Source organism: Azospirillum sp. P4_B5, assembly GCF_056402275.1.
Window position 1 is genome coordinate 1 of record NZ_JBFUHT010000066.1, and the last position, 43,425, is coordinate 43,425.

The 43,425-nt window shown below is 68.8% G+C and carries 22 protein-coding genes, 1 tRNA gene and 2 pseudogenes; 11 read left to right on the plus strand and 14 right to left on the minus strand.

Translation table 11 applies throughout. The features are described from left to right. The 4 genes and pseudogenes from AC1DVI_RS29755 to AC1DVI_RS29770 form a co-directional block, all read left to right on the plus strand. A pseudogene (locus AC1DVI_RS29755) lies at positions 1-131 on the plus strand (IS5/IS1182 family transposase); the annotation flags it as partial. Positions 132-643: 512 nt separating this feature from the next. Beyond that, a complete protein-coding gene (gene proV / locus AC1DVI_RS29760; protein WP_476961034.1) occupies positions 644-1,840 on the plus strand; it encodes a glycine betaine/L-proline ABC transporter ATP-binding protein ProV in 1,197 nt (398 codons plus the stop codon). A gap of 2 nt (positions 1,841-1,842) precedes the next feature. Further along, on the plus strand, positions 1,843-2,781 hold the full coding sequence (locus AC1DVI_RS29765) for an ABC transporter permease (RefSeq protein WP_476961035.1): 939 nt from the start codon (positions 1,843-1,845) through the stop codon (positions 2,779-2,781). 41 nt (positions 2,782-2,822) lie between these two features. After that, complete coding sequence (locus tag AC1DVI_RS29770; RefSeq protein WP_476961036.1) at positions 2,823-3,719, plus strand: glycine betaine ABC transporter substrate-binding protein; 897 nt, start codon at positions 2,823-2,825, stop codon at positions 3,717-3,719. Between the two features lie 36 nt (positions 3,720-3,755). Here AC1DVI_RS29770 and AC1DVI_RS29775 read toward each other — a convergent pair whose 3' ends face one another. From AC1DVI_RS29775 to AC1DVI_RS29785, 3 genes are all read right to left on the minus strand, one after another. After that, complete coding sequence (locus AC1DVI_RS29775; RefSeq protein ID WP_476961037.1) at positions 3,756-7,088, minus strand: PAS domain S-box protein; 3,333 nt, start codon at positions 7,086-7,088, stop codon at positions 3,756-3,758. 13 nt (positions 7,089-7,101) lie between these two features. After that, positions 7,102-8,169 (minus strand): HD domain-containing phosphohydrolase, encoded by a 1,068-nt coding sequence (locus AC1DVI_RS29780; RefSeq protein ID WP_476961038.1) that lies wholly within the window; start codon positions 8,167-8,169, stop codon positions 7,102-7,104. Positions 8,170-8,325: 156 nt separating this feature from the next. Further along, entirely contained in the window at positions 8,326-8,508 is a 183-nt protein-coding gene (locus AC1DVI_RS29785; RefSeq protein ID WP_476961039.1) for an RSP_7527 family protein, read from the minus strand. 432 nt (positions 8,509-8,940) lie between these two features. Here AC1DVI_RS29785 and AC1DVI_RS29790 point away from each other — a divergent pair, with 432 nt between their 5' ends. The 3 genes from AC1DVI_RS29790 to AC1DVI_RS29800 all read left to right on the plus strand — a co-directional run bounded on the left by AC1DVI_RS29790 (position 8,941) and on the right by AC1DVI_RS29800 (position 10,790). Next, positions 8,941-9,618: a lysozyme inhibitor LprI family protein gene (locus AC1DVI_RS29790; protein WP_476961040.1), complete on the plus strand. Its 678-nt coding sequence runs from the start codon at positions 8,941-8,943 to the stop codon at positions 9,616-9,618. Positions 9,619-9,800: 182 nt separating this feature from the next. Next, a complete protein-coding gene (locus AC1DVI_RS29795; protein WP_149163968.1) occupies positions 9,801-10,220 on the plus strand; it encodes an organic hydroperoxide resistance protein in 420 nt (139 codons plus the stop codon). A 114-nt stretch (positions 10,221-10,334) separates the two neighbouring features. Then, entirely contained in the window at positions 10,335-10,790 is a 456-nt protein-coding gene (locus AC1DVI_RS29800; RefSeq protein WP_476961041.1) for a MarR family winged helix-turn-helix transcriptional regulator, read from the plus strand. 20 nt (positions 10,791-10,810) lie between these two features. Here the strand turns inward: AC1DVI_RS29800 and AC1DVI_RS29805 are convergent, their stop codons facing one another. Continuing rightward, on the minus strand, positions 10,811-12,043 hold the full coding sequence (locus tag AC1DVI_RS29805; protein WP_476961042.1) for a plasmid replication protein: 1,233 nt from the start codon (positions 12,041-12,043) through the stop codon (positions 10,811-10,813). 797 nt (positions 12,044-12,840) lie between these two features. Here AC1DVI_RS29805 and AC1DVI_RS29810 point away from each other — a divergent pair. Continuing rightward, the gene (locus tag AC1DVI_RS29810) at positions 12,841-13,707 is read left to right on the plus strand and encodes a helix-turn-helix domain-containing protein (RefSeq protein WP_476961043.1); all 867 of its coding nucleotides are present in this window, start codon (positions 12,841-12,843) and stop codon (positions 13,705-13,707) included. 60 nt (positions 13,708-13,767) lie between these two features. Further along, positions 13,768-14,400, plus strand: a complete 633-nt coding sequence (locus AC1DVI_RS29815; protein ID WP_476961044.1) for a hypothetical protein — start codon at positions 13,768-13,770, stop codon at positions 14,398-14,400. Between the two features lie 22 nt (positions 14,401-14,422). On the opposite strand, the gene AC1DVI_RS29820 is transcribed toward AC1DVI_RS29815, so the two are convergent. The 10 genes and pseudogenes from AC1DVI_RS29820 to AC1DVI_RS29865 form a co-directional block, all read right to left on the minus strand. Then, positions 14,423-15,463 (minus strand): TRAP transporter substrate-binding protein, encoded by a 1,041-nt coding sequence (locus AC1DVI_RS29820; protein WP_476961045.1) that lies wholly within the window; start codon positions 15,461-15,463, stop codon positions 14,423-14,425. Positions 15,464-15,478: 15 nt separating this feature from the next. Continuing rightward, complete coding sequence (locus AC1DVI_RS29825) at positions 15,479-17,620, minus strand: adenylate/guanylate cyclase domain-containing protein (RefSeq protein ID WP_476961046.1); 2,142 nt, start codon at positions 17,618-17,620, stop codon at positions 15,479-15,481. A gap of 44 nt (positions 17,621-17,664) precedes the next feature. Then, positions 17,665-18,192: a GNAT family N-acetyltransferase gene (locus tag AC1DVI_RS29830; RefSeq protein WP_476961047.1), complete on the minus strand. Its 528-nt coding sequence runs from the start codon at positions 18,190-18,192 to the stop codon at positions 17,665-17,667. Then, positions 18,189-20,693 carry an MFS transporter gene (locus AC1DVI_RS29835; protein WP_476961053.1) on the minus strand — a complete coding sequence of 835 codons (2,505 nt, stop codon included), beginning with the start codon at positions 20,691-20,693 and terminating at the stop codon, positions 18,189-18,191. The genes AC1DVI_RS29830 and AC1DVI_RS29835 overlap by 4 nt, the downstream gene beginning before the upstream one ends. A gap of 2 nt (positions 20,694-20,695) precedes the next feature. Further along, positions 20,696-21,817, minus strand: coding sequence for an ABC transporter substrate binding protein (locus AC1DVI_RS29840; RefSeq protein ID WP_476961054.1), 1,122 nt, complete (start codon positions 21,815-21,817; stop codon positions 20,696-20,698). 88 nt (positions 21,818-21,905) lie between these two features. After that, positions 21,906-22,943: pseudogene (gene alr, locus AC1DVI_RS29845) on the minus strand (alanine racemase); the annotation flags it as partial. Beyond that, positions 22,940-24,004 carry a patatin-like phospholipase family protein gene (locus AC1DVI_RS29850; RefSeq protein WP_476961048.1) on the minus strand — a complete coding sequence of 355 codons (1,065 nt, stop codon included), beginning with the start codon at positions 24,002-24,004 and terminating at the stop codon, positions 22,940-22,942. The gene AC1DVI_RS29850 and the pseudogene alr, both read right to left, overlap by 4 nt. Before the next feature lie 74 nt (positions 24,005-24,078). Continuing rightward, positions 24,079-24,933, minus strand: a complete 855-nt coding sequence (locus AC1DVI_RS29855) for an RNA polymerase sigma factor (protein WP_476961049.1) — start codon at positions 24,931-24,933, stop codon at positions 24,079-24,081. 360 nt (positions 24,934-25,293) lie between these two features. Then, positions 25,294-25,369, minus strand: a tRNA-Trp gene (locus AC1DVI_RS29860). Positions 25,370-25,716: 347 nt separating this feature from the next. Then, a complete protein-coding gene (locus AC1DVI_RS29865; RefSeq protein ID WP_476961050.1) occupies positions 25,717-26,334 on the minus strand; it encodes a substrate-binding domain-containing protein in 618 nt (205 codons plus the stop codon). Between the two features lie 679 nt (positions 26,335-27,013). On the opposite strand from AC1DVI_RS29865, the gene AC1DVI_RS29870 reads away from it, so the two are divergent. Together AC1DVI_RS29870 and AC1DVI_RS29875 are read left to right on the plus strand one after the other, a co-directional pair. Continuing rightward, positions 27,014-28,573 carry a ShlB/FhaC/HecB family hemolysin secretion/activation protein gene (locus AC1DVI_RS29870; protein WP_476961051.1) on the plus strand — a complete coding sequence of 520 codons (1,560 nt, stop codon included), beginning with the start codon at positions 27,014-27,016 and terminating at the stop codon, positions 28,571-28,573. Between the two features lie 21 nt (positions 28,574-28,594). Continuing rightward, the coding region (locus AC1DVI_RS29875) for a filamentous hemagglutinin N-terminal domain-containing protein (RefSeq protein ID WP_476961052.1) at positions 28,595-43,425 on the plus strand (14,831 nt) is incomplete at its 3' end.

The window sequence follows — 43,425 nt, forward strand, 5'->3', positions numbered from 1 at the left end:
GGCGGCACTTGGTCGAGAACTTCTTCTGTAAGATCAAGGAATTCCGCCGCATCGCCACCCGCTACGACAAAACCGACACCAGTTTCGCGGCGGCCATCCAACTCGTAGCGACCGTCTTGGCAACCCGATGAATGTCAACAGACCCTAGGACAATAAGCCTTCAATCTCACGGTTGGACGACATTGATCCGGTGCCATATCCAACCAAGACATAAAAAGGCTTCAAATCTCTCCTAAAGTTTGTTAGCCTCTTGTCAGTGGCGGCCAGGAATTGCTCTCTTGAACGCGCTTCAGGAGCGCCATTCCGTGTGCGCATTTCCCTACAACCCCAGTCTGTTTCAGAGGTGACAGCGGTATGCATGCATAGATAAAACTGTTTTCTTGTTCATATAGCCTTCAATTTCATGAGTCTTCGCTGTTTCTGCGTTTTCTCATGTAGTTTTACTTTCCCTGTGGTTGGCGGGAGGCGGTCGCAACGCGGCTGTCAAAATTGCTGGCGTGCGGACGAAAGTCCTTGCCTTGCGTGCCTCTCCACCCCGGCACGCCCCTGCTTCCCCCTGCTTCCAATGAAGGCTGCACGACGGACCGGTCCCTTTCGGGGTCCGGAACCACACGCATTTTGCCAAGAGCGGAGGCATCAGCGGATGACCGCGAAAATCGCCGTAAACGGCGTTACCCGGATTTTCGGGCGCCACCCACGTCAGGCGCTCGACCTGCTGAAGGCGGGTCTTTCCAAGGAAGAGATCTTCAAGCGCACGGGCCAGACCGTCGGCGTCCTCGACGCCACATTCGAGGTCGAGGCCGGCGAAATCTTCGTCATCATGGGCCTGTCGGGCTCCGGCAAATCGACGCTGGTCCGGATGCTCAACCGACTGATCGACCCGACCGCGGGCGAGATCCGGATCGACGGGCGGGACATCACCAAGCTGTCGCGCGCCGAGCTGACCGAGCTGCGGCGGCGCGACCTGGGCATGGTGTTCCAGTCCTTCGCCCTGCTGCCGCACTTGCGGGTGTGGGAAAACGCCGCCTTCGGGCTGGAGATCGCCGGGGAAAGCGTGAAGGCGCGGCGCGACAAGGCGCAGCAGGCGCTGGACGCGGTCGGCCTCGGCGCCTACGCGGAGAGCTTCCCGCGGGAGCTGTCGGGCGGCATGCAGCAGCGCGTCGGTCTGGCCCGCGCGCTCGCCAACGAGCCGTCCGTCCTGCTGATGGACGAGGCCTTCTCGGCCCTCGACCCGCTCATCCGGACGGAGATGCAGGACGAGCTGCTGCGCCTTCAGGCCGAACGGCAGCGCACCATCGTCTTCATCAGCCACGATCTGGACGAGGCGATCCGCATCGGCGACCGGCTGGCCATCATGGAAGGCGGCCAGATCATCCAGGTCGGGCGCCCGGACGAGATCCTGAAGCAGCCCGCCAACGATTATGTCCGCTCCTTCTTCCGCAACATCGACGTCACCAAGATCCTGACGGCGGGCGACATCGCCCGGCGCGATCAGGTGACTCTGATCCGCCACACCGGCGAAGGCCCGCGCGCCGCCGTCCGCCAGCTGCGCGAGCGCGACCGCGAGTTCGGCTATGTCCAGGACGGCCGCCGCCGCTTCCACGGCGTGGTGTCGGTGGAAACGCTGGTCACCGCCATCGAGCGGCGCAACGGCTCCGCCACGCTGGACGAGGCGCTGCTGCCGGGCATCGAGCCGCTTCCCGTCGACCTGCCAATGGACGAGGTGCTGCCGCGCATCGCGTCGGCGCCGTGTCCGCTGCCGGTGGTGGACGGGCAGGGCGCCTATGTCGGGGCGATCTCCAAGACCGCCTATCTGGAAACCCTTGGACGGACGCGCTGACCATGGAGTTCAAGCTTCCCATCGGCGATTGGGCCGACGCCGCCGTGATGTTCCTGCTGGACCACGCGCAATGGCTGTTCGACGGCATCGACCTCGTGGTCGGCGCGGTCGCCGACGGCGTCCAGGCCGCCCTGACCTCGCTGCCCGGCGTGGCGCTGGCCGCCATGGTGGTGCTGATCGGGCTGTGGCGGAACGGCTGGCGCTTCGCGCTGTTCGCCGCGGCCTCGCTGCTGGTCGTCGCCGGGCTGGGCATGTGGCACCAGACGGTGGACACGCTGGCGCTGGTGCTGACCGCGACCGCCATCGCCCTGACCATCGGCGTTCCGCTGGGCATCGTCTCGGCGCGCAACGACCGCGTGGAAACGGTGGTGCGTCCGGCGCTCGACCTGATGCAGACTATGCCGGCCTTCGTCTACCTGATCCCGGCGGCCATGCTGTTCGGGCTGGGCCGGGTGCCGGGAATCATCGCGACGATCATCTTCGCCATGCCCCCGGTCGTCCGCCTGACCAGCCTGGGCATCCGGCAGGTCCCGCACGAGCTGGTCGAGGCCGGCCTCGCCTTCGGCTGCACGCCGCGCCAGCTGCTGTTCAAGGTGCAGATGCCGACCGCGCTGCCGTCGATCATGGCCGGCATCAACCAGACCATCATGCTGTCGCTGTCGATGGTCGTCATCGCCTCGATGATCGGGGCGGGCGGCGTCGGCAACGAGGTGCTGCGCGGCATCCAGCGGCTGGACATCGGCCTCGGCGTCGAGGGCGGACTGGCCGTGGTGATCCTGGCGATCCTGCTCGACCGCATCACCCAGAGTTTCGGAAACCCGGACGCGGGGGGCCGCTCCCCCCGGTCCGCCTTGCGCTCCCTGCTGAACCGCCGCCGCACGGATCGGCCGAAGGACGACGCGCACCTGTCTCCCACGCACGGAGTCACCGAAGCGGGATGAACCGCCATCCCCAAAGCCATACAAAACAAAGGATTTTTTGCATGAGACGCACGTTTCTGAAGATGATGGCCCTCGGCGTCGTCGCCGTGATCGGCAGCACCGCCCTGTCCTCCGCGAGCCTCGCTGCGGAGGACAAGAAGCCGGTCCGCATCGGCTGGACCGCCTGGTCCGACGCCGAGGCGGTGACCAAGCTCGCCCAACGCCTCATCCAGGAACGGCTGGATCAGCCGGTCGAGCTGGTGCTGGCCGACATCGGCCTGCAGTATCAGGGGCTGGCCAAGGGCGACCTCGACTTCATGATGATGTCCTGGCTGCCGACCACCCACGCCTCCTATCTGGACAAGGTGGGCAAGGACATCGTGCCGCTGGGCATGCTCTACACCCGCGCCCGCCTGGGCTGGGCCGTGCCGGACTATGTGCCGGAGGATCAGGTGAAGACCATCGCCGACCTCGCCAAGCCGGAAATCCGGGAAAAGCTGAAGGGCAAGATCCAGGGCATCGACCCCGGTTCGGGCCTGATGCAAGCGTCGGAGAAGGCGCTGAAGGACTACGGTCTGAACGACTACGAGCTGGTGTCGGCCAGCGGCGCCGCGATGACCGCCGCCCTCGGCCGCGCCGTGAAGCGTGACGAGTGGGTCGCCGTCACCGCCTGGAGCCCGCATTGGATGTTCGCGAAGTGGAAGCTGCGCTACCTGGAGGACCCGAAGGGCTCGCTGGGCGGGCTGGAGCGGGTCCACGTCATGGCCCGCAAGACTTTCTACCAGGATCACCCCAAGGTCGCGGAGTTCCTGACTCGCATGTATCTGCCGCTGGAGGATCTGGAGGCGATCATGCTGGAGGCCGACGGCACCTCCTATGAGAAGGCGATCGACAACTACATCGCCAACAACAAGCAGCGCGTGGACTATTGGGTGACCGGCGAGATGCCCGCCTCCTGACGAGGCCGGGACAGGTCCGAGGCACTGCCCTTACCCTCACAAGGGTCCGGACAATGCCTCGACGCTGTCCTTCAGCACGCCTTCCAGGTTTCCGGCCAGGGCCATGGCCTCGTCTGGTGGCGCCCTTTCCAGCGCCAGCGCGAGGTCGCCCAGCCGCTTCGCCCCCATGTTCCAGGACAGCCCCTTGAGCGTATGGGCGGCGCGGCGGTGCTCGTCACCGGCGGCCAGGGCGGCGCTGATCTGCGCCACCTGCTCCCGCGCGGTGCGGGAAAAGCCCTCCAAGGCCTCGGACCAGAACTCCGGACCGAGCGCGTCGGCCACGCTGTCCACCTGTTCACGGTCCAGCAACTCCGCCACCGGAGCGCTTTCCCGAACCGCCTCGTCAACCGGCTCCTCAGCCGCCTTGTCAGCCGCCTTGTCAGCCGAACTGTCGATGACCGCGCGGATCGCCGCGTCGAGCGCCGCCGGACGCAAGGGCTTCGGCACGAACCCGTTCATGCCCGACGCCATGCATTCCGGAAGCGAACTGCCCGAGGCGTGGGCGGTCAGCGCGATCACCGGCACTCCGTTGCGCGGCGTCGGCAAGGCGCGGATCAGGCGGGTGGCGGTCAGCCCGTCCATGCCCGGCATCTGAACATCCATCAGGACAACGTCGAAGGGCTCCCCCGACCGCTCCACGGTCCGCACCGCCTCGTCCCCGTCCGCGGCGGTGACCACGCTGTGCCCGCCGCGCACCAGCAGGCCGCGCACGATGTCCCGGTTCACCGCGTTGTCGTCCACCGCCAGAACCCGCAACGGAGGCAGAGGGATGCCCCGCGGCGCCTCCGCGGCGTGGCGCAGCGCCGCCGGATCGCCCGGCGCGCAGGCGACCGAGAAACGGAACAGGCTTCCCTTGCCGGGCGCGCTGGTGACGGAAATCGTTCCGCCGAGCAGCCCGCACAACTCCTTGCAGATCGCCAGCCCCAGCCCGGAGCCGCCGTAACGGCGGGTGATGGAGCTGTCGGCCTGGGTGAAGCGGTCGAACAGCGACGGGATGGACTCCGCGGCGATGCCGATGCCGCTGTCCTCCACCTCGAACTCCAGGAGGAAGCGCCCGTCCGGCAGATCGGCGCCGCGGCGGGCACGCACGGCCACATGGCCGGCGCCGGTGAACTTCACCGCGTTGCCGACCAGATTGAACAGAATCTGCCGCAGGCGGGCCGGATCGGTGACCACCGCCTCCGGAACGGTGGGCAGCATGTGGCAGGACAGGGACAGCCCCTTGTCCGCAGCCGAGGGCTGGAACACCGCCATCACCGCCTCCACGAGGTCGGCGGGCGCGCAGGTCTCCTCCTCGATGGCGATCCGCCCGGCCTCCAGCTTTGAGAAGTCCAGGATGTCGTCGAGCAGCCGCAGCAGGCTTTCCGCCGAACGGCGGGCGACGCCGGCCAGACGCCGCTCCTCCGGTTTCAGCCCGTCGTCGTCCAGCAGGGTCAGCGTGCCCAGGACGCCGTTCATCGGCGTGCGGATCTCGTGGCTGATGGTCGCCAGGAACTCACTCTTCATCCGGTTGGCGTGTTCGGCGCTGTCGCGGGTGCGGCGCAGGTCGGCCTCGATCTGCTTGGCCTTGGACAGGTCGTGGAAGACGCCAATGAAATGCTCGCGCCCGCCGGCCCGCCAGCTCGACAGGGCGATCTCGGTTGGCACCAGCGTGCCGTCGGCGCGCCGGACCGGCACCTCGCGGATCATGCCGCTCGGGCTGCCGCGGCCGCTGGACTGGTAATCCCGGAACAGGCGGTCGTGGTTGCTGGCCTGCCCGTCCGGCATCAGGGCGGTGACGCTCCGCCCGATCATCTCCGCCTCGTGGAAACCGAAGAAGGCCTCCGCCGCCGGGTTGAAGCCGGTGATCACGGCGTTCTGATCGGTGACGACGATGGGCTGCCCGACCGCGGCGAACATGGCGCGGTAGCGCCGCTCGCTGTCGCTCAGCGACCGTTCCGCCCGACGCCGTTCCGTCACGTCGGAGCCGGAGCCGCGGTAACCGGCGAAGTTGCCCTGGTCGTCGAAGACGGGCTTGCCGCTGAGCGACCAGATGCGGGTGTCGCCGTCCGGTCCGCGGACCGCGAATTCGAAATCGCGGAAGGGCTGCCGATCCTCCAGGGTGCGGCGGTGTTCCTCCCAGTAGGCGCCGTCGCCGGCCTCGCGCTGGGCGATGTCCTCGCAGCGCCGGCCGCGGTACAGTTCGGGATCGCGGATCGAGCCGGCATAGGCTCCGGATACGCCGGCGAAGCACAGATCGGCGTCCATCTCCCAGAACCAGTCGGACGCCGTCTCCGCGATGTCGCGCAGCTTCGTCTTGCTGGCGCGCAGATGCCGCGCCGCCTCGTCCAGCGTGGCATGGGATCGCTCCTGGGCGCGGCTCTGCAACATCACCAGCGTGGCCAGGACGAGCAGCAGCGCGGTGGTCAGGCTGGCCCCGACGGAGTAGGCGCGCTGCCGCGCCCAGGTTTCGGCCATGAACTCCGCCTCGCCGAAGCCCGCGCTGACGATCAGCGGGTAGTGCGGAAGGCTGCGGAAGCTGGTCAGCCGGGCCACCCCGTCGACGGGACTGACCGAACGCAGGAAGCCTTGCGTTTTTTCCTGCGCCTGCCGGAGGATCGGCGACATGCCGAGTGCCATTCCGATGATGCGGTCGTCCATGACGCTGCGCGCGCGCAGGATGCCGTCGCGGCCGATGATGGAGATGATGCCGTCATGGCCGACATTCAGATTGTCGAAGGTGCGCCCGAAATAGAAGGGGTCGAGCGAGGCGACGATCATCCCCCCGAACCCGCCGTCGGGGGCGTCGACCTTGCGGCTGAGCTGGATCGACCATTTGCCCGACGCCCGCCCGAAGACGGGCCGGCTGATGAACAGCCCCTGGACCGTTCCTTCCTTGTGCACTCGGAAATGCTCGCGGTCGGCCAGATTCACCTTGGCCGGGGCGTTGTCCACGCTGGTCTGGATCAGGTCGCCCTTGCCGTCCGCATAGGCGAGTTGGAGCAGCAGGTCGGAATCCAGCGTCGCGTTCCGCATCACGTCGCGCAGCAGCGGGCTCTGGCTGCCCAGCCGGTACAGATCGTAGCCGATGAAGGACAGGATGCGGTCGGTCCCGGCGATGGCCCGCGTGGTCTGTTCCGCGATGATGTGCGCCAGATTCCCGGTGTCGCGCTCGGCCCGCTGCAGCGCGTCACGCTGGTCGCGCTCCGTCAGGTAAAGGGCCGCGGTCCAGGCCGCCGCGGTCAGCAGGAGCGTGGCCATCCACACCCCGGAGACCAGCGCCCTGGACCGGAGCGCATAGGCCCGATGGCCGTGTTCGGGCAGGGGAAGGGAAACGGGTGTGTCCGGCATCGCGTCCTCCCGTCTAGCGGAACGCGGCGCCGTCCGTCCCGGTGAAATCCGGGTCGGGATGAGCGTCGTGAATGGTGAGGATCGACGTCCAGACGCGCAGGAAGGCGTCGACGCAGACCGGGTCGAAATGGCTGCCGCTGCGCTCGACGATGTAGGCCTTCGCGGTGTCGAGCGGCCAGGGCCGCTTGTAGGGGCGGGCGGTGGTCAGCGCGTCGAAGACGTCGGCGATGGCGACGATGCGGCAGGCCAGCGGAATCTCCTCCCCCCGCAGGCCCTGGGGATAACCGGTGCCGTCGTACTTCTCGTGATGGCCCAGCGCGATCTCCGCGGCCTCGCAGATGAGCGGGTGCTCGCTTCCCTGCAGCACGGCGTATCCGATCGCCGGATGCTCGCGCATCACCCGGATTTCGCTGTCGGTCAGGCGGCCGGGCTTCAACAGGATGGCGTCGGGAATGCCGATCTTGCCGATGTCGTGCATCGGCGCGGCCTCGGCCAGCCGGGCGCAATCGTCGGGATCCAGCCCGAGGCTTTCGGCGATGACGCGCGAGTAGTTCGCCATCCGCTCGATGTGCAGGCCGGTCTCCGGGTCGCGGTACTCGGCGGCCCGGGCGAGGCGGGCCACCAGCTCCTGCGCCTGCCGGCGGAGCTGGAAGGTCGCCTCCTCCACCCGGCTGCGCAGCACGGTGGCCTGATCGCGCATCATCCGCTGGCCCAGCCGCAGGCGCAGCAGGTTCTGCGCCCGGGCGAGCAGCTCCGGCACAACGATGGGCTTGGTCAGGAAATCGGTGCAGCCGCTTTCGAGGGCGGCCACCCGCAGCTTCACCGACGTGTCGGCGGTGATCATCACCACCGGAACGTCGGCGAGATGCCGCTGGGCGCGGATGCGCTCCAGCACGACCATGCCGTCGAGATCCGGCATGACATGGTCGATCAGGATCAGGTCCGGCGTGTTGACGGCCAGCCAGTCCAGAGCCTGCAGCGGGCTGCCCATGCCGATGGGCTCCGCGTCGTCGATCCGCCGGATGACCGCGCTGGTGATGAACAGCGTGGACGGATCGTCATCGACGATTACAACCTGCATTTTTGCGTCCGCCCCAGACCACCATTTCTGGTACCATTCGGAAATGATACACAGCAAAATCTTAAAGAATCTTGCTAAAATTGGCCATATGCGGGCGAGAACGCCGCGGCCGGACCGTCCGGCCGCGTGCAGGGAGCCTGCCGTGTCGGACGCGCCTCAGCGGGCGGCGGTCAGACCGCCGTTGGCCGCAGCGCCCGGACGGCTGAAGGCCGCGGCCAAACGGCGGAACAGGCTGCGCAGATAAGCGGCCCGCAGGGCTTCCGCCCGGCGGCGGATGTTGCGCAGTTCCGTGGACGACAAGGGGTTCGCGAAGCTGTCGGCGTTCATGGCTGTCCTCATGGCGGCCTCGAAGGCCGCGGTTCGAAGGGAATGTCTCTGGCGGTGCCGCTCGGGCGCCGGGTCGGCGGCTGGCCGTGGAAGGGGCCTGCGCGATGCCGGCGGAGGGGCGGTGCTGCCTGCCTGGATATAATGGCACCGCCGTCGCTAAAGCCAACGCGCCGATAACGCATGGCTTCCATTACTATGATGCAGCGCACAACATGGAAGAAAACGGCGCATCATCTTTCAGCAACACAAGTCTTCACACCGCTGTTAAAAGAGTTCATCGCAGCGCTATGACGGTGGTGACTTCCGCAGCGCTGCGAAGCGCGGATCTCCTGCCTTTCCAGCGTGACGGGAAGACACCAGGCCGGAGGCGCCCCTCGGAGGGCGGGTTGACCACACTCCGCCACCACGGCAGAGTTGAAGCCCGACCGTGGAAGGGGATTCCGCATGCTCCGCCCAGCGCTGCTCACCCTTGGCCTTCTTGCACTGCCGACCGCCGCCACTGCGGCGAGCTTTCCGTGCTCCAAGGCCACCACCCCAACGGAAAAGGCGATCTGCGCCGATCCGGCGCTCTCCGCGTTGGACGAAAAGCTGGCCGCAACTTACCGCGCGGCCCTTGAGCGCCTGTCGGGCGCCAGCCCGGAGGAGGGCGCCGCCGGAGCCGCGGTGAAGGTCGACCAGCGGGCGTGGCTGCGCGACCGCGACTCCTGCCGTGCCGACGCGGCTTGCCTGCGCCGCGCCTATGATGGACGTTTGGCCGTCCTGTCCTTCCGCAGCGATCCGGCCACCCCGTCGCCCGCTGGACGCTATGTGGGCCGCTTCGACCATGAGGGCTTCATCAACATTGCCGCCATCGCCCTGCGCAACGGGACGGTCGCCGTCAGCGTCAGCGGCGCCGAGCCCACGGCCGGACGCTGGGTGTGCGACTTTTCCGGCATCGGGCGGCTGGACGACCAAGAACGGCTGATCGTCGGCACCCCCGACGCGGAGGGCGGCGGCCTGATCCTGGTCGCCGCCAAGGACGGCGGGGTCGTCATCCCCGACCTGGAGCCCAACCGGGCCGCCAGCGGCTACTGGTGCGGCCACAACGGCAGCTTCATCTGGACCTACCGGCGCGCTCCCTGATCCGCGCCGCCTTGCGAAGCGCGTGCCTCGGCACCATTCCGTCGATGCATTGCGCGCAACTCAATAGCGCATAACCAAATACATTGCGCGCAATTCAATATTGCGCAATGGTTCTCCTCGACAACAAGCGGCAACCCGCTTCCCCGATCGAAACGATCCATCTGTTCAAAGGAGTGCACGCAATGAAGATCCTCTACACGACCAAGGCGACGGCCACCGGCGGGCGTGACGGCAAGGCGGAGACCGACGACGGCCTGTTGTCGGTGGCGCTGGCCGCCCCGAAGGAGCTGGGCGGCAAGGGCGGCGCAACCAACCCCGAGCAGCTGTTCGCCGCCGGCTATTCCGCCTGCTTCCTCGGTGCCATGAAGTTCGTGGGCAACCGCGACAAGATCACCGTTCCGGCGGACGTGACGGTGAGCGCCCAGGTCGGCATCGGCCCGCGCGACGACGGCGAGGGCTTCGGCATCGCGGTGGACCTCACCGTGTCGCTGCCCGGCCTGGACAAGGCGGCGGCCGAGGATCTGGTGGCCCGCGCCCACAAGGTCTGCCCCTACAGCCACGCGACCAAGGGCAACATCGCGGTGAACACCGCCATCGCATAACGGGCGCATAACAGGGTTTCATGCTTGCGGGCGTGTTGCGTGCCATATCCCCATGCGCTATGGGGTCGCGCGCAACAGGCCCGCGACGCGTCCCTGGCTGGGAACCCCCGAACGATGAGCACCGAGAACGACAACCCGCTGCTTCTGGCCAATCAGGCCTGCTTCGCCCTCTATTCGGCGAATCTGGCGATGACGCGGGTGTACCGCCCGCTGCTGGAAGCGCTGGAGCTGACCTACCCGCAGTATCTGGTCATGCTCCTCCTCTGGGAACAGGACGGCCAGACCATGAAGGCGCTGGGGGAGCGGCTGCTGCTCGACAGCGGCACGCTGACTCCGCTGCTGAAGCGGCTGGAAGGGCAGGGGCTGGTCACCCGCGGGCGCGACCCGGCGGACGAGCGGCTGGTGCGCATCCACCTGACCCCCCAAGGGACCGCTCTGCGGGAGCGTGCGACGGCGCTGCCGGAGCGTATCGCGGCGGCGGCCAACTGCCCGCTCCCCGACCTCGCCGGCCTGCGCGACGCGCTCCTGAACTTGCGCGACTCGCTGAACGACGCCGCCGACCGGGACTGAGGCCGGCGGCGGGGGATCGGTCAGCCGGCCTCGGCCATCGGCAGACGCGGCGGTTCCTCGGTCAGCCGCTTGGCGCGGCGGGCGCGGGTCTCCACGGTCGCCGCAGGGGTGACCGGCACGAAGTCGGTGGGCCGGCGGTCGTCGCCGGTGATCGCCCGCATGGCCGCCACGTTGGCGCTTTCCACTGCCTGCGCCTTGCGCACCTGGGCGAGGAACTTGGCGCTGGGCAGCATCACGTAGGTGATCCCCTCGATGCGGGCGCCCACCTTGTCGTAGAGCTTCTCCGCGCTGGTCAGGATGCCTTCCTCGACCAGGGCGTCCACCGCGGAAGTCACCGCGCGCAGCGTATCGCGGCGACGGCTCCACACATTCATGCCGCTGTTCTTGATGATCTCGTCCGCCGACAGGGTCATCGCCTTGGCGCCCAGATCACCCGGCACCTCCGCCCCCGAATAGTCGTACTCGGCGCTGAGACGGTTGTAGAGCCAGCGGGAAACCGGGCTTTTCAGCCGCATCAGCCATTGGTAGCTGACCGGCTTGAACTCCAGGTTCCGGATGGCCGAGGAAACCAGCGGGTTGAACTGCAGGTGGGTTTCCTCGTCGCCTCCCTCGTCGCCGATCAGGTCGGGGCGGGAGCGGATGGCCAGCACCGGGAAGGCCGTCGACTCCAGAAGGTTGGCCCCGCGGCCCTTCTTCACCCCCTCCGCCGGCTTGCCGATGATGATGCGCGAGCGCGCCAGGATGGTCAGCGCTTCGCGAATGTCGCGGATCGACAGGGTGTGGCCGACCGCCTTCAGCTCGCGCTGGATCTCGTAGAGGGTGAAGCGCATCTGGACCTTGTCGCGGTTCTCGCCGCCCAGCGACAGGCGCGAGCGGTCCATGGCGAGGCGGCGGACCACATGCTCCACCACCTGCTCGCGCTCGGCGGGAAAGACCTCGTATTCGATCTCGGTCTGGCCGTCGGCCTGAGCGGGCCCGTCGTCGCGGTTGACCATGTCGCGGTTGACCATCTTGGTCAGACGGGCGGGCTGGATGGTCAGGTGGAAGGTGCTGCCGTGATAGGTGAACTCGCGCTTGATCGACGCGACGAAATTGCCCTTCGCGGGCGCGGTTTCCGCGGACCGTCCGCCGTCGCGCGAGGCGAAGACATAGCGCGGCGCCAGATCGTACAGCGCGATCAGGTGCGACTGGGAGCGGTCCTCCAGCTCGAACAGAACCAGTTGCAGCGCGCCGGGTGTCGCGATCTTGCTCATCCAATCCCTCCTTGCCCGGCTATGACCATGCGGCGGCGGGCGCGCGCTGACAACCGCTTCGTGACGGGCGACCTCCTTCGGTATGGAGCCTTTGCCCGCGCCTATGGAGCGATAACCCGCAGGTATGGAGCAACAGCCCGCGCTTTTCCGGCACGGCGTTGAGATCCTTCGACTCTGCGGGCGACTCCACCATCCGATGCGAATCGCTCCGCACCGACAGGGGCGAGGGTGCGGGCTATCACTCCATGACCGCGAGTCTGCCCGCGAGTCTGCCCGCGAGTCTGCCCGCGAGTCGGAACTCCAAGGGCCGGACCGGCAAAGCGCGAGCAAAAGCTCAATACGGTGCTCGCCGCCGGATGACCACCCAGGACGGGTGAACACGGCAGAGCGCGAGCTATCGCTCCATGGCCGCGGGTAATTACTCCATGGTGAAGAGTGTGGAGGGGGATGTGCCTCCGCCGAAACGCGGGCTGTTGCTCCATACTCCAGCCTCAGCCGCGGCCTATGGCTCCAATAGCTGGGCCTCCAGAGGCGCGGGCTATCGCTCCAAGGGCGCGGGCTTCCACTCCAGGATTCCGATTCGGTGATGAAGCGCGAGCAATCGCTCCATGACAGCGGGCAATGGCTCCAGGAGCGCGGGCCAGGGCTTCAATGGCGCGGGTTACCGCTCCATGCCCGGCTATGGAGTGATTGCCCGCGGTTTGAAGAACCGTGCGCCGCTGGGAATCCTGATCCGCAAAGCCACCGGCCCGCCTTCCGTGCGGAGCCGGTCCCGACAGCCTTGCGGAGACCGCAGCATGACACCCCGCGACGACACACCGATGGACGCCCCACCAGATGACGGCCCGCCCGCCGACACCGGGCGATGGGGCCGGATTCCGGCTTGGTGGCTCGGCCACCCCGCCATCGACGCCGACGGTTTGGCCGTTTTGGCGGCGCTGGCGACCTACGCCAACGCCCGCGGCGAGTGCTGGCCGTCCCAGGCGACTCTCGCCACCGCGCTGAAGCGCAGCCGCAGCACGGTGAACCGCATCCTCGGCCATCTCGCCGAATCCGGGGTGATCGGGAGGGAGTCCCGCCGCTCCGCCTCGGGCGGACGTTTGTCCTGCCTGTACCGGCTGCGGCTGGTCCCCGGCGAAGGGGCGATACCCGCAGCCGATGCGGAGACTGGACGGACCGGAAAGCCCCCTGTGCAGACGCCGGTCAAGGATGTCGCTCCCGCCGACTCCCCTTGTGCGCCGGTGCGACAGAAACAGCCGGAATCTGAACAGACTCTGGACTCACACGCTTCGCGCGGGCTCGCGCAGGCCGTGCCGGACGGTTGGATGCCCGACGCCGAGGAGCGCGCCTGGGCGGAAAGCCGCTTCGCCGAGGTCGATCTGAACCGACACGCCGAAGGATTCCGGCTGCGCTGCCAAGCCCACGGCTACCGCTATCGCGATGCCGGGGCCGCCTGGAAGGCCTGGCTGGCGCAGGACGCCGCCGCCGGCAAGGCGCCGCTGCTCCGATCGCCAAGCCGCTCGGCCACCGCAAGGCCGGCAACCGCCACGCCGGTTCCCGAACAGAAGCTCGGCGCCTGGATGGCCGCCGCGGCGAAGCTCAACGCCACTCATGGCGCTGTTCATGGCGCCACCCCGCAAGCCCACCCGAACGTCTGGAGGTGAGGAAACACCATGACCGCACAACCGCGATCCGTCCCGCCCGGGGGGGTGAACCCTTCGGTCGTGACCCATTTGCCGTCCCGTCCGCCGCTTCCCTTCGATCCCGCCGCCCCTGCCCATGAGCGCGGTCTGGCGCTGGCGTCGGCGCTGCCGGTGCCGCTCCGGACCATCCTCGCCTCCGGACGGGTGGAGCGCCGGCCGCGCTTCGGCGACCGCGGTTTCGACGGGGTGACGGAGGACTGGAGCCCGCCCGACGGAGTGACCGGCCAACAGGCCCTGATGGCGCGGCGCGCGCTCGACGAGCTGACCGGCTCCATCCTGGCTCCGGCGACGCCGGACCATCTGCTGGCCCGCATCCTGGCCCTGCTCAGCCACTATCCGGCCAAGGGAACCGCGCCGGAGGTGGAGCATCTGGTCGCGCTCGACTGGGCGGAGGATCTCGGCGAGTTCCCGGCCTGGGCAGTCGACGCGGCGGCGCGGACCTGGCGTCGGACGCAGAAATGGCGCCCGTCCATCGCGGAGATGCGGGCGCTGTGCGAGGAGGCCTGCGCGCCGGAATGGGCGCTGGCGCGACGCCTGTCGGTGATCGCGGCGGCGGGAAGCGCGTCCGGAGACGGGGCGGGCGAGGGGACGGGCCACGGCCGCGCCGGACGGCTGCGCGCGCTGGCCGGGGGAGCGGTCCGGCGGATGGGATAAGCTGACCGCCCGGCTGAACCGCCTACGGCGTCCGCTCCTCGCGGATCGCCCGTTCGAAGGCGGCCAGCATCTCCACCCCCTCGGCACCGAATCGCCGCTCGATGGCCTCCCGCACCGCGGGTTGGGAGACCTTGCGAAACGCCTCCGCCTCGCGCGGGGTCAGCGTGTGGACCTCCATGCGCTGCGCCAGCGGCGGCAGGCCGCGATCCGAGGATTCGATCAGGCGGCTGAGGCCGCGGCTGGCGACGACGCCCAATCGGGCGCCGTTCATCACGGCCGCGCGGTCGCTGGGGGCGAGGTCGTCCAGGAACTTGGCGTTCATCACCCAGACATAGGGGAGGAACAGGTGGTTGCTCAGCGTCAGATGGCGCTGCACCTCGTCGAAGCGGGCGAAGCGGACGATCGGCACCGGATTCATCTGGCCGTCCACCGCGCCGGTGCCCAGCGCGTTGTAGAGGTCCGACCAGGCGACGTTGACCGGCGTGCCGCCCAGGCTGCCGATCATGGTGCGGTGCGTCTCCAGATCCATGGTGCGGATCTTCAGCCCCTTCATGTCCTCGGGCTGGCGGATCGGGCGCTTGGAGTTGGTGATGGTGAACAGCCCGCCCGGATCGCCGAAGCCCAGCACGGCAAGGCCCGCCTTGCGCCGGATCTCCTCGGCCAGCCGGTGGCCGAAGGGGCCGTCGAAGACGTCGTAGGCGTTGGCGACCGAGGAATAGGCGAAGGGCAGGTCGATGACCGCCAGCATCGGGTAGAGCGGCGCCACCCCGCCGACCGAGGAGATGGCCGACTGGATGGTCCCCTGGCGGACCAGCTTCACCGCGTCGCCGTCGCGGCCCATCTGGCCTTCGGGAAAGATTTCCACCCGCACGCGCTTCTCGGTCGCCACCTCCACATGGTTCTTGAAGACGATCGCCATCGCCCCGGCGGTGTTGTCGAAGGCGTCGTTGCGGTTGGGGTGGGCCAGCTTGATGACCGTCTCGGCGGACACCCCGGCGGCGGCGAGCGCCAGCGCCAGTACCGTGCAGGCGGCCAACAGCCGCGCCGTCCATCTGCGTTTCATCGCGTCCTCTTCTGGCTACTTGGTCTTGAAATGCTCGGCGGGGTCCCAGCCGTCGCCGGGCGGGTCGGCGATCAGCCGCTCGCAGCGCGCGATGTAGAGCCGGGCCAGCGCCGCCACCTCCGGCTCGTCGGCCAGCGGCCGCAGGAGGTCGAGCGCGGCCGACCAGCGCCGGCCGCGGAAGAGCGAGACGGCGACGTGCCACTGGCGGCACAGGTCGTGGGTCTCCGGTGGACGCGCGAAGGCCGAATGCGGGTCGAGCGCGCCGACCAGCTCGAACAGCTCGATCGGCGCCGACAGGCCCGAGGGCACCGCCAGATCGACGGGGCGGAGCAGGAAGCGGCCGCGCACCGCGTGCTCCACCGCCCCCGTCACCAGGATGCTGGTGCCGTAGACCTTGTTCAGCCCCTCGATGCGCGAGGCGAGGTTCACGTGGGAGCCCAGCGCCGTGTACTGCATGCGGTCGGAGGAGCCGACGTTGCCCACCACCACCTCCCCCAAATGCAGGCCGAAGCGGGTCGGCATCGGCGGCATGCCGGCGGCGAGGCAGGCGTCGTTGATGGCGCGGTTGACCGACAGGCAGCCGAGCGCGGCGAGGCAGGCGTGCTCCGCGTGGTCCGGGTCGGGGCGCGGGGCGTTCCAGAAGGCCATGATGGCGTCGCCGATGAACTTGTCCACCGTGCCGCCATGGCCGTGGATGCAGGCGGTCATCCGCTCGAAATAGGTGGTCAGCCGGTCCAGCACCTGCTGCGGCGGCATGGACTCGCTGGTCGCGGTGAAGCCGGCGATGTCGCTGAACAGGATGCTGAGGGCGCGCGTCTCGCCGCCCAGCTCGCCGCCGTCGCCGGTCACGATGATATCGCGCACCAGCGCCTTGGGCACATAGGCGCCGAAGCGGCGCAGCCCGCCCTTCATGGCCTCCACGGCGCCGGCCAGCTCCGCCACCTCCTGCACGCGGGTGCGGACGGCGAAGCGGCCGGTCAGGTCGAAATGGCGGATGCGCTTGGTCTCCGACACGATGTCCTGCATCGGGCGGGTCAGCCGGTGCGACAGCCACAGCAGCAGGAGGACCGAGACCGCCAGCAGCCCGGCGCCGATCACGACGATGCGGTAGGTGGCGCGGCGGAGGGAGCCGACGAACTCGTCCACCTCCACCGCCACGCCGACGGTCCAGCCGCCGCCGATCCCGTCGGTCAGGGTCGCGAACTCGACGATGTAGTCGCGGCCCATCGGCCCCAGCGGGGCGATGAAGCGGTCGCCGGCCCCTCTGTTGCGGCGCTCCACCGCCTCGGCCAGCACCGGGTCGGGGAAGGTCGCGGTGGTGTGGAGCGCCGCCATCGCGCCGTCGCCGCCGACCAGCAGGTCGGCCCGGTTGTGGCAGATCACCCGCCCATTACCGTCGATCACGAACACCGCCCCGGACGGTCCGATGCGCAGGGCGTCCAGCCGGGCCGCCAGCCTGTCCAACGAGACGTCGGCCCCGATGGTGCCGATGGGCACCCCGTCGTCGGTGGCCATCCGGTAGGAGACGGTGACCACCGGGCGCCGGGTCACCGGCAGGACGAAGGCATCGGACATCACCGCCGACCCGGCCTTCTGCGCCGCCACGTACCAGGGGGCGGCGCGCGGATCCTCCGTCGCCTCCACCCGCTCCACGCCGGTGACCTGCCCCCAGGAGCGCAGATAGAAGTAGGAGTCGGCGAACCGGCCCGAACTGGAATCCTGCATGCGCAGGGCGAGCGCGCTGCCCGGCGGCGGATCGGCGGGGCCGAAACGCCCGCCGTCGGGGGCCAGCCGGGCCATCTGGAAGAAGGCGCCGTCCCCGGCGAAACCGACATAGAGCGAGGCGAGTTGCGGCAGGGTGGCCAGGGCGTCGGAGAAGTAGCGCAGCGATTCGATGCGGCGCAGCCCGTTCCGGTCGATCCGCCCGAAGCCGGCCATCGCCTCGGCGACGCGGGCCACCGGGCTGACCAGCCCGTTCAGGTCGTTGGTGACCGTCTGGGTGGTGCGTGCGATGGATTGGGACGCCACCTCCAGCGCGCTGCGGGAGTTCTCATGGAAGAGATAGCTGAGCATCACCGCGATCAGCGGCACCGTCGTCAGCAGGAAGACCAGCGCGATTCCCACGCGCAGGCGTATCCGGTACGGCGTTTGGGACATCGGGCGGTCTCCGGAGGGCCAATATTGCGGTGACAAGGGGAGCCTCAGCCGCCGGCCGGGGCGGACAGGTCGCGGACGAAGAGGAGGCGGTCGTGCCCGTCGTGCTTGGGCTTGCGCGCGAAGACATGCATGCCGACCGACAGCATCCCGCGCACGCTGGCCGTGTTCTCGGGCCGGACGGTGGCGAACCAGTAGCGGTGCCGGTCCGGCGGCAGCGCCCCTTGGGCGGCGGCTTCGATCAGGCGCCGGTGCAGGCCCCGCCCGCGCCGGTCCGGATGCACCAGGATGCCGGTGAAGTGCAGCGCCCGCTCGAGGTCCCCGTCCGGAAGGCCGTAGTCGCGGCCCAGATTGTGGGCGGACCGGCCGGGGAACTGCACGGCGAGGAAGCCGGCGAGCGCGCGGTCGGCCAAGGCGCCGAGCACCACGCCATGACCCTCCGCCGGTCCGGCCAGCATCTCCGACAGCTCGGCCTCGGTAAGCGGGTGCATGAGGGGGCCGCAGGCCTTCCGCTGCAACGCCATGACGGCGCCCAGCGCGTCCGGCGTCAGCAGGGCGAAGCGCAGCCCGGTCATTGCCGGCCTCCCGTCCGCTGGCGCGCCGTGCGGTGCGGGACGGTCCGCCGCCAGGTCAGCAGGGCGAAGAGCAGCAGGCTGCCGGCCAGCAGCGCGCCGATCAGGCCCACCCCCTCCGGCCCGGCGCCCGGCGGGACGGCGGCGGCCAGCGTGCCGAACAGCAGCGGCCCGGCGGCCTGCCCCAGCTTGCGGGTGTTGACGTGCAGGGCCAGCACGGAATCGCGCCGCCGCGCCTCGCGCGCCGCCAGAAGCTCGGCGTGGCGGATCTGGGCGGACAGCCCGAAGCTCTCGGCGAGGCCGATCAGGAACACCGTGGCGAAGGCCGTCCACAGCGACGCCTGGAGGCCGAACAGGGCCAGCGCCCCGGCGATCATCGCCGCGGACAGCAGAGTCACCCCCAGAATCGGCAGGTGCCGCGCCGCCATGCGGGTCAGCAGCGGCCCGGCCAGCACGACGCACAGGCCGTGCAGCAGGTAGGCGCGGCCCACCGTCGCCGACGACAGGCCGAGATCCGCGATAAACAGCGGCAGATAGAAGGGCAGGAACATCGCCGCCACCGCGGTGGGCAGGGAGACCAGCGCCAGGAACAGCGGCACCCTGATGCGCCGCCGCGGGTGAGTCGCTCGATGGCATGGCGAGGGAACCGTCGCGGGCGTGCAATGCGCATCCGGCGGGACGGCTCCGGGCAGGCGGGGGATACCGAAGGCGGTGTAGAACAACCCGGCGACCGGGATCAGGGTGCCAGTGGCGAACACCGTCACCGGCCCGTAGGTGGTGGAGAGCAAAGCGCCCGACACGGCTCCGCAGTTCACCCCCGCATACATGCCGGCGAACAGGCCGGGTTGCAGAGCGGAGCTGTCGGTCACCCCGCGCAGCCGCCCGATCAGGGCGTTCGCGGCGATCAGCCCGGCCATGCCGCCCGCCCCGCTCAGACCGCGGGCCAGGACGAACAGCAGCGGGTCGGCGGCCAGCGCCGCCACCGCGGCCAGCGCCATTCCCACCGCGGCCATCACGAAGCCGGCCAGCGATACCGCCCGCCAGCCGAATCGCCCGGTCAGCCGTCCGGCGGCCAGCGCCGCGGCGACCCCGCACAGCATCTCCGCCGTCAGGGGCGCCGCGGCCATCTGGGATGGCGAGAGCAGGGGAAAGGGGGCCCCGCCGAAGCTGGTCATCAGCAGCGGGACGAAGGACACCGGCAGGAAGGCGCCGAAATACATCAGGAAGGCCGAGAAGCGGATGGAGCCGGCGAAGTCGCCGGTCTCACCCACCACAGCGCGCCCCTCTTCCGAACGATGGACCATCCGCGTCCGCCCGCCGAGCACGCGGTCCATCTCGAACATGAACAGCAGCGAGGTGACGAGGATGGTGGCCATGTCCAGCCCGAACTCGGTCAACTGCGCGGCCACCCGGTCGCCGTCCACAACGGCCACCAGTTCGCGCGCCTCGCCGCCGCGGTCCTGGGCGAGCGGCCATCGCAGCGTCACGTCCGGCATGTCCGACAGGAAGGGAGCGCCGCTCACCATGTGGCGGTCGTCGTGCGCCGGTGGGTTTGCGTCGGGCATGGCCAGTTCGATGGATTGCAGGGTGGGCATGCTGGCGCGGATGCGCTCGAAATAGCCGTCGACCCCGGCCAGGGACTCGTAGTCCAACCCGCGCCGGACCACCGACTCGACGTCGTTGCGGATCATCCGGGCGACGATCTGGGTCGCCTGCTCGGCGGCCTCCAGATGGGCGGTGGAAATCAGCGTGTAGCATTCCGCCGCCGCCGCGGTCTGGGCGGCCAGCATCGCGCCGAGCGCCAGCAGCCGGCGCAGGCGTTCCAGCCGGACCCGGCGCCCTTCCGACGCGCGGCGCAGCCCGAAGGCCATGGCAAGGCCGGTCAGGCCGAGGAAGCCGACCGTCCCCAGCCCCGTCCACAGGAGCTGCGGCAGGGTACGGTCGCGGAATTCCTCGACGCGGTCGTCCACTCTCGCGCTGTCGGATTGCACGATGAGAAAGCCGGCGGGGGCGTCGGGCTTCCGGCCGTCCCGCTCGGCCTCGCCGGGATTGCGGATCGGCAGATAGAGGGTGTAGGTCCCGTTGTCGGCATCGTGCCGGAACCAATGGGGACGCCGCTCCAGCTCCGCACGGGCGCGGCGCAGGGTGGCCTCCGCCATCGGCTCCACGGGCCGCCCCTTGGCGATGGCGACGACGCGCCCGTCCGCCACCGCCACCCCGATTCCCCGCACCCAGGGCAGATTGGCGGCGAGTTGGTCGAGGATCGCCTCCAGCCCATAGAAGTCGTCCAATGGCTTGCCGTAGCCCAGCGCGTCCTGGATGTTCTCCACGGTCTTGCCGCCGACCACCGCGAAGGCGGCCATCAGCGTGCCCGCGTGGTTCTGGCGGAAGGAACCGAGATTGATGCTCAGGCTGAAGGCCAGCGTCACCCCCACCAGCAGAACGGACACAAGGAAGGCGCGGAGGGGGCCGGAACGGCTGGACGGGGCGCCGGGTGAGGCCATGGCTAGAGCACTCCGTGCAGTGAATCCGCCGCCAGAAGCGCCGGGAAGGGGATGCGGTAGCCGATGGCCGCCGCGGTCGCCGCGTTCCAGGCGATGGACGGGGTGTCGAAATAGACCTGCGGCAGGTGGCGCAGCGGCTCGCCGGCCATGACGCGGGCGAGGGTGGCGGCGCCGAAATGGCCGATGCCCGCCATGTCGGCGCGGGCGATGCTCATCAGAGCGCCGCGCTCCACCTCCTCGGGGCCGAGCTGCGAGAAGGTCGGGATGCGCTGTTTCAGAAAGGGCCGGGCCAGCGAGGTGAAACGGTCCAGCGGCCAGCGCCCGTAGGTGATGTAGACGGCATCCGCGTCGCGCGACAGCGCGTCCCAGGCGGCGGTCAGATCGACCTCGTAGCGGTACTGGTCGAGGTGATCGATGGGTGCGCGGACGTGCCGCTCCACCAGCTCGAATCCGATCCGTCCGGCGGCGGCCTCGATGTCGGGCAGCGAGGCGATGGCGCGGCCGGTGGGGCTGTCGTCGTAGGCGATGCCCAGCCGCCGGAACTGGAAAGTCTTGTGAAAGATGGACAGCTGGCGCTGGAACCGTCGCGGGTCGAGATGCGCCCACACATGGTCGCGCCCCGTGTCGGCCTCCGACTCGACGATTCCGGCGGCGATCGGGTTGGTGCAGGAGAAGGCAAGGACCGGCACACGATGCGCGTCGGTCGCCAGGGCGACGCCGGCGACCGTCCCCATGACGATCATCAGGTCGATGTCGCGCGTCTGGTGCAGACGCGTCACCAGCGCGGCGGCGCCGTCGGGCGTCAGGTTGGTGGCGTGGGCGTCGGCGACGAAGTCCAGGACCGGGCTGCCGGCGCGCCCGGCCAGCCAGGACCACAGGGCGGCGGTGTCGGTCTGGCCCGGACGGTAGGGCATGCCGGTCAGCGCGCCGGTCCAGCCCATCCTTTCCAGCTCGCCCAGGATGGCGGCGAGCGTCGCGGCGTAATTGCCGTAGGGCATGGATTCGGCGTAGCCGACGCGCCAGCGCCGCGGCACGTCCCGGACCGACGGGAGCGGGCGGGGGGCGGCTGGGACCGCCGGCGACGGGCAGAGGGCGCCGAGTCCGGCAGCCGCCGCACCGGCCATCCAGCCCCCGGGGGGCCGCGCTGGGGCGCAGCCCGGACCGCGCCGCGATGTCCTCCGCGGTGATCCGGTGATCGCCCTGCCGCCCGATCAGGACCGCCTCGTCGCCCGGCTGGACACCGGGAATGTCCGTCAGGTCGGCCAGCAGGCTGCTCATGAAGGGGCGGCCCAGGACCGGCGCCGGGCGTCCGCGGATCAGCAGGACCCCGCCGGCCAGCCGGTGCAGGTGGTGGCCGTCGGAGAAGCCGAAGGGCAGCACCGCCACCGGCGTGCGCCGGGGGGCGGCGCTGGCGGCGGCGTAATCGGCGACGTCGCCCGGTTCCAGCGCCGTCACGCGGGTGACGCGGGCCTTGACGCTCATCACCGGAGCGAGGGGGAGGGGCAGCTCCCCATCCACCATGCGGATGCCGAACAGGGCGCCGCCGCAGCGCACCGCCGTGCAGCCGATGCGCGCTGCGGCCTCGGTCAGCAGGGGCCGGCCGAGCGCCGCGCTGCTGAGCGCGTGGACCAGCGGCGGCAGCAGCCCGGTTGCCCGTGCCGTCTCGACCGCCTCGCCGAACCGCTCCAACTCCGCCAAGCCGCCGTCCTCGTAAGGCCCATAGGCGCCGGACAGGTGGGTGTAGAGCCCTTCCAGCCGCAGCGCCGGCGCGGCGGCGACGGCGGCCAGCAGGTCGGTCAGTTCCGCCCGCGGCACCCCGAAACCGGCGAAGCCGGTGTTCACCCGGACATGCACCTCCACCGTCCGCCCGGCGCGGTTGGCGGCGGTGGCGAGCGCCCGCGCCTCCGCCGCGCTGGTGACGGTGGCGCCCAGCCGGTGCAGGGCGGGCAGCCGCAGCTGGCTGGGCAGCGGCGGGTCGATCACCAGGATGGGGGCGGTGATTCCGGCCCGTCGCAGGGTGATCCCCTCGCCCATGTCGGCGACCACCAGCCCGTCGATCCCGAACCGCTGGAGCGCCCGTCCGACCGGCCCGGCGCCATGGCCATAGGCGTCCGCCTTGACCACGCCGAAGACCGCCTGACCGGGAGGAAGGCTGCGGCGCAGCCGTTCCAGGTTCCGGCCGAGGGCGTGCAGATCGATGTCCGCCCAGGCGGTGGTGCTGCCCCGCCGGCCCGTCCGCGTTCCCGTCATGCAAGGAACTTCGCGCTGATGTCGGTCGAGGATTCCTTGCCGATCTTGTCAAAGTGCTGATCCAGGAACTCCTCGGCCTTGTGGCGGCCCGTTTCGAACATGTACATCAGGAAGTCCCAGTCGGCGTTCAGCTTGCTGGTGACGCCCAGCTTCTCCACGACCTCTTCGGCGTCGACGGTGTGGATGTGCATCTTCTTGTGCTTCTCGGGGCTGAGTTCCCCGGAGTCGATCAGCTTGGAGACGAAGTCGACGACGCGCAGCTCGCGCATCATGCTGGAGTTGAAGCTGAGCGTGTTGACGCGGTCCATGATCTCGCGGGCGGTGCGCGGCGGCACCGGCACGCGGACCGGGTTGATCTGGATGATCAGGATGTCGCGGCTGTCGCACTGCTCGATCAGCGGGAACAGCGGCGGATTGCCGGAATAGCCGCCGTCCCAGTAAAAGGCGTTGCCGACCTGGACCGCCTGGAACAGGAAGGGCAGGCAAGCCGAGGCGAGCACCGCGTCCACCGAGATGTCCTTGGGACCGAACACCTTCAGCCGGCCGGCGCAGACGTCGGTCGCCGCGATGAAGGTCTTGCAGGCCGGCGCCTTGCGCAGCCGCTTGAAGTCCACCACGTCCGACAACACGTCGCGCAGCGGATTCTGGTTCATCGGGTTCAGCTCGTACGGCGACATCATGCGCGACAGCGCGTCGAACATCTGCCAGAGCGGAGAGAAGTCCATGTTCCCCTTGCTGAACATCTTGTCGAGCGGGGTTGGCTGGAGCGGCCCTTTCTTCGCCTCGTCGGAAATGCGGCGCCAGAATTCGCGCAGCTTGCTCCGCGCGCCCTCGGGACCGCCGATGCTCAGGCCATAGGCGGTGACGGCGCAGTTCATGGCGCCGGCGCTGGTGCCGACGATGCCGTCGATGGTCAGGCGCCCGTCCTCCAGGATGCGGTCGATCACGCCCCAGGTGAAGGAGCCGTGGGCGCCGCCCCCTTGGAGCGCGAGGTTGATCGGCTTGGCGCTCTTCCGGTTGGAGGGTTGGACGGCGGGGGCGGGCATGGTCTGGTCGGGCATGAATGGCTCCGGTCGTTGGTGTCCTGGTGAGGACGGCGGAATGGGACGGGTCGTGCTCGGGTGTGCGGCGCTGGTCAAAGCGCCGGTTTCATCACCTTGGGAGGGGCCTTGGTCGGGCGTGTTCTGGTCAGCACGCCGTGTTTGGTGGCGCGCCGCGCCTGGGGGGTGTCGGGCGGCGGTTTCGCCAGCAGGTCGCGGTGATCGGGAACGGCGCTGCGCAGATAGCTGCGGATCTGCTGAATCCATTTGCGCGCCAGCTCTTCGGAAATGGACAGCTCCGCCGCAATGTCCGCGTAGGGCTGTTCCTCGATGAAGCGCATGCGGGCGGCCTGACGCATTCGCTCGTCCCGGATGCCGTCGAGCGATTCCAGGACCTTGACGAGCAGAGCGCGGTCGGCGTTGGTGCGTTCCGGGTCCATGGCGTCCCGTCCGCTGGAAACGTCGGCGATGGAGGCAATCTCGACGAGGGAGCCGACCAGGACGGGATGGCGCTGGTGGGCGCGATGCCGGTCGATGAAATGGTTGATGGCGGTGCGTCGCAACCAAGTGCGCGTTTTGATGATGGAGCGTGCGTAGAGGGGCAGGACGTCCGACAGATTGATGCAGAGCCCGCTCAGGCAGTCGTGAATTTCCTGCCTGTTTCCTTTGCACAACCGGTGGTATGTCCAAAACAGGTCGGTGTAATGGCGGCACCAGAAGACCCAGAAGGCGGTCTGGTCTCCGGTCGCGATGCGTTCCAGAAGGCCGGAATCCTCCAGCTGATGGAGATCTTCCCCGGTGCGGGAGAGGAGCCGCGGCGATCCGGCCATGGACAGCGAGGGCCAGGGGCGCTTCGCTTCCCGCCGCCGATCCAACGCTGTTCCGGTGGGGAGGTCCCCTAAAGGTTGCGCTCTTTGCTGCATATGACGTCCCTTGCGCGTTTTGCTCAAGGGACGCTCGCCAAGTTCTATGCGTGAACGAACTGGATATACTTTTTTTCGAAATACCTATGTATTTCGCACGAGCTTATCTAAAAAAAAGCCTATCCGACCACAACCGCACTATGTCCTGATAATCAAGCCATGGCTATGCACGCGCAGGCAGGTGCGTCGATTCTATGGATACGCAGCGAAGGATCGGTGTGGGGATAGTAACGCCGTGCGGCACCGGGCCGCTCAAGGCTTCAAGGATAAAGGTGGATTAACCAACGGGATCGAATGCTTGATCGCCGTTCCGTTAATGTTTCCAGGTTTCTATAATTCAGAAGATGGGTGCCGCTGCGTGCGGGGCCGTCCAAAGCTTCTGCCGGATGGCAGGAGTGGAGGGGCTCGAACCCCCAACCCCCGGTTTTGGAGACCGGTGCTCTACCAATTGAGCTACACTCCTGTCGCCGCTTTGCAGCGGGAAGCCGCTTTTAGGCGATTTCAGGGCGCCGCACCAGCGGAAAATTGCTGCAATCGGGTATGAAGCGCTCTTTCACCGGGAGTACGACGGAGAATGGGGCAGGGGGGGGCACCGTGAACGTGGCCGGGCCGTTGTCAGCCTCGGCCCACACGATATGGAAAGAAAAAATTTACCAAACAAAGCCACTTCCTGCCACGCAGCGCATATTTCTGCTCACCAAGCCGCAGAAGTCAGCCATCTTTGAAAGTATCGGTTTCAATTTTTAAAAGATGACTTCACAGAAGACATCGCTGACGTATGAAGAGCGGCGGATTCAAACGGCTTTCGCATCACGGGCCGGCAAAGCCGTAGCCCTGCAGAATCGCTTGGCCGGCCGGGGATAGAATGCTTTGGGCGAACGCTTCCGCCCGCGCGCGGTCCGTGCCGTTCAGCACGGCCAGCCCATAGTCTGCGCCCACCGCCATCGCCGCAGGCAGGGCGACGATCCTCAACGCTGGAGCTTCCAGCGCCGCGAAGCTGCCGGGGCGCAGGGCCTCGGCCTTGCGGAAGACGTCCCAGACATAATCGCCGGCGGGATCTGCTTGCGGCGTCGAGGTGCCCAACCGGATGCCCGGGTCGAGCAGGCGGTTGAGCAGCGTGTCCTCCGAGACCTCCACCTCCGGCTGGGCAATGGCGCAGAGTTGGTTGCGCGCGAAGGGGTGAACGGTCGTCGCTCGTCCGGCGTCGGCCAGCGCACGGGGATGCGCCATGTTGGCGGAGGCGAACAGGCCGCTTTCCCCGCTCTGCAACAGCCGCGCCTTCAGCAGACCGGAAGGGGCGAAGACGGTGGCGACCCGGATGCCCACCCGCGCTTCGAACGCCTGCGCCAGTTCGCTCAGCGCGGCCTTCAGGCTGCCGGCGGCAAACAAATGCACCGCACCATCCAACCGCGCGCCCGACATGTCCATGGAGGTCATTGTCCAGACCGCTTGTGTCCAAACGCCTTTTTCTTGTGCATAGAGCACGGAACAGACTTGGAAACGTGTGAGGAACAACGCACGCCACCACCGTGGGCCCAGCAGCCAGATTGAACTGCGTGTGGCGTGTTCCTCCGCTCGCCACAATCTAAGATGTATAATGGCCAAGCGCCATGCAGCGGCCTCCCCAGCGAACCATCCAAAATCGATAACCGTGTCGGCCATGAGCCGTCTGGGATTGCGCGCATTCCCGTGAAGGGAGCGTGCGCAACGCCCTCGGTCGGCGCGGTGTCCCGGTATGCGCGCCGCTCCGGCACCGCTCATGACGGAGATATGAATGTTACAAATTCCGACAAACTAGGACTAACACCATCTCCAAAATCGTATGATAGAAATAGCTACCTCAGATGGAGATCCGACGGGATCTTCGTTAATCAAAGGTTAGCAACGACCATCGCGCGAAGGTATCGGTCCTATGAACTCGTCCACCAAAGCCGCCTCGTCCATCTCCGTCCTTAGTAAAGATGTGGATAAGAGAAAAGCGTCATGGTGGGCTTGCTTCGTGGCAAGCGCTATTCTCGCGGGTGTGGCTGCTCCCGCGCTCGCGCAGCAGCTGCCGGCGCAGCTCCCCTCGGGCGCGGAACCGCGTCCGGAGGCGCCACGCCCGGTGATGCCGCTGCCCTCCGTGCCGGGCGGGGCGGTGACCGTGCCCAAGGCGCCCGCGGCGGAGGCGCCGGCGGGGGCCGAGAATTACCGCCTGACGTTGCGGGACGTCACCATCGAAGGCGCCACCGCCTACAGCCAGGACAGCCTCAGGGCCGCTTACCAGGATATGCTGGGCCGCGAGGTGTCGGTGGCGGACCTGTTCAAGATCGCCAACGACATTGAGTTCCGCTACCGCAACGACGGCTTCATCACCAGCCGGGTCATCGTTCCGGCCCAGACGATCGAGGACGGCACCTTCCGCCTCCAGGTGGTCGAGGGCTTCGTGTCCGACATCACCTATCCCGACGACATCGGCCCGGCCCTGGCCGCGGTGAAGCGGCTGGTGGAGCCGCTGCGCGGCGTCAAGCCGATCAACGTCGCCGAGGTCGAGCGCCGCCTTCTCCTGGCGAACGACCTCGCCGGCCTGAGCGTGCGCGCCAGCCTGGAGCCGGCGCCGGACACGCTCGGCGCCTCGGTGGTGGTGGTGAAGACGGACCGCAAGGCGATGGACGCCCTGGTGTCGTTCAGCAACCGCAACACGCCCTATCTCGGGACCGCCCAGACCACCGCGACGGCGGCGTTGAACTCCTTCGGGCCGAACGCCGACACGGTGAACCTCAGCGGGCGCGTGTCCTCTCCGGCGTCGCGGGCCTGGTCGGTCGGCGCCGGCTACCAGGCGCTGGTGACCGGCGACGGGCTGACCTTCTCCGCCACCGGCTCCTATTCCAAATCGCGCCCCGGCCTGACGCTGGACCCGCTGGACGTGGAAAGCTGGGTGGCGGCGGGCGTGGGGACGCTCAGCTACCCGGTGATCCGCTCGCGCCTGGAAAACCTCCGCGCCGTCGGCGAGTTCGAGTACCGCGACGTGAACACCGACATTTCCGGCGACCGCTTCAACCGCGACCGCCTGCGCATCCTGCGCGGCGGTTTCAGCTACGACCGGACCGATAATTGGGACGGCATCACCGCGGTGCGCGGCCTCGTCCACCAGGGGCTGGACATCCTTGACGCGACGAAGCTCGGCTCCGCCTACGCCTCGCGCGAGCGCGGGCGCAGCGACTTCACCAAGCTCACCGCCGACATCACCCGCGTGCAGCAGCTGCCGGCCAACTTCAGCATCCTGGCGACGGCCACGATGCAGGCCGCCGGCACGCCGCTGCTGGCCAGCGAGCAGATCGCGCTGGGCGGCCCGAGCTACGGCCGCGCCTTCGACGAGGGCGAGATCTCCGGCGACAGCGGCTGGGCCGGGTCGCTGGAACTGCGCTACACGCCGGTGCTGCCGGAGAACGCCTTCGCGCAGGGCGTCCAGATCTACGGCTTCGTCGATGGCGGCGAGGTGTGGAACCGCTCCAGCCTGGAGCAGAACAGCCGGAATTCGCTGGTCTCCGTGGGTGGCGGCGTGCGCGCCGGCCTCGTGGAGCGGCTTTTCGCGACGCTTGAGATCGACAAGCCGCTGACCCGCCGCGTCGCGACCGAGGGCGACAAGGACATGCGGGTCTTCTTCAACATCACAGCGCAATACTGATAGGGCCGGGGGATACAGGACATGGGCAAGAGCAACCTCACCACCACTCCCGGCATCACCGAGATTCCCGGCGCGCGCCGCCACCGGCAGACGCTGCGCCAGCGGCTGCTGCTGTCGTCCGCGACGGAGGCGCCCCAGCGCGGCGGCGGCACCCGGCGCCAGCGCCGCGCGGCGAAGGCCAAGGGGGGCATCGACTTCGCGCGGCTGGCGCTGCGCAGCGTGATCGGCGTGGCGCTGTCCACCCTGTTCGCCGGCGCCGCCTACGCCAATCCGCTGGAAGGCACCGTCACCGCGGGTGCCGCCACCATCCAGTCGGCGACCCCCAAGTCGATGGAGATCCTGCAGTCCACCGACAAGGCCATCATCAACTGGAAGTCCTTCAGCATCGACGCCGGTGAGAGGGTCAACTTCCAGCAGCCCTCGGCCTCCAGCGTCACGCTGAACCGGGTCACCGGCGCCGACCCGTCCAAGATCATGGGCAGCCTGTCGGCCAACGGCACGGTCATGCTGGTCAACCCCAACGGCGTGGTGATCGGCGCCGGGGCGAAGGTGGACGTCGGCGGGCTGGTGGCGACCACCGCCAACATCTCCGACGCCAACTTCATGGCGGGCAAGTACCAGTTCGACCAGGCCTCCACCAAGCCGAACGCCATGGTGGTGAACGAGGGCGACATCACCGTCAAGGACAGCGGCCTGGCCGCCCTGGTGGCCCCGCACGTCCGCAACTCCGGCGTCATCCGAGCGAAGCTGGGCAAGGTGGCGCTGGGCGGTGCCGAGACCTTCACGCTCGACTTCCACGGCGACGGGCTGATCAGCTTCGACGCCAGCTCCGCCGTGAAGACGGTGGCGAAGGACGCGGACGGCAAGCCGGTTGCGGCGCTGGTCGTCAATTCCGGCGAGATCGCCGCGGAGGGCGGCAGCGTCACCCTGTCGGCGCGCGCCGTGAAGGGCGTGATCGACAACGTCATCAACACCGACGGCGTCATCAAGGCCACCTCGGTCGGCAGCGCCAACGGCAAGATCGTCCTGTCCGGAGGTGACAACGGCAAGGTCGTCATCGGCGGCACCGTCGACGCCAGCGGGCGCGGGGAGGGGCAGACCGGCGGCACCGTCGTCGCCACCGGCGCCGAGATCGCCGTGAAGAAGAACGCCCGCGTCGACGCCTCCGGCAGCAAGGGCGGCGGCGAGGTCGCCATCGGCAGCAAGACGGGCCGCTCCGGCACCTGGTCGGACAAGGTGACGGTGGAGGCCGGGGCCACCCTGTCCGCCGACGCCGTCAAGTCCGGCAAGGGCGGCAGCGTGACGGTGCTGTCGCAGAAAAGCACAAAGCACGCTGGTAAAATTTCCGCCCGCGGCGGTGCCGAGGGCGGTGACGGCGGCTTCGCCGAGGTGTCCAGCCACAAGGACATCACTCTGACCGGCAGCGTCGACCTGACCGCGCCCAAGGGCGCGGCCGGCACCTTCCTGCTCGACCCGGAAAGCCTGCGCATCGTCAGCTCCGCCGGAGGCAGCCAGGACGGCGCCGCCGGCGACGGCACGATCGGCGTCAACGATCCCAATCTGGGCAGCGGCGATTCCGTCAACACGGTGTCGAAGCAGGTGCTGGAAGGCATCGCCGGCACCGCGAACATCGTGCTGGAGGCGTCGGGCCTCATCACGGTGGAGACCAGCCTGGATCTCCAGACCACGTCCGGCCACAGCTTCACCCTGCGGTCGCTGACCAGCAACGGCATCGCCTTCACCGACGCCAGCTACGAGATCCGCACCAACGGCGGCGATATCGTGCTGGAAGCCAACGGCATGGCCAGCAGCCTGACCAACATCGGCAAGCTGACGACCCGCGGCGGCGCGGTTCGGCTGACGGCCACCAACAATGTCCAGCTCGCCAACCTGATCGACACCACGCCAGTCTCGGGAAGCGCCGGGGCGGTTTCCGTCAACGCCCAGAGCGGATCGCTGACCGCGTTGGACGCCGGCCGGATCGTCGGCGGCCCGGTCACCCTGACCGCCGGCAGCGCCATCGGCGCCAGCGGTGCTGCGGTGTCGACCAGCACCACCCAGCTCTCCCTGGTCACCGGCGGCAACCTGTTCGTCACCAACGACCAGACGCTGACCGACCTCTCCGTCACCAGCACGCACCGGACGGTCGGAGTCGACAGCCAGTTCTTCCTGGCCTCCACGGGCCTGATCTTCACCGTCACCGATTCGTCCGGCAGCACCGCGCTCGACACGATCAGCCAGGTCGGCGGCCTGAACAGCTTCGCCTTCCGCGGTGATCGCAACATCCAGGTCGGCACGGTCAACGCCGGAGCGGGGTCCGTCGCGCTGACCAGCACCGCCGGCAACATCACCGGCACCAGCGCGGGCCTGCTGACCGGCGGCGCGCTGACGCTGACGGCCCGCGGCTCCTCGGGCAGCAACGGCGCCATCGGCACGTCGTCGCAGGCGCTGAACACCGCCGGCGCCAGCCTGACCACCACGGCCGGCAGCGGCGGCGTCTCCGTGTCGAACACCGGTGCGCTGGCCCTGGCCAACCTGACCAGCGGCGGCGCCACCACCATCTCCGCCACCGGCAACCTGACGGTCGGCGCGGTGACCAGCGGCGGCGCGCTGAACTTGAGCAGCGGCGGCAGCATCCTGAACGACGCCGACGCCTCGACCACCATCAGCGCCTACAGCCTGGTCCTGAACGCCGCCGGCAGCGTCGGCACCAGCGGCACGGCCCTGACCGCCGGCTCCTACAACATCGACGCCACCTCCGGCGCGGGCGGCGTCTACCTGACGACGTCGGGCTCGACGGTGCTGGGCTCCATCGTCTCGACCAACGGCGACGTCGCGATCACCACCGGCGGCACCACCACCATCGGGACGATCACCAGCGCCAACGGGACCAGCAGCATCGCCGTCACGGCGAACGGCACGGTGTCCGACATCACCGCGACCACGGTCAATGCCGGGGCCAACGGCAACGTCACCCTGACGACCGCCAACGGCAGCATCTCCGGCCTGTCCGGCACGATCACCGGCGACAACGTCACCCTCGCCGCCGGGGGCGACAGCTCCAGCGTGACGGTCAACACCGCGGCGAAGCGGCTGACGGTCACCAACAATGCGGGCAACGTCACGGTCATGCAGACCGGTGCCGTGACTGTGGACAACATCACTTCCGCCGGCTCGTCGATCTCGCTCACCGTCAGCGGCGGCGCCGCCACGCTGGGGACGATCAAGGCGGCGAACACCGGCGCGATCTCGGTGACGGCGACCGGCGGCGCCATCCTGGGCAAGGACGCCAACAACCGGCTGTCCGCCAACGCCATCACCCTGAAGACGGACGGCGCCATCGGCAGCTCCGCCACCCATCTGCGCACCTCGACGGGTTCGCTGACGCTGACCAACGTCGGCGACCTGTATCTCGACAACAGCGGCGTGATCCTGACCGGCCTGTCGATCACCAACCGCCATGTCGGCGGGGCCGCCAACGCGCTGCAGCTCACCTCCGAATACTTCAACTTCTCGGTCGGCGACAACGGCACCGCGACCATCCTGGAAGCGGTCGGCAGCCCGAAGCTGTCCACTCTCAGCTTCAACAGCGACATCGACCTGATCGTCGGCGATCTGGCCACGGTGGGGACGGGCGGCACGGTCACCCTGACCTCCACCGCCGGCAGCATCCGCGACGACGGCAGCCTGAACACGCGGATCGACGCCGAGACCGTGACGCTGAGCGCCGCGACGGGCAGCCTGGGCGACGTCTCCGCTCCGCTGGCGCTCAACGCCACGAAGCTGACGCTGACCACCGGCGGCAACCTGCATTTCACCAACCTGTCCGACATTGCGGAGCTGGCCATCACCAGCACGCACGTGGACACGACGGTGGTGAACGGCTACTCGATCACCGCGCCGAACTTCGTCTTCGGCATGACCGACGACGCCACCAACGGCTATCTGCTGAGCACGCTGGTGGACACCACCAGCCTGATCTTCTCCTTCAAGGGCGACCGCGACATCCGGCTGGGCCGGGTCGATCTGACCGGCGAGACGGGCGTCATCCCCTCCAGCGGCGTCTCGCCCGGCACGAAGTACAGCGTCGCCCGATTCGAGACGACGAACGGTTCGATCCTGGACGACGGATCGAAGAACACGGTGGTGCTGGCCGGGTCGGTCAGCCTGACCGCCAGCAAGGCCATCGGCAGCGGCACGGGCACCGAATATCTCGACATCGTCACCCCGCTCCTGGACGCCAAGGCGTCGGACGGCGGCATCTACATCACCCTGCCGACCTCGACGGGCTTCGACAACTACAAGAACCTCGTCACGCTGGGCAGCAGCTTCTTCAGCGCCGGCTCCAACCCCATCGTGGTGACGGCGACGTGGGGCGACATCGCCTTCGGCTCCAGCTTCACCTCCAACGGCAGCGGCGACATCACGGTGACGGCGACCAACGGGTCGATCCTGAACCCGAACAACGCCACCCTGCGCAGCGGCTCCGGTACCCTGACGCTGACCGCCGGGAAGGACATCGGCTCCGCCGCCAATGCGCTGAGCGCCAACGCCGGAACGGTCACGGCGACCGCCGGCGGTTCGATGTGGCTCTCCTTCGGCACCGGCGCGACCGCGCTGAGCAGCCTGACGGCGGGGGGCGACATCACCGTCGGGAAGTCGAACGGCACCATGACCATCGCGACGGTCAACGCCAACAGCGGCACCGGCACGGTCACCCTGTCGAACACCAGCGGCAGCATCCAGGACGATTCGAACAGCACGACCGCCATCGCCGCCGGTAAGGTGATCCTGACCGCCGGTGGAAGCGTCGGCGGCACCGACGCGTTGAATCTGACGACGGCGAACCTGTCGATCACGACGGGCGGGTCCGTCGGCATCACCAACACGATGGCGCTGACCGACCTTACCCTGACGCGCGGCTCCTACTCCGGCGGCACCATCGGGATCACCACGGTCAACGGGCAGGTCTTCACCCTGTCGGACGGCTCGTCGCAGTCCACGATTCAGACCGTCACCAGCAGCACGGCGCTGAACTTCGCCTTCAATTCGTCGCGCACGGTCAAGGTCGGCACGATCAACGTCGGAACGGGCGGCAGCGTCGCCATCGTTTCGTCCAGCGGCGTCACCAACACCGGCAACGGCAGCAAGATCACCGCGGGCAAGGTGTCGCTGGAGGCGGGGACCACCTCCTCCATCGGTGATTCGACCCTCTACGGAGCCATCAGCCTCGATACCGGCGATCTGTCGGTGACCGCCGGGCGGGACATCTACGTCGACAACAACGGGCGCGCCTTCAACAGCTTGGCGATCACCAGCACGAACGCCACCACGACCAACGCGACCAAGAGCATCTTCTCCATCGGCAGCACCGGTTCCCAGATCTACTCGCTGTCCGACAGCAGCACCAAGACGACGATCGACATCACCGGTGCAAGCAACAGCAACTTCAGCTTCACCGGCAAGAAGAGCATCGAGATTGTCGAAATCGCTGCCAGCGGCGGGGCGGTCAGCCTGACCACCGCGGGCGGCGGCGAGAATTCGACGATCACCATGAGCGGAGGCGGGAGCATCCTGGCGTCCACGGTGACCCTGTCGGCCAACGGCACCGGCACCAACGGCGGCTCGATCGGGACCAGCACGCGGGCGGTGAAAACTTCCGCCTCGTCGCTGACCGTGCTGAGCAACGGTGATATCTACCTCAACAACAGCAACACCGCGCTGACCGCGCTCGACGTCACGATCACGCACAAGTCGTCCACCGGGACGGGGACCTACCAGTTCAACGCCCTCGGCTCCAACCGCAGCTTCACGGTGGATGGGACCGGCAACGTCCACACTCTGAACCTGTCCACGCCGAGCAACGGCAGCATGAACCTGCGCTACAGCGTGGACCGCGGCATCGTCGCGGGCACGATGGACGCCGGCACCAGCACGACCGGGTCGGTGGCGCTGATCTCCACCGGGGCGGCCACGGGAGCGAGCGGCGGCATTTCGGTCAACGGGAACGGGTCCGGGAGAATCACCGCGGGTCAGGTTTCGCTGACCGCCACCGGCACCAACAGCAACGTCGGCGGCGTCAGCTCCGTCCTGACCAGCACGACGAAGCTGGCCATCACCTCGGGCGGCAACGTTTCGGTCGGCAACAACGACACGCTGACCGACCTGACGCTGGACACCCGGCACCAGAAGTCCGGCTCCGGCAGCACCAACACCTACTCCATCACGTCGACCGGCCTGACCGCCACCTTCAGCGACTCGTCGACGACCGGCCTGACGGTGACGGACGTCACCCAGAACGGGCTGAAGCTGGCGATCAGCAACGACAAGTCTCTGCGGGTCTCCAAGATCGACGTCGGCTCCACCGGTACGGTCGATCTGACGGCCACCAGTGGCAACTCCATCAACGCGACGAACGGCAGTTCCCTGATCACCGCCAGCAGCCTGATGCTGACGGCGGCCTCCGCCGGCAGCACTCAGAAGCTCAACACCAAGGTCGGCACGCTGTCGGCCAAGCTGACCGGTTCGCTGGACCTCAGCAATTCGGGCACCCTGACGCTGAAGGACGTGTCGGCCTCCTCGGCAGAAATCGCGGTGACCAACAGCGGGTCGCTCCTCCAGACCGGAACCACGACGCTGCGCGCGGACAGCGTGACGCTGACGGTCGAAGGCGGGTCCATCGGCGCGTCCGGCACGTCGCTGCTGACCGAGACGCAGCGGCTGACCGTCACGGCCGGGCGCAACGTCTATCTGACCAACAGCGCCGACCTCTACGCCCTCACCCTGGACGTCAAGCACGGCTCCGCCGGCACGCAGAATTTCTACGACATCCGGTCGCAGGGGCTGACCTTCGCGCTGACCGACACCAACACCGGCAGCCAGTACACGCTCGCCAACGTCGTCGACAACAGCGGCCTCGACTTCAGCTTCAAGAGCGACAACAGCGTCGCCCTCGGGACGATCAACGGCGGTCTGTCCCGCAAGGTGTCGATCGAGACCACCGGCACCGGCAAGGACATCCTCAGCAACGGCAACGCGATGGTGACCGCCGGCACGGTCACGCTCACCTCGACCGGAACCATCGGTCAGGCGGGGGCGTCGTCCAACCACATCGGGACGATGGCCGACACGCTTGCGCTGGCCACGGCGACCGACGCCTTCGTGGACAACGGCCGGGACCTGACCGCGCTGTCGCTGACCAGCAAGCGGACGACCGGCGCCGGCACCTATCAGATCACCGCGCCGCAGCTCGTCTTCACCATGACGGACGACGGCACCACCACCACGCTGAGCGACCTGACCGACACCACCGGTCTCGTCTTCAAGCTGGACACCCAGCACGCGCTGTCCATCGGCACGCTCAACGTGCAGAACTGGGGCACGGTTGATCTGACCAGCGCCGGCGGCATCACGGGCGCCGCCTCGGCGAACGCAGGCAACCCGGCCAACCGCATCACCGCGGGCACCGCGACCCTGAGCAGCGGCGGCGCCATCGGCTCTTCCAGCAACAAGATCCACCTGTCGGCGTCGTCCGCGACCTTCAACGTGAAGGGCGATCTCTACGTCGAATCCGACACCCGCATCGGCACGCTGAAGATCAAGAGCACCTCGTCGAGCATCAACGACCGCACCTACAGCCTGACTTCGGTCAACACGGCGGATGCGGCCATCGCGCTGAGCGGCGCCGAAAGCAGCACCCAGACGGTGCTGACCTCGCTGACCGACGCCAGCGGCGTGCGCTTCACCTTCGACAGCCACCGCAAGATGGTCGTCGGCGGCCTGAACGTCGGCAAGACGGGCACGATCGCCCTGATCGCGTCCCCCGGCATCATCGGGACCGGCAGCCCGAGCCTCAAGATCAACGCCGGCGTCGCGACCTTGACCGCCTCCTCCGGTGCGGTCGGCGAGACCGGTGGCCAATACATCGGCATCACCACCGGCAACCTCACGGTGAACGCCAACAATGGCGCCGTGATCAACCTGCACGGTTCGACGGTCATCGACGCCATGAATCTGGCCGGCGCGTTGACCTTGAACAACTCCATCGGCGACATCGCGCTTGGCACGATCGCCATGAACGGCGCCAACGCGGTCATCAACAACCAGGGCGGCTCGATCCTCAGCGGCTCGATCAGCGGCAGCAATCTGGTGAACCTGACGGCAAGCGGGTCCATCGGCAACGTCACCGCCATCTCGACGTCGGCCGGTTCCGGCGACACCACGACGCTGACCGCCAGCGCCGCCGGCAGCATCGCAGTGTCGGAAAGCAAGAACCTGATCGCCCAGTCGGTGGTCAGCACCGGCGGCGGCGCCATCACGCTGTCCACCGGCTCCACCAGCACCTCCACCCTGACCGCCGGGACCATCACCACGACCGGTGCGGTGTCGCTGACCAGCCATAACGGCAAGATCCTCGGCAGCAACGGCAATCTGGTCACCGGCGGCAGCGTCGAGCTGTCCGCGATCAAGGGAAGCATCGCCGACACGGGAGCCACGCTCAACGTCGCGACGACCGACCTGACGATCAAGACGCCCGGCACCTTCACGATCGCCGACACGCTCGACCTCGCCAAGCTGACCATCGACCGCACGCCGTCCACCGGCACCACCACGTCCGGCACGATGAGCCTGACGGCCACCAACCTGAGCTGGAACGTCACGGACAGCGGCGGCGTCACCACCTTCACCACGCTGACCGACAGCACCGGCCTGGACTTCACCTTCAAGGCGCCGGGGGCGATCGCCATCGGTACGGTGGACACTGGGGCGTCGAGCACGGTCAGCCTGACGGCCACGGGCAACAGCTCGACCGCCGGCAACATCACGGCGGTGAACAACTCATCGACCATCACCGCGGGCTCCCTGAAGCTCGACGCGCAGAAGAAGACCAACGAGCAGAACAACAGCAGCGCCATCGGCAGCAGCGCCACGGCGCTGGGCATGAACGTGTCCAGCCTGACCGCCAGCAGCGGCTCCGGCGGCCTGTTCGTGAAGAACGCGGCGGGGCTGAACCTCAGCTCCATCACCACGGGCGGCGCCCTGACGGTGATCGCGGCGGCCGGCGACCTGACCGTCTCCAACCTGTCCTACGACAGCAGCAAGGCGCTGACCCTGACGGCGACGGCCGGCCGGATCCTCAACGGCGGCACCAGCCTGAGCCTCGGCACCGGCAGCGCCACGCTGACGGCGGGGGCCGGCATCGGAACGGCGGACGCGGCGTTCAAGGTCACGACGTCCAGCACCGGGGCGCTGACCACCAACGTCACGGGTGCGGGCGGCGTCTATCTCGACATCGCCGGGTCTCTGACGGGCGGGCTGAGCGCCGCCGTCCAGAACGGCCCGGTGGTGGTGTCGGGCAGCGGCAACATCACGCTGACCAACGTCGCCATCGCCACCGACGCCGCCGGCAACAGCATCACCGTGACCTCGACCGGCGGGTCCATCACCGCCGGGACGGTGACGGCGGGCGCCAACAACGGCTCGGTCACGCTGAGCGCTACCGGCGGCGGCGGCAAGATCCTGGCCGCCAACGGCGGTTCCGCGGTCACCGCCAAGACCGTCGCGCTGAACGGGGCCGGCGGCATCGGCACCTCCTCCGCCCGCGTCGGCGTGGGCGGCGCCCAACTGCAGGTGAACGGTGGGGCAGGCGACATCTATCTGAGCACGACCGGCGCCTCCTCGCTCGCCTACGCCGCGACGACCGGTGGCAAGATCGACGTGCAGGCGGGCGACCGCCTCCAGGTGGTCAACGCCAGCACCGGCGGCGGGGCGATCACGATCTCCTCCACCGCCGTGGACGCCGACATCATCGCCGGCAGCATCAACGCCGGCACCGGGGCGGTCACCCTCAGCTCCACCGGGGGCGGGGTGTATGACGACGGTCTTGCCGAGACGCGGATCGTCGGCGGCACCGTGTCGCTGACCGGCGGCAAGGGCGTCGGCACCTCCAGCCGTTCGGTCCAGACCACCACCGGCGGCCTGACCCTGGCGAGCGCCACCGGCAGCGTCTATGTGACCGACGCCACCACCAGCGGCGTCACCGTCACCTCGGCCACCGCCTCCGGCGGCTCGGTCACCATCGCGTCCGCCGGCACGATGACGGTTCAGTCGGTGTCGGCCAACACCACCAACGGAGCGGTCACGCTGACCGCCGCCGGCTCCATCCTGGGCAGCGGCAACGGCACCCATGTGACCGGCCATTCGGCCAGCCTGACCGCCACCGGCGGCGACATCGGCACCGTCACCGACGCCGCCACCGGCGCCGGCACGCCGCTGAAGATGAACATGGCCAGCCTGACCGGCCTGACCGCCACCGGCACCACGCCGGTCATCTCGGTCGACAACGTCAACAGCGCCGCCCTGACGCTGGGCAACAACCTCGTCACCCTGGGGACGGGCGGGTCCGCCTACATCCGCACCGCCGGCAACCTGGACGCCAGCGCCGGCCTGTCGATGACCAGCGGCAACCTGCTGCTGCAGTCCGGCGGGGTGCTGACCCTGCCGACCGCGGCGATCAACCTCGGCACGGGCGCGCTGACCCTGAAGGGCGCCACTGACGTGGTGGCCGCGGGCGCCTCGCCGCGCTCGCTGTCGATCACCGCGGGTTCGCTGACCTTCGCCAGCGGTTCCAACGGCGGCAACACCACCCTCAACACCACGGTCGGCACCATCGACGCCAGCCTGACCGGCTCCGGCAAGAATCTGACCGTCAACAACACCGGCACGCTGACGGCGGCGACCCTCGGCGCCAACGGCACCGTCACCGCCACCAGCAGCGCCGGCATGACGGCGACCTCCGTGACCGGCGTCGGCACGGTCAGCCTGACCGCGACGGCGGGCGACCTGACGGTCGGTACGGTCAACGCCGGGGTGAGCGGTGTCATCAACCTGTCGGCGGCGGGCGGCAGCCTGCTGACCGGCAACGGCACCAGCCTGACCGGCGGCGCGCTGAACCTGACGTCGAACACCGGGATCGGGACCAGCACCGCCGCCTTCACCAGCAGCATCGCCAACATCTCGGCGATGGTGACCGGGACGGGCGGAATTTATCTGGCCGGCACCAGCTTCAACCTGGGCAATCTCGCCACCACGGACGGCGACATCGCCGTCACCGCCAGCGGCGCCATCACCGACAGCAACGCCACCACCGGAATCAACGCCGGGAACAGCGGCAACGTCTCCCTGATCTCCACGGGGGGTGCGGTGTCCTTGACCAGGGCGGTGTACAGCGTCGGTTCGGACGCCACCCGGGCCAGCGTGACGGTGCAGGGCACCAGCATCGCCCTGGGCAACGTCACCACCACGGGCACGCAGACCTACACCGGCAACACCACGCTGGGCGGCGCGCTGTCCGGCAAGTCGGTGACCGTCACCGGGAACCTGACCCTGTCGGGCGCCAACCGCACGGTGACCGCGACCGGCGGCGACCTGTCGGTGAGCGGCACGCTCAACGGCGGCGGATACGGGGCGACCCTGCTCGCCGGGCAGGGCGCGATGACGCTCGGCGGGGCGGCCAGCAACCTGGCCTATCTGACGGTCACCGCCGGGACCATCGGCCTGCGCGCCGTGACGACGGCGGGCGCGCAGACCTACACCGGCGCGACCAGCCTCCAGGGCGCCTACGCCACCGGAAACGGCGCCTTCACGGTGACCGGCGCGACGACGCTGGCGGGCGGCACCACGGTGAACTCGGGCAGCGGAAACGTTCTGTTCAGCGGCACGGTGAACGGGGCCAACTCTCTCGTGATCACCAGCAGCGGCGCGACCCAGTTCACCGGTACGGTGGGCGGCACGACGGCGTTGACGAGCCTGACCATCGATGCCGGCGGGACGGCCAGCGTGAAGTCGGTTTCGACCACGGGCGGCCAGACCTACAGCGGCACGGTGACGCTGGATGGCACCTACACCACCGGCGCGGTCTTCTCGGCTATCGGCGCGGTGACGCTGGGCGGCAACACGACGGTGGACGGCACGTCGAGCGTTCTGTTCATGAGCACGGTGGACGGCGCCTACACCCTGGCGGTCAACAACAAGGGCATGGCGCAGTTCAACGGCGCCGTGGGCGGCACGACGGCGCTGATGAGCCTGACCACCGACGCCGGCGGTTCCAGCAGCCTGAAGTCGGTGACAACCAATGGCGCCCAGACCTACAACGACGCTGTGACGTTGGACGGCACCTACACCACCGGCAGCGGCGCCTTCACCGCCAACGGTGCGGCGACGCTGGCCGGCGGCACGACGGTGAACGGCGGGTCGAGCGTGCTGTTCGCCGGCACGGTGGACGGTGCCTACGCCCTGGCCGTCAACAGCAAGGCCGCGACGCAGTTCACCGGCACGGTGGGCGGCACGACGGCTCTGGCCAGCCTGACCACCGACGCCACCGGCACCAGCAGCCTGAAGTCGGTTTCGACCACGGGCGCCCAGACCTACAACGACGCGGTCACGCTGAACGGCACCTACACCACCGGCAGCGGCGCCTTCGCCGCCAACGGTGCGGCGACGCTGGGCGGCGACACGACGGTGAACGGCGGGTCGAGCGTGCTGTTCGCCAGCACGGTGGACGGCGCCTATGCCCTGGCGGTCAACAACAAGAGCACGACGCAGTTCACCGGCACGGTGGGCGGCACGACGGCTCTGGCCAGCCTGACCACCGACGCCACCGGCACCAGCAGCCTGAAGTCGGTGACGACGACGGGCGCCCAGACCTACAACGATGCGGTGACGCTGGACGGCACCTACACGGGCAGCGTGGTCACCGTCAACGCGGCGACCACGCTGGCCGGGGCGACGACGGTGAACGCCGGGACGGCCACCTTCAACGGCACGGTGAACGGCGCCCAGGCGCTGACCATCGCCGGGACGGGCACGACGCAGTTCAACGCGGCGGTGGGCGGCACGACGGCGCTCGCCAGCCTGACCACCAACGCGGGCGCCACGGTCAGCGTCCTGGACGTCTCCACCACGGGCGCCCAGACCCACGGCGCCGCCACGACCCTCAACGGCACCTACACCACCACCAACGGCGCCTTCACCGCCAGCGGTGCGGTGACGCTGGCCGGCGACACGACGGTCAACGGCGGGGCGAGCGTGCTGTTCAGCGGCACGGTGGACGGTGCCTACGCCCTGGCGGTCAACAACAAGAGCACGACGCAGTTCACCGGCACGGTGGGCGGCACGACGGCTCTGGCCAGCCTGACCACCGACGCCACCGGCACCAGCAGCCTGCGCAGCGTCACCACCACGGGCGCGCAGACCTACAACGATGCGGTGACGTTCGACGGCACCTACGCCACCGGCAGCGGGGCCTTCACCGCCAACGGTGCGGCGACGCTGGCCGGCGACACGACGGTGAACGGCGGGTCGAGCGTGCTGTTCAGCGGCACGGTGGACGGCGCCCAGGCCCTGGTCATCAACAGCAAGGGCGCGACGCAGTTCAGCGGCACGGTGGGCGGCACGACGGCTCTGTCCAGCCTGACCACCGACGCCACCGGCACCAGCAGCCTGAAGTCGGTGACGACGACGGGCGCCCAGACCTACAACGACGCGGTCACGCTGAACGGCACCTACACCACCGGCAGCGGCGCCTTCGCCGCCAACGGTGCGGCGACGCTGGGCGGCGACACGACGGTGAACGGCGGGTCGAGCGTGCTGTTCAGTGGCACGGTCGACGGCGCCCAAGCCCTGGTCATCAACAGCAAGGGCGCGACGCAGTTCACCGGCACGGTGGGCGGCACGACGGCTCTGGCCAGCCTGACCACCGATGCCGGCGGCACCAGCAGCCTTCGCAACGTCACCACGACAGGGGCGCAGACCTACAACGACGCGGTCACCCTGAACGGCATCTACACCACCGGCAGCGGGGCCTTCGCCGCCAACGGTGCGGCGACGCTGGGCGGCGACACGACGGTGAACGGCGGGTCGAGCGTGCTGTTCGCCGGCACGGTGGACGGCGCCTACGCCCTGGCGGTCAACAACAAGAGCACGACGCAGTTCACCGGCACGGTGGGCGGCACGACGGCTCTGGCCAGCCTGACCACCGACGCCACCGGCACAAGCAGCCTGCGCAGCGTCACCACCACGGGCGCCCAGACCTACAACGACGCGGTCACCCTGAACGGCACCTACACGGGCGGTACGGTCACCGCCAACGCGGCAACCACGCTGGCCGGGGCGACGACGGTGAACGCCGGGACGGCCACCTTCAACGGCGCGGTGAACGGCGCCCAGGCGCTGACCATCGCCGGGACGGGCACGACGCAGTTCAACGCGGCGGTGGGCGGCACGACGGCGCTCGCCAGCCTGACCACCAACGCGGGCGCCACGGTCAGCGTCCTGGACGTCACCACCACGGGCGCCCAGACCCACAGCGCCGCCACGACGCTCAACGGCGCCTACAGCTCGCTCAACAGCCCGATCACCTTCAACGGTGAAACGACGCTGGCCGGGACGACGCTGGTGGACGCGGGCTACGGCACGATCACCTTCAACGGGACGGTCAACGGCGCCCAGGACCTGACGGCGATCTCGACCGGGGCGATGGTGTTCAACGCGGCGGTGGGCGGCACGACCGCGCTCGCCAGCCTGACCACCGGCACGGGCTACACCAGCCTCGTCAACGTGACCACGGCGGGCGCCCAGAGCTACGGCGGGGAAACCAGCCTGATGGGCACCTACGCCACCGGCAACGGCGCCTTCACCGTCGCCGGCCCGGTGACGCTGGCGGGGGCCGCCACGGTCAACGCCGGCAGCGGTGCGGTGACCTTCAACGGCACCGTGAACGGCGCCCAGGCGCTGACCGTCAACGGCAGCGGCGCCACGCAGTTCAACGCCGCGGTGGGCGGCACGACCGCGCT

What these genes read in the sequence shown, in the direction of transcription:
- AC1DVI_RS29780 (WP_476961038.1), bottom strand. Translation starts at nt 8,169, where the DNA reads ATGCAGGTTGTAATCGTCGATGACGATCCGTCCACGCTGTTCATCACC.
- AC1DVI_RS29830 (WP_476961047.1), bottom strand. Translation starts at nt 18,192, where the DNA reads ATGACCGGGCTGCGCTTCGCCCTGCTGACGCCGGACGCGCTGGGCGCC.
- AC1DVI_RS29805 (WP_476961042.1), bottom strand. Translation starts at nt 12,043, where the DNA reads ATGAGCAAGATCGCGACACCCGGCGCGCTGCAACTGGTTCTGTTCGAG.
- AC1DVI_RS29775 (WP_476961037.1), bottom strand. Translation starts at nt 7,088, where the DNA reads ATGCCGGACACACCCGTTTCCCTTCCCCTGCCCGAACACGGCCATCGG.
- AC1DVI_RS29810 (WP_476961043.1), top strand. Translation starts at nt 12,841, where the DNA reads ATGACACCCCGCGACGACACACCGATGGACGCCCCACCAGATGACGGC.
- AC1DVI_RS29790 (WP_476961040.1), top strand. Translation starts at nt 8,941, where the DNA reads ATGCTCCGCCCAGCGCTGCTCACCCTTGGCCTTCTTGCACTGCCGACC.
- AC1DVI_RS29820 (WP_476961045.1), bottom strand. Translation starts at nt 15,463, where the DNA reads ATGAAACGCAGATGGACGGCGCGGCTGTTGGCCGCCTGCACGGTACTG.
- AC1DVI_RS29770 (WP_476961036.1), top strand. Translation starts at nt 2,823, where the DNA reads ATGAGACGCACGTTTCTGAAGATGATGGCCCTCGGCGTCGTCGCCGTG.
- AC1DVI_RS29795 (WP_149163968.1), top strand. Translation starts at nt 9,801, where the DNA reads ATGAAGATCCTCTACACGACCAAGGCGACGGCCACCGGCGGGCGTGAC.
- AC1DVI_RS29825 (WP_476961046.1), bottom strand. Translation starts at nt 17,620, where the DNA reads ATGTCCCAAACGCCGTACCGGATACGCCTGCGCGTGGGAATCGCGCTG.
- AC1DVI_RS29800 (WP_476961041.1), top strand. Translation starts at nt 10,335, where the DNA reads ATGAGCACCGAGAACGACAACCCGCTGCTTCTGGCCAATCAGGCCTGC.
- AC1DVI_RS29765 (WP_476961035.1), top strand. Translation starts at nt 1,843, where the DNA reads ATGGAGTTCAAGCTTCCCATCGGCGATTGGGCCGACGCCGCCGTGATG.
- AC1DVI_RS29850 (WP_476961048.1), bottom strand. Translation starts at nt 24,004, where the DNA reads ATGCCCGACCAGACCATGCCCGCCCCCGCCGTCCAACCCTCCAACCGG.
- AC1DVI_RS29870 (WP_476961051.1), top strand. Translation starts at nt 27,014, where the DNA reads ATGCCGCTGCCCTCCGTGCCGGGCGGGGCGGTGACCGTGCCCAAGGCG.
- AC1DVI_RS29840 (WP_476961054.1), bottom strand. Translation starts at nt 21,817, where the DNA reads ATGGCCGGTGCGGCGGCTGCCGGACTCGGCGCCCTCTGCCCGTCGCCG.
- AC1DVI_RS29865 (WP_476961050.1), bottom strand. Translation starts at nt 26,334, where the DNA reads ATGGACATGTCGGGCGCGCGGTTGGATGGTGCGGTGCATTTGTTTGCC.
- AC1DVI_RS29785 (WP_476961039.1), bottom strand. Translation starts at nt 8,508, where the DNA reads ATGAGGACAGCCATGAACGCCGACAGCTTCGCGAACCCCTTGTCGTCC.
- proV (WP_476961034.1), top strand. Translation starts at nt 644, where the DNA reads ATGACCGCGAAAATCGCCGTAAACGGCGTTACCCGGATTTTCGGGCGC.
- AC1DVI_RS29835 (WP_476961053.1), bottom strand. Translation starts at nt 20,693, where the DNA reads ATGGCCTCACCCGGCGCCCCGTCCAGCCGTTCCGGCCCCCTCCGCGCC.